Raw genomic sequence first — 52,426 nt, forward strand, 5'->3', positions numbered from 1 at the left:
GTCCGCCCAGTCCGCCGTACGGACCTCGACGTCGAGGCGCTCGCCCCACCGGCGCATCTCGGCGGCCCGGGCCTCGCTGCGCACGTAGGCGACGACCCCGCCGGTGCAGACCCGGGCCAGGGCGGCCAGCGCGGAGGAGGCGGTGGCCCCGGCGCCGAGGATCGCGGCCGAGTCGACCTGCTCCACGCCGTGCTCGCGCAGGGCGGCCACCATGCCGGGGATGTCGGTGTTGTCGCCGACGCGGCGGCCGTCCTCGGTGAACACGAGCGTGTTGACCGCCTCGACCGAGGCCGCCGTCTCGCTGATCTCGTCGAGCAGCGGGATCACCGCCCGCTTGAGCGGCATGGTCAGCGACAGCCCCGCCCACTCGGGGCCGAGCCCGTCGACGAACCCGGGCAGGGCCGCCTCGTCGACGTCGAAGCGGTCGTACGTCCAGTCCGTCAGCTCCATCGCCTGGTAGGCGGCGCGGTGCAGCGTCGGGGAGAGCGAGTGGGCGATGGGGCTTCCGAGGACCGCCGCCCGGTGACGGCGGTGCCCGGCCGTGCCTGTGCTGCTCATGTCCTCAGTTACCGGCGCTCTCGTTGAACTTGGCCTTGAGTTCCTGGAATTCGGCGTAGGTCTTCGCGAATTCCGTGTTGTTCACCCCGTCGGTCGCGACGAAGTAGATCCAGCCGTCGTTCGTCGGGTTCATGGTCGCCGCGAGGGCGTTGGCGCCCGGGTTCCCGATCGGTCCCGGCGGAAGGCCCTTCTGGGTGTAGGTGTTGTACGGGTCCTTGTTGCTGTTGATCTCGGACTCGCTGATGTGGATGTTGCTCTCGTTCTTCAGGTAGTTGAACGTCGAGTCGAACTGGAGCAACTGGTTGGTCTCGGTGTTCGTCGGCTTGAGGCGGTTGTAGACGACTTCCGCCATCCTGCGGTAGTCGTCGTCCGTCTTGCCCTCGGCCTGGACGAGGCTGGCGACCGTGATGACCTGCAGCGGGGTCGTGAGGTCGAGCGCCTGGGCCTTGGCCTCCAGGTCGTACTTGCCGTAGGCCTCGTTGGCCCGCCGCACCATCTCCTTGAGCACGGCGGCGGGCTTCATGCCCTTGGCGGCGGGATAGGTGCCCGGGTAGAGGAAGCCCTCCAGCGGGTCCTTGATGTTCTTGTCGCTGTTCGCCCAGCTGGGCAGCCCGAGGTTCTTGATCTCCTTCTCGGCGACGCCCCTGGTGGTGCCGGCGGACACACCGAGTTTCGCGTCGATCGCCTTGTACACCTGGATGTTGCGCTCGCCGGGCTTGACCATCACGTTGGCCTGGCTCTTCGGGTCCAGCATCATCTCGACGGCGCTGCTCGCGGACATCTCCTTCTTGAGGATGTACGCGCCCGCCTGGATCCGGTCGCCCTCGGGGTTGCTCGTGAACGCGGACACGAAGGCGTCGACGCTCTTGACGACGCCGGCCTCCTTCAGCACGCGGCCGATCTCCGCGCCGCCCGCCCCCTTGGGCACCTCGACGCTCACGGTCTGGCCGGTGCCCTCGCCCGCGAAGTCCGGGGCCACGCCGTAACGGTTCTGGTAGAACTGGTAGCCGAAGTAGCCGACGCCGCCGATACCGCCGCCGAACACGAGGACGACGACCAGGCAGGCGCATCCGTTGCGGCGCTTCTTGCCCTTGGCTCCCTTTCCGCCGCGGCCCCGGCGGTCCCCGCGTCCCTCCGGGTCGTCGTCGTCCTCGTCGTCCGCCCCGCCGCCCGCGAAGAAGGCGTGCTCGCCCTGGTCGGGGCCGGGGTCCCAGTCCGTCCGCTCCTGCCCGGCCTCCGGTTCGGGATCCGGCTCCGGCTCGGGATTCCGGCGGGCGGGCGGCTCCGGCGGCGGATAGGCCTCCGGGGTGCCGTAGAAGTCGGGCTGCTCGGCGCCGTAGGCGGCGGCCTGCTGGCCGTACGGGTCACCCGGGTCGGCGGCGTACGGGACGTGCGCGTGGCTACCGGTGCCGTCCCAGCCGCCCTCCTGGTACGGCTGCTGGTGCCCCTGCGGCCCCTGCTGCCCCTGGGCGTGCGGGTGCTGCCCCTGGTGGGCGTACTGCTGGTACTGCTGCTGCTCGTAGGACTGCTGGTACTGCTGCTGGTCGTACTGCTGCTGGTCGTACTGCTGCGCCTGACCGTGGCCCCAGTCGCCGTATCCCGGCTGCTGCGGCTGCTGCGGGTAATGCTGCGGCTGGCCGCCGTGGGCATGCTGATGGCCGATGTGGGCCTGCTGCCCTTCCCATCCGCCGTCCCCGTACAACGGGTCCTCCGGATGCCACGGTTCGGAGCCCTGGCCCCGGCCATACTCAGTCATCGATCCCCTAGAGCCGCGAGGCGGCGGTGACGCGGCTTGCGGGCCCGGCTACCGTTCCGCCTCTCTTTGTGCGGCAGCTGTTCGAACACCGCCGCATCGCGCGGAACGTTACCGTATCGCGATCAGATGACCACTTCGACGCCCTCGCCCGGTACTGCACCTGACACTCGTTCGGATTCCAGCGCCTGCTGGAGGATGATCACAGCGGCCGCCTGGTCGATGACGGACCGTCCCTTCTTGGACTTCACGCCCGAGGCGCGCAGCCCCTGGCTGGCCGTCACGGTCGTCATCCGCTCGTCGACGAGCCGGACCGGGACCGGTGCGATGCCCCTGGCCAGCTCCTGGGCGAACCCGCGGACCTTGACGGCCGCCGGACCCTCGCCCCCCTTGAGGGAGCGGGGGAGACCGACGACGACCTCGATCGGCTCGTACTCCTCGACCAGCTGCTTCAGCCGGCGGTGAGCGGCGGGGAGGTCCCGGCCCGGGACCGTCTCCACCGGGGTGGCGAGGATCCCGTCGGGGTCGCACGAGGCGACCCCGATACGGGCGTCCCCGACGTCGATCGCGAGGCGACGACCGCGGCGCATCACTTGGCCGTTTCCGCCACGAGGCGCTCGACGGCGGCGACGGCGTCGCCGACGGCGGCCGGGTTCTGGCCACCGCCCTGGGCGACGTCCGGCTTGCCGCCTCCACCGCCGCCGAGCGTCTTGGCGGCCGTCCGGACCAGGTCGCCGGCCTTGAGGCCGCGCTCGCGGGCGGCCTCGTTGGTGGCGATGACCGTGAGCGGCTTGCCGTTGGCCACGGCGAACAGGGCGACCACGGCGGCCCGGCCGCCCTGGATGCGGCCCCGCACGTCCAGCACCAGCTTGCGCAGGTCGTCGGCGCTCGTGCCGTCCGGCACCTGACCGGTCACCAGAGCGATGCCGTGCACGTCCTTGGCGGACTCGGCGAGACCGGCGGCGGCCTGGAGCACCTTCTCGGCGCGGAACTTCTCGATCTCCTTCTCGGCGTCCTTCAGCTTGCCGAGCATGGCGGAGACCTTCTCCGGAAGCTCCTCCGGGCGGCCCTTGATCAGCTCCTGGAGCTGGGCGACGACCGTGTGCTCACGGGCGAGGAAGTTGTAGGCGTCCACCCCGACGAGGGCCTCGATACGGCGCACGCCGGAGCCGATCGAGGACTCACCGAGCAGCTTCACCAGACCCAGCTGGGCGGTGTTGTGCACGTGCGTGCCGCCGCACAGCTCCTTGGAGAAGTCGCCGATGGTGACCACGCGGACGCGCTCGCCGTACTTCTCGCCGAACTCGGCGATGGCGCCCTGCTTCTTGGCCTCGTCGATGCCCATGACGTCGGCGCGGACGTCGAGGTCGCGGGCGAGCACCTCGTTGATCTTCTGCTCGACGTCGGTCATCACGGCCGTCGGGACGGCGGACGGCGAGCCGAAGTCGAAGCGGAAGCGGCCGGGCTGGTTCTCGGAACCGGCCTGGGCGGCCGTCGGACCGAGGGCGTCGCGCAGGGCCTGGTGGGTGAGGTGGGTGGCCGAGTGGGCGCGGGCGATGGCCGTGCGGCGGCGGGCGTCGATCGAGGCGTGGGCCTTGGCGCCGACCGTGACCTCGCCGACCTGGACGACGCCCTTGTGGACGTAGACGCCCGGGACCGGCTTCTGGCAGTCGCGGATCTCGATGACGGCGCCGGTGTCGACCTTGATGCGGCCGGTGTCGCCGATCTGGCCGCCGCCCTCGGCGTAGAACGGGGTGCGGTCGAGGACGACCTCGACCTCGTCGCCCTCGCGGGCGGCCGGGGAGGAGACGCCGTCGACGAGGATGCCGACGATCGTGGTCTCGCCCTCGGTGTCCGTGTAGCCGATGAAGTCGGTCTCACCGGTCCGGTCGGCGATCTCGCGGTAGGCGCCGGCGCCGGCGTGGCCGGTCTTCTTGGCCTGGGCGTCGGCCTTGGCGCGCTCCCGCTGCTCCTTCATCAGGCGGCGGAAGCCCTCCTCGTCCACGGACAGCCCCTGCTCGGCGGCCATCTCCAGGGTGAGGTCGATCGGGAAGCCCCAGGTGTCGTGGAGCAGGAACGCCTTGTCGCCGGCCAGGACGGTGCCGCCGGACTGCTTGGTCTCGGTGACGGCGGTGTCGAGGATGTTGGTGCCGGCCTTCAGCGTCTTGAGGAAGGCGTTCTCCTCGGCGAGGGCGACCTTCTCGATGCGCTCGCGGTCGGTGACCAGCTCCGGGTACTGCCGGCCCATCATCCCGATGACGGTGTCGATGAGGTCCTTGACGACCGGGCCGGTGGCGCCGAGCAGGCGCATGTTGCGGATGGCGCGGCGCATGATGCGGCGCAGGACGTAGCCGCGGCCCTCGTTGCCCGGCGTGACGCCGTCGCCGATGAGCATGACGGACGTGCGCATGTGGTCGGTGACCACGCGCAGGGAGACGTCCGAGTCGTGGGCGTCGCCGTAGGCCACGCCGGTCAGCTCGGTGGCCTTCTTGATGACGGCCATGGAGGTGTCGATCTCGTACATGTTCTGCACGCCCTGCAGAATCATGGCGAGGCGCTCCAGGCCGAGGCCCGTGTCGATGTTCTTGCTCGGCAGCTCGCCGAGGATCTCGAAGTTGTCCTTGCCGATGCCCTCGCCGCGCTCGTACTGCATGAAGACGAGGTTCCAGATCTCCACGTACCGCTCGTCGTTGACGGCGGGGCCGCCCTCGACGCCGAACTCGGGGCCGCGGTCGTAGTTGATCTCGGAACAGGGGCCGCAGGGGCCGGGGACGCCCATGGACCAGTAGTTGTCCTTCATGCCGAGGCGCTGGATGCGCTCCTTCGGCACGCCGACGACCTCGTGCCAGATGCGCTCGGCCTCGTCGTCGTCCTTGTAGACGGTGATCCACAGGCGCTCGGGGTCGAGGCCGTAACCGCCCTCGTCCTGGGGCGTGGTGAGCAGCTCCCAGGCGTGCTTGATGGCGCCTTCCTTGAAGTAGTCGCCGAAGGAGAAGTTGCCGCACATCTGGAAGAACGTGCCGTGGCGCGTGGTCTTGCCGACCTCTTCGATGTCGGGGGTGCGCACGCACTTCTGCACGCTGGTGGCGCGGACGAAGGGCGGCTTGACCTCACCCAGGAAGTAGGGCTTGAAGGGCACCATGCCGGCCGGGACGAGGAGCAGAGTCGGGTCGTCCGCGATGAGCGACGCCGAAGGGACGACGGTGTGCCCGCGCTCCTCGAAGAAGCTCAGCCAGCGGCGGCGGATCTCAGCCGACTCCATCAGTGGTCCTCATTCCGGTTGTACGAGTACGTCGTGTCCTCGACGTACTTCGGGTTGCTGCGGTCGTTCTCGATGGCGGCCAGCCGCCGGGGAGCCGGGAGTTCGGGGTCCGCGTGGATCCCGAGGGCCTCCTCCAGCTCCGCCTCCCGCCGGGCCATGTTGTCGCGGACGTCGAGCGCGAAGCCCACCGCGCGGTCCTTGAGGCGCGCTCCCGTCTCGAGGGCCTTGTTGGCCGCGGTCGCGGCGAGGCTCTCGGGGGTCAGCTGCTTCAGCTTGCGGTTGACCTTGGTGGTGGCCCACACACCGGCGGCGACACCGGTGCCGAACCAGAACGTACGGCGGAACATCGCTGCGTCAGTCCCTCTTTCCCCGGGAGGCCCGCTTCGCCCGCCGCGAGGCCGGGACGGTGCGGCCCACGATCACGGTACGCCGGGGCTCCTCGGCGGGCATGTCGTCCTTGCGGCCGCCGAGGGCACGGCGGACGCCGTAGCCGAAGGCGGCGACCTTCACCAGGGGGCCTCCGAAGGTGGAGGCGACCGTGCTGGACAGCGCGGAGGCGTTCGACGTGACCTCCTGGACGTCCGTCGCGATCGCGTCGACCCGGTCGATCTGGGTCTGCGCCGAGCGCACCGCCGCGGACGCGTCGGCCAGCAACGGAACGGCCTGGTCGGTCACGTCCGCGACCAACTTGGTGGTCGCCCTGAGCGTCTGGGCCAGTCTCGCCAGCGCGACGGCGAGGAAGGAGACCAGGATCGCCCAGAACACGGCCACCAGGATGCCGGCCACCTCTCCACCGGACACTGCGCACCCGCTCCCTGATACGTGCCTCTGCATCGAAAAAGTCGTGCACCGAGCCTATCGCGCCGCGGGCGGCGCTCCGAACCGGATTTGCCGGTGCCGGTACCGGGGGCCGGGCCGCCTCCGCGCCCCGGACGGTGCCCGCACATGCGCGAACCCGCCGCCCCGCCCGCCCTGGGGGCGGGGGGACGACGGGTTCGGGCACAGAAGGTCCTGCCGTCCGCCGAAGGATCAGCGGGCGTAGTACTCGACGACGAGCTGCTCGTCGCAGATCACCGGGATCTCCTTGCGGTTCGGCTCACGGTCCAGGCGGAACGCCAGGGCCTTGAGGTTCACCTGGAGGTAGCGCGGGGTCTCGCCGTCGGCGGCGAAGCCGCCCTCACGGGCGATGGAGAAGAGGGTCTTCTCACGGCTGCGCTCGCGGACCATCACGACGTCGTCGGGACGGACGCGGAACGACGGCTTGTCGACCTTCTGGCCGTTGACCTCGATGTGGCCGTGGACGACCATCTGGCGGGCCTGGTAGATGGTGCGGGCGATGCCCGAACGCAGGACCAGGGCGTCGAGACGGCGCTCGAGCTCGATGATCAGGGCCTCACCGGTCTTGCCCTGGACCTTGGAGGCACGCTCGTAGGCGCGGACGAGCTGACGCTCGGACACGTCGTACTGCGCGCGCAGACGCTGCTTCTCCAGCAGACGGACCTTGTAGTCCGAGTTCTGCTTGCGGCCACGGCCGTGCTCACCCGGCGGGTAGGGGCGGGCCTCGAAGTACTTGACGGCCTTCGGGGTCAGCGCGATGCCGAGGGCACGCGACTTCTTGACCTTGGGGCGGGACTGGTTCGCCACTGTCCTGTCTCTTTTCCTTGTTCCGGCTCGTCAGGGTTGAGGGAGGTCGCATCCGCAGCCGGGGAATCCCGCCGGGTCCGCACGGGACCTGCCGGGCAGCCGCTCCCCTGGTCTGGGCACATACGTGCAGCACGCGAGTGGCCCACCGACCGTCCCGGGGCTCCGGGTGGTGGTGGGCTGCCCGCGACACCGTTCGACGGTGCGCGACGCTCCTGGAGCCGGTCCTCGGGGGACCGGGGCTCCGGCCGGCCGTCCCGTTCTGACTGCACGGGACGCGGCACTTCGCGTCAGTCTACAGGCTGCTCAGGACCGCCTGCGACCGAGGTGCTTCCTGGTCCACTCCACCGCGTCCGCGTAGCGCGCCTCGGCGCCGTGCCGGGTGGGCGTGTAGTACTCGCGCTCCTTGACCGCGTCCGGGGCGTACTGCTGGGCGGCGATCCCCTCGGGCAGGTCGTGCGGGTACACGTACCCCTGGGCGTGCCCCAGCTCGGCCGCGCCCTTGTAGTGCCCGTCGCGCAGGTGCGGCGGCACGGGTCCGGCGAGCCCCCTGCGCACGTCGTCCAGGGCGGCGCCGATCGCGGTCGTCGCGGAGTTGGACTTGGGGGCCAGCGCCAGGGCGATGGTGGCGTGGCTGAGGGTGAGGGCGGCCTCGGGGAAACCGATCATGGCGACGGCCTGGGCGGCGGCGACCGCGGTGGACAGCGCGTGGGGGTCGGCCAGGCCGATGTCCTCGCTGGCGGAGATCATCAGGCGGCGGGCGATGAAGCGGGGGTCCTCGCCGGCCTCGATCATGCGGGCCAGGTAGTGCAGGGCGGCGTCGACGTCGGAGCCGCGGATGGACTTGATGAGCGCGCTGGCGACGTCGTAGTGCTGGTCGCCGTCGCGGTCGTACTTCACGGCGGCCCGGTCGACCGTCTCCTCCAGCGTCGACAGGGCGATCTCCGTCTCGTCCTTGTCGAGCGCGGCCCCGGCGGCGGCCTCCAGGGCGGTCAGGGCGCGCCGGGCGTCGCCGCCGGCGATGCGCAGGAGGTGGGTCTCGGCGTCCTCGGGGAGGGTGACGGCGCCCTTGAGGCCGCGGTCGTCGGCGAGGGCGCGGCGGATCAGCCCGCGCAGGTCGTCGTCGGTGAGGGGCTCGAGGGTCAGCAGCAGCGAGCGGGACAGCAGGGGCGAGATCACCGAGAAGTACGGGTTCTCGGTGGTCGCCGCGATCAGGGTGACCCAGCGGTTCTCGACGGCCGGGAGGAGGGAGTCCTGCTGGGCCTTGCTGAAGCGGTGGATCTCGTCGAGGAAGAGGACGGTCTCCTTGCCGAAGCCGCCGGTGGCGCGGCGGGCGCCGTCGATGACGGCGCGCACCTCCTTGACCCCGGCGGTGATCGCGGACAGTTCGACGAAGCGCTTGTCGGTGGCCTTGGAGACGACGTAGGCGAGGGTCGTCTTGCCGGTGCCGGGCGGGCCCCAGAGGATCACCGAGGAGGGGCCGGCCGGGCCCCTGGCGCCCTCGCCGACCAGACGGCGCAGGGGGGAGCCCGGTTTCAGCAGGTGCTGCTGGCCCACCACCTCGTCGAGGGTGCGCGGGCGCATCCGGACCGCCAGCGGGCTGCCGGCGGGGTCCTTCTCCTGGCGTTCTTCTGCTGCGGCGGTGAACAGGTCGGGCTCCACGCTGAAACCCTAAAGGACCGCACCGACAGTCCCTCCCCGGCCGCCGGCGGCCCGGATCCGGAGGTCAGCTGGTCCAGAAATCCCACCAGCGGGTCAGGATCAGCATGCCGATGATGCCGATGTGCAGCACGGGCATGACCCAGGTGAACTCGCCGAAGAAGCCCTTCAGCCAGCCCGGGGCGGGCAGGAAGCCGTTGCGGACGTTGAACGAGGTCACGTACCAGAACATGACGATCGTCGCGACCCAGGCCAGGCAGCACCACAGGCACAGGGCGTTGATGCGGTACAGCGACTGGAACTGCAGCCAGGCGCAGAAGACGACACCGAAGAGCGTGCCGGCGTTGAAGGTGAGCCAGTACCAGCGGGGGAACCGGGCGCGGGCCAGCAGGCTCACGCCGACGCAGACGACGATGCCGTACGCGACGAGGCCGAGCATCGGGTTGGGGAAGCCGAAGGCGGCCGCCTGCTTGCTCTCCATGACGCTGCCGCAGGAGACGACGGGGTTCAGGCTGCAGCCGGGCGTGAACGTCTTGCCCTCGACCTTGGCCTCGAGCAGCTTGAACTTGTCGATCGTGATGACCCACGCGGCGAGCAGACCGGCCGCGCCGGTGATCACCAGGAGCAGGGCGAGGGCCCGGCTGCCGCCCGCCGTCCCCGGTGCGGCCGCGGCGGCGCGCTCCGGCTCGGGCTCGGTGGAGACGTCTTTGACTGTCGTCTTGCTCATCACGCCGATTCCGTCACTTGAGACTCGGACCTTCTTCGGGCACGGCCATTGTGCCGCACGCGCGCGTGTGCGCACCGTTCGCTTCACGTAAGGGGGAACGTGCGGCGGCGGCGAGGGGTCGCTTCCGGCCACCGTCCGGACACGACGCGGGCGCCGGACCCCTCCCGGGGGGTCCGGCGCCCGCGCGCGTGCTAGCCGAGCCGCGACTCCAGCTCGGCCACGATCTCGTTCACGCCGACCGCCGTCTGCTCGCCGGACTCCATGTCCTTGAGCTGGACGACGCCCTCGGCGAGATCGCGTTCGCCGAGCACCAGGGTGTAGCGGGCGCCCGAGCGGTTGGCGGCCTTCATCGCGGCCTTGAGGCCCTTGCCGCCGTAGGAGAAGTCCGCGGCCACGCCGTTCTTGCGCAGCTCGGTGACCTTGGCGAACAGCACCCGGCGGGCCTCCTCGCCGAGCGGGACGGCGAACACGCTGGTGGTGGGGGGGAGTTCGAGCTCGACGCCCTCCGCCTCCAGCGCCAGGACCGTGCGGTCGACGCCGAGGGCCCAGCCGACCGACGGCAGCGCGGGGCCGCCGATCATCTCGGACAGGCCGTCGTAGCGGCCGCCGCCGCCCACCGCGGACTGCGAGCCGAGACCGTCGTGGACGAACTCGAAGGTCGTCCGCGTGTAGTAGTCCAGGCCGCGGACCAGCTTCGGGTCGTCCTCGAAGGAGACGCCCGCCGCGGTGATCAGCTCGCGGACCTCCTCGTGGTACGCCTTGCAGGCGTCGCAGAGGTAGTCGCGCAGGAGGGGGGCGCCCCCCAGCTGCTTCTGCACCGACTCGCGCTTGTCGTCCAGGACGCGCAGCGGATTGATCTCGGCCCGGCGGAGCGTGTCCTCGTCCAGGTCCAGGCCGCGCAGGAAGTCCTGGAGGGCGGCCCGGTAGACGGGGCGGCACTCCTGGTCGCCGAGGCTGTTCAGCAGGATGCGGAAGCCGCGCAGGCCCAGCGAGCGGTACGCCTGGTCGGCCAGGATGATCAGCTCGGCGTCCAGCGCCGGGTCCTCGGCTCCGATCGCCTCGGCGCCCACCTGGGAGAAGTGGCGGTAGCGGCCCTTCTGGGGGCGCTCGTAGCGGTAGTACGAGCCCGAGTACCAGAGCTTGACCGGGAGGTTGCCCGCCTTGTGCAGGTTGGCCTCCAGGGCCGCGCGCAGCACCGAGGCGGTGCCTTCGGGGCGCAGCGCCAGCCTGTCGCCGCCCTTGGTCTCGAAGGCGTACATCTCCTTCGTCACGATGTCGGTGGACTCGCCCACACCGCGCGCGAAGAGTTCGACGTTCTCGAAGCCGGGCGTCTCGATGTAGCCGTAGCCGGAGTCGCGCAGCGGCGCGGCGATCGCCTCGCGGACGGCGAGGTACTTGGCGGAGTCGGGCGGAAGGAGGTCGTACGTGCCCTTGGGGGCCTGAAAGGTGCTCACGGGAAGTCTCTCGTCACATTCCTCGTCGGGGAGCCGGCGAGGCTCCCTGGCCGGCGGCCACCTGCCGCAGGTACGGGTTGGTGGCGCGCTCCTGGCCGATGGTCGTCTGGGGACCGTGACCGGACAGCACCACGGTCGAGTCGTCGAGCGGCAGGCACACGCGGGCCAGCGAGTCGAGCATCTCGGCCATGTCGCCGCCGGGCAGGTCGGTGCGTCCGACGGAGCCGGCGAACAGCAGATCCCCGGAGAAGAAGACCGACGGGACGTCGGCCGTCTCGGGCATCCGGAAGGTCACCGACCCCTTGGTATGGCCCGGCGCGTGCGCGACGGAGAACTCCAGGCCGGCCAGATCCAGCCGCACGCCGTCCGTCAGCTCCCGGACGTCGTCCGGCTCCCCCACTGTCAGCTCGCCCATGAGCGGCATGCCGATGGACCGGCCGAGCGCCTTCTCGGGGTCGCTCATCATGTAGCGGTCCTCGGGGTGGATCCAGGCCGGCACGTCGTGCGCGCCGCACACCGGGACGACCGAGGCCACGTGGTCGATGTGGCCGTGGGTGAGGACGACGGCGACGGGCTTGAGCCGATGCTTCCTGATCGCTTCCTCGACTCCGGGGGCCGCCTGGTGGCCCGGGTCGATGATCACGCACTCCTCACCGGCGGCGGGGGCGACGAGATAACAGTTCGTCCCCCAGGCCCCGGCGGGGAACCCGGCAATGAGCACGATCGTCCTTCGTTGTGTCGGTACGGGAGGGCTTGCGAGTGGCTGAGCCCGTCGTCAGAGCCTACCGGCGCTGCCGTTTCCTCAGCGAACCCATATACGGTACGGGGCACACGCAGGCGGCCGGCTCACCCGGCGCACGCGTAACCGGTCGTCGTACGAGACGCATGAGGAGAGAACCCGGTGGTCACCCAGGAACAGCGCAAGCGTCAGCTCGCCCGGGAGAAGTTCTTGCGGCAGCAGCAGCGCCGCACGGCCGCGCGGCGCAGGGCCCGCGTGCGCAACTCGGTGATCGCGTCGGTGCTGGGCGTGATCGTGGTGGGCAGCCTGACGCTCTACACGACGGGCGTCCTCAAGGACGACGACGACAAGTCGAACGCGAGCGCCGAGTCGACCCCCTCCTCCACCCCCAGCGCGATCAAGGACCCGTGCGAGAAGGCCGCCGCGGGCTCGGTCAAGACGCAGACCTGGAAGAAGGAGCCTGCGGTGACCATCGACAAGTCGGCGAAGTACACGATGAAGCTCGCGACGACGTGCGGCGACATAGACGTCGCGCTGAAGACGTCGGCGGCCCCGCACACGGTGAACTCGTTCAGCTTCCTCGCGGGCAAGGGCTACTTCGACCACACCAAGTGCCACCGGCTCACCACGAACGGCATCTACGTGCTGCAGTGCGGCGACCCGACGGGCAGCGGCAGCGGCGGTCCGGGCTACACCATCCCGGACGAGAACCTGAAGGACGCGAGCCTCAAGGACAACGTCTACCCGGCGGGCACGGTGGCGATGGCCAACACCGGTCAGGCGCACACCGGCGGCAGCCAGTTCTTCCTCGTCTACCAGGACAGTTCGCTCCCGCCGAGCTACACGCCGTTCGGTACCGTGTCGGCCGAGGGACTGACGGTCCTGAAGAAGATCGCCGCCGCCGGCGAGAACACGGGCGCCGGTGACGGCGCTCCGAACGCGACCGTCGTGATCAACAAGGCGACGGTCACGAAGTCCTGACGACACCGGCGGTCAACTGCGCAATTTCGGTCGCGCTGGATGCGGACAGGCGGCCCGCCGGTCGCCTATGTTGGCCGTGACGAAACTGTGGACGATGCCCGGGGCGCCGAAGCCCGCGCAGGCATCATGTGGAGGAGGCGCTGTGAGCAGCGACCCGTGGGGCCGCGTCGACGAGACGGGGACCGTGTACGTGCGTACGGCCGACGGCGAGCAGGTCGTCGGTTCCTGGCAGGCCGGCTCCCCCGAGGAGGCGCTGGCCTACTTCGAGCGCAAGTACGAGGGCCTGGTTGTCGAGATCGGCCTCCTCGAGAAGCGAGTCCGGACCACCGACCTGTCGGCGAAGGACGCCCAGGTCGCCATCGGCCACCTGCGCGAGCAGGTGGACGCGCATCACGCGGTCGGCGACCTGGACGCGCTGCGGACCCGGCTGGACAAGCTGGTGGCGACCGTGGAGGCGCGCCGCGAGGAGCGCAAGCAGCAGCGGGCCAAGCAGTCCGATGAGGCCCGCAAGGCCAAGGAGGACCTGGTCGCGGAGGCGGAGCAGCTGGCGCAGTCCGACCAGTGGCGGGCGGCCGGCGAGCGGCTGCGGGCCCTGGTGGACACCTGGAAGGGGCTGCCGCGCCTCGACCGCAAGTCGGACGACGAGCTGTGGCACCGGTTCTCCCACGCCCGCTCGGCGTTCTCCAAGCGTCGCAAGGGGCACTTCGCGCAGCTGGACGCGCAGCGCGAGGAGGCCCGCCGGACCAAGGAGCGGCTGGTCTCCGAGGCCGAGGCGCTGTCGGACTCGACGGACTGGGGTCCGACGGCCGCGCGCTACCGCGAGCTGATGGCGGAGTGGAAGGCCGCGGGCCGGGCCCAGCGTGAGCACGAGGACGACCTGTGGAACCGCTTCCGCGGCGCCCAGGACGTCTTCTTCGCGGCCCGCAGCTCGGTCTTCGCCGAGCGGGACGCGGAGCAGTCGGAGAACCTGAAGCTGAAGGAGGAGCTGGCCGAGGAGGCCGAGAGGCTCCTGCCGATCGGCGACCTGAAGGCGGCGCGTGCCGCGTTCCGCTCGATCAACGAGCGCTGGGAGGCCATCGGCCATGTGCCGCGGGACGCCCGGCCGAAGGTCGAGGGCCGGATGCACACCGTGGAGCGGGCGATCCAGGAGGCCGAGGAGGCCGAGTGGCGCCGGACGAACCCGGAGGCACGCGCGCGTGCCGCGGGTCTGACGGGTCAGCTCCAGGCGGCCGTGGACAAGCTGAAGTCCCAGATCGAGCAGGCGCGCGCCCAGGGCAACAACGCCAAAGCCGACAAGCTGGAGCGGGAGCTGGAGGGCCGGCAGGCACTGCTGGACCAGGCGCTGAAGGGCCTGCAGGAGTTCGGCGGCTGAAAGCCGGCCCCGAGCAGGCCAGCCGGCCCCGAGCAGGCTGTCGCGGCCCGGACGTGGGAGACCACGGCCGGGCCGCCGTGCGTTCACGGGCGGCCGCGCCCAGGGAGCGGTCCGGGGCCCGGCCCGCTCCCGCCCCGCCCGCCGGCGTCCGGGGCGTGCTCGAGCGCCCCGCGGGCCCGGAGGTGGTCGCCGGACTCCCGCGGCAGGCCGGCGAGCCGCCGGCGGAGCAGGACGGCCTCGGGACCGCGCACCTCGTGGACCTGCCGGAAGGCGGCCCGTGGACGACGGCGCCGGTGCGGGGGGGCCGACGCCCCGTCGGCCGGGCCGGTCCGGGGTCCTGGAGGGCGGTGCGCCCGCGTCAGGCCTTCGACGGCGGTGGGCGTCGTGACGGCGACGCGCCGGCCGAGCCGGGTTCCCGCGCCGCGCGGACGACGCCCGTGCCCCCGCGCCCGGGGAAGCGCACGGGCCGGTGGCGCCCGGCGACCGGTCCGCCGTCCCACGCGTGGTTCGCCGCTCCGTCCGCGCCGCTCCCCCGCCGGGAACCGTCCCGTGGGTCACGGCCTCCGCGCCGACGTCACCCGGTACACGTCGTACACGCCCTCCACCCCTCGTACGGCCTTCAGGACGTGCCCCAGGTGCTTGGGGTCGCCCATCTCGAAGGTGAAGCGGGAGGTGGCGACGCGGTCCCGGGAGGTCTGGACGGCCGCGGACAGGATGTTGACGTGCTGGTCGGACAGGACGCGGGTGACGTCCGACAGGAGCCGGGAGCGGTCCAGGGCCTCGACCTGGATGGCGACCAGGAAGACCGAGGACTGGGTCGGCGCCCACTCGACGTCGAGGATGCGCTCCGGCTCGCGGGACAGCGACTCCACGTTGACGCAGTCGCTGCGGTGAACCGATACACCACTACCGCGCGTGACGAAACCGATGATCGGGTCGCCGGGGACGGGCGTGCAGCAGCGGGCCAGCTTCACCCACACGTCGTCGACGCCCTTGACCACGACACCGGGGTCGTTGCTGGTGCGCCGCTTGCGGCCGCGGGTGCGCGACGGCGGGACCGCCTCGTCGATCTCCTCGGTGGCCGCCTCCTCGCCGCCGAGTGCCTGCACCAGCTTCTGCACGACGTTCTGCGCGGCCACGTGGCCCTCGCCGATCGCCGCGTACAGCGAGGAGATGTCCGGGTAGCGCATCTCGTGCGCCAGCGTGACCAGCGAGTCGCCGGTGAGGATGCGCTGGATCGGCAGGTTCTGCTTGCGCATCGCGCGGGCGATGGCGTCCTTGCCGTGCTCGATCGCCTCGTCCCGGCGCTCCTTGGAGAACCAGGCGCGGATCTTGTTGCGGGCGCGCGGCGACTTGACGAAGCCCAGCCAGTCGCGGGACGGGCCCGCGCCGGCCGCCTTGGAGGTGAAGACCTCCACCAGGTCGCCGTTGTCCAGCGTGGACTCCAGCGGTACGAGCCTGCCGTTGACCCGTGCCCCTATGGTCCGGTGGCCCACCTCGGTGTGGACGGCGTACGCGAAGTCGACCGGGGTGGCCCCGGCCGGCAGCGCGATGACGTCGCCCTTCGGGGTGAAGACGAAGACCTCGTTGCGGGACAGGTCGAAGCGCAGCGACTCCAGGAACTCGCTGGGGTCCTCGGTCTCCTTCTGCCAGTCCAGCAACTGCCGCAGCCACGCCATGTCGTTGATGGCGTCCTTGTCCTTGCCGGACGTCCTCGGCGCGTCGGTGCGGACCTTAGAGGCGCCGGCGACGGCCTCCTGCTTGTACTTCCAGTGCGCGGCGATGCCGTACTCGGCGCGGCGGTGCATGTCGAAGGTGCGGATCTGGAGTTCGACCGGCTTGCCGTTGGGGCCGATGACCGTCGTGTGCAGCGACTGGTACATGTTGAACTTGGGCATCGCGATGTAGTCCTTGAACCGGCCGGGGACCGGGTTCCACCGCGCGTGCACCGTGCCGAGAGCGGCGTAGCAGTCCCTGACCGTGTCCACGAGGACGCGGATGCCCACCAGGTCGTAGATCTCCGCGAAGTCACGGCCGCGGACGATCATCTTCTGGTAGACGCTGTAGTAGTGCTTGGGGCGGCCGGTGACGGTCGCCTTGATCCGGGCGGCCCGCAGGTCGGACTGGACCTCGTCGGTCACTATGGCCAGGTACTCGTCACGCTTCGGTGCCCGCTCGGCCACCAGCCGTACGATCTCGTCGTACATCTTGGGGTAGAGGATCGCGAAGGCGAGGTCCTCCAGTTCCCACTTGATGGTGTTCATGCCGAGGCGGTGGGCGAGCGGCGCGTAGATCTCGAGGGTCTCGCGCGCCTTCTTCTCCTGCTTCTCGCGCTTGAGGTAGCGCATGGTGCGCATGTTGTGCAGGCGGTCGGCGAGCTTGATGACCAGGACGCGCGGGTCCTTGGCCATGGCGACGACCATCTTGCGCACGGTCTCGGCCTGCGCGGCCTCGCCGAACTTGACCTTGTCCAGCTTGGTGACGCCGTCGACGAGCAGGGCCACCACGTCGCCGAAGTCGCGGCGCAGGTCCTCCAGGCCGTACTCGGTGTCCTCGACCGTGTCGTGCAGCAGGCCGGCCATGAGCGTGGCCGGGTCCATGCCGAGTTCGGCGAGGATCGTGGTCACCGCGAGGGGATGGGTGATGTACGGGTCGCCGCTCTTGCGCTTCTGGCCCCGGTGCCAGCGCTCGGCGACCTGGTACGCCTTCTCGATCTGGCGCAGCGTCGACGTCTCGATCTTGGGGTCGTTGCTCCGGACTATCCGCAGCAGCGGTTCCAGGACCGGGTTGTAGGGGTTCGCGCGCTGGACACCGAGACGGGCGAGGCGGGCGCGGACGCGGTTGGAGGAGCCGGAGCGGGCGGGCGGCTGCGCGGCGGCCGGACGGACCGCGGGGCGCTCGGGCGGGGCCGGCTTGGGGCGGGACTGCTCGGCCGGCTTGTCGACGGGCGCGGAGCGGTCGTGCTCGACCGGCCCACGGGCGTCGTTCTGCGCTTGCGACGCGGGCGTGGCCGCGGGCGCCGAGGCGGACTCGGGCTTTGCGGCGGTCAGGTGCTGGGCCTCGTCTGGCAAGAGGACTCCTCGTGCGCGATCCGGGTCCCCCGGTCAGGCTCCGGAGCACCCATCGTAGCGATCCCGGGCTGCGGGATCGCCTCCAGCCCGGTGTGAGGGCCGTCCTCCCGGACAACACGAGAGGCGGACGCCGGATTCCTCCGGCGTCCGCCTCTCGTTCGTCACCACGGCCCGCACGGGGCCGCGACGGTGCTCAGACCGTGAGCAGGGCCTCCAGCGGCGCTCCGTCCAGAGCCGCTTCCAGGCGGGACCGGCCGTCGAGGAAGCCGAGCTCCATCAGCACGGCGACCCCCGCGACCCGGGCGCCGGCACGGTGGATGAGCTGGATCGACGCCTCGGCGGTGCCGCCGGTGGCGAGGACGTCGTCGACGATCAGGATGCGGTCGTCGGCGGTGAGGTCCTCGGCGTGGATCTCGATCTCGGCCGAGCCGTACTCGAGGTCGTAGGCCTGGGCGAGGGTGGCTCCGGGGAGCTTGCCCGCCTTGCGCACGGGGACGAAGCCGAGGCCGGCGCGGACGGCGACGGGGGCGCCGAGGATGAAGCCCCGGGCCTCCAGGCCGACGACCTTGGTGGCGCCGGTGCGCTCGGCGATCTCGGCGAACGCGTCGGTGAGCGCGGTGAACGCCGCCGGGTCCGCGAGCAGCGGGGTGATGTCCTTGAACATCACGCCCTGCTCCGGGTAGTCGGCCACGTCACGGATGCGGCTGAGCAGCAGTTCCTCGATGTCGGTCATCGGCGCTTCCCCGAGGGTCGGCCGCGGCCCCGGCTGCGGGACGCGGGCTGGGAGCGGGGGCCCACGACCGCGGCCGCGGCGTCCTCCGGCTCGTCGTAGGCGTCGCTGTCACGGGGCTCCGTGTACCCCTCGTCGGCCGTGGCCTGGGCGCGCTTGGCCAGGACGCGCTTCTTGAGGGCCTTCATCGCCGGCTCGCGTTCCTTGAGGTCGGCGACGAGCGGCGTGGCGATGAAGATGGAGGAGTACGCGCCGGCCGCGAGGCCGACGAACAGCGACAGCGAGATGTCGTTGAGCATGCCGGCGCCGAGGACGCCGCCGCCGATGAACAGCAGGCCCGCCACCGGCAGCAGTGCGACCACGGTGGTGTTGATGGACCGGACCAGCGTGCTGTTGATCGACCGGTTGGCGACGTCGCTGTAGGTCCAGCGGGTCTGCTTGGTGATGTCCTTCGTCTGCTCCTTGAGGCTGTCGAAGACGACGACCGTGTCGTAGAGCGAGTAACCGAGGATGGTCAGCAGACCGATCACCGTGCCCGGCGTGACCTCGAAGCCCACCAGGGCGTAGATGCCGACCGTGATGGTGATGTCGTGGATCAGCGCGACGAAGGCGGCGAGCGCCATCCGCCACTCGAAGGCGATCGCCAGGTAGATCACGACGAGGACCAGGAAGATGGCGAGGCCCTGCCAGGCCTTGTTGGCGATCTGCTCGCCCCAGCTGGGGCCGACCAGCTCACCGGTGACGTCCTTCTCCGCGAGGTTCATGTCGCGGGCCAGGTCGGCCGAGACCTTGTCGGCCGCGGCGGTGTCGATGCCCGCGACCTGGATGCGCAGGCTTCCGCTGCCGAGCTTCTGGACGATGGCGTCGTGGCCGGACGCCGCCTCCGCGTACTCCTCGGCCTGGGCGACCGAGACGCTGGTCTTCGGGGTCGTGAAGACCGCTCCGCCCTGGAACTCGATGCCCATGTTCAGGCCGCGCACCGCCAGGCCGACGATGGCCGTGATGGTGATCAGGATCGAGATGCCGTACCAGATCTTGCGGTTGCCGACGAAGTCGTAGCCGACCTCGCCACGGTGCAGTCGGGCGCCGAGGTTGCCGAGCTTCGACATCTCAGGCCTCCTTCGTGTCGACGGGGCCAGCGGGGGCGGGACGGCGGGTCCGGCGCAGCGGGGGCTTGGCGCCCAGGCGCTTCGGGTCGAGTCCGGACCAGCTGTGGCCGTTCGCGAAGAACTTCCGCCGCGCCAGGATCGTCAGCAGCGGCTTGGTGAACAGGAACACGACGACCACGTCGAGCAGGGTCGTCAGACCGAGCGTGAACGCGAAGCCCTGGACCTTGCCGACGGTGACGACGAACAGCACCGCCGCGGCGAGGAACGACACGAAGTCGGAGACCAGGATGGTGCGCCGGGCCCGCGGCCAGGCGCGCTCGACGGCCGGGCGCAGCGAGCGGCCCTCACGGATCTCGTCCCGGACGCGTTCGAAGTACACGATGAACGAGTCCGCCGTGATGCCGATCGCGACGATCGCACCGCAGACGGCCGGCAGGTTCAGCGCGAAGCCGATGGCCGGGCCGAGCAGCGACATGATCACGTAGGTCAGGGCCGCGGAGACGAGCAGCGAGGCGATGGCGATGAGCGACAGGCCGCGGTAGTAGACGACCAGGTAGAGCACGACCAGGGCGAGGCCGATCGCGCCGGCGATCAGACCGGCGTGCAGCTGCTCACCGCCGAGCGCGGCGGTCACCGTGGTGACGCTGTCCTCCTTGAAGGTCAGCGGCAGGGCGCCGTACGACAGCATGTTGGCGAGGCCCTGCGCCTCCTCCTGCGTGAAGCTGCCGGAGATCTGGGCCGAGCCGCCGGTGATGGCGGAGTTCACGTAGGGGCTGGAGACGACCTCGCCGTCGAGGACGATGCCGAACTCGTTCTGCGGGGCCTGGTTCTGGGCGAGCCGGCCGGTGATGTCCGAGAACTTCTTCGCACCCTTGGAGCTGAACTTCATGGTGACCTGCCAGCCGGCGGCGGTCTGGGTGTCGTAGACGGCCTGGGCCTCGTCGACCTCGGTGCCGTCGACGGCCGCCGGGCCGAGCAGGTACTTGTACCAGACGCCCTGGACCTCGCCGCAGCCCACGGTCGAGTCGTTGGGCTTGGCGCCGTCGCCGGCCGTGGCGCGCACCGAGGCCTTGGAGCAGTCCAGGGCCGCGTACTTCGCCTGGAGCGCGGCGTCGCCGGCGTCCCCGGTGGTGGCGCTCGCGGAGGCGGACGGGCTCGCGGAGGCGCTGGCGGAGGCCGACGGGGTGGAGTCGGCCTTGAGCGCGTCGGTGACGGCGCGGCCCTGGGAGGTGGGGCTGGCGGAGGCGGACGGCGAGGTGGAGGAGGTGGCCTTCTCGCCGGAGGCGCTCGCGGAGGGGCTCGGCGAGGCGGTGGCGGAGCCGCTGGCGGACGGGCTGGGCGAGGCGCCGGCGGCCGAGCCGCTGGCCTCGCTGGCCAGGACCGGACGGAAGTACAGTTTCGCGGTGGTGCCGACCTGTTCCCGGGCTTCCTTGGCGTTCGTGCCCTTGGGGATGTTCACGATGATGTTCGCGTCACCCTGGGTCTGAACTTCGGCCTCCGTGACACCAAGGCCATTGACACGCCGGTTCATGATGTCGACCGCGGTGTCCATGTTGGTCTTGTTGATCGCGGATTCCTGGCCGGCCTCGGGGACCGCCCGGAGCGTGATGCTCGTGCCGCCGGCCAGGTCGATGCCGAGACGCGGCTTCGTGTGCCCGGAGAGGAACATCCCCCCGGTGAGCGCCACGATGGCGATCAGGATCAGGGCCAGCGAGCGCCCCGGCTTGCTCTGGGCGCTCGCGCTCCGGCCCTTTTTAGGTGCTGCCACCTTCTCGTACTCCCTCTCGGGCCGTCCCGCGCCGGGTCAGCGCGGTTGCGGCCATGACATGGTGTCGGGATCCCCTAAGTGCGAGATGCGCGCGCCCCGGGGTGCGCGGGGCACGCCCGCGCACCCCGGGGGGCGTGGCTACTTCTTCGCGTCGGAGTCGCCGTCGGTCTTCTGCGGCTCTTCGTCGGCCTTCGCGTCGGCGCCCTCCTCGGTCTCGTCCTTCTTGGCGAAGTCGACGGGCTTGTCGTCGGAGGCGGCGGCAGCGTCGGCGGGCCCGTCGGTCTCGGTGAGGGAGGAGGCGTCGTCCGGGACGACGTCGGCGTCGGACTTCAGGTCGTGCTCGATGCCGTGGACGATGCGGTTGTACTCGTCGTCGGTCAGGACGGCGCCGATCGCGTTCTTCGCGAAGAGCAGTTCCACCCCCGGGCCGGCGTCGAGGAGGACCGTGTCCTCGTTGACCTCCTTGACCGTCGCGTACATGCCCCCGATGGTGCGGACACCGCTGCCGGGCTGCATGGCGTTGCGCATGTCCACGGCCTGCTGCTGCTTCTTCTTCGCCGACCGGGTCATCAGGAACATGGCCCCGATGAGCACGATGAACGGGAGGAGGGTCACGAGACTCACGGGTCGGTACTTCCTTCACGCGACCGCGATGGTGAGCGGCCTACTGGTTGGGGGTGTGTGTGCTGCCGACAGGGGCGGCATCGGCGGAGTCTAAGCGAGTCCGCGCGCACGGAACAACGTTCAGCATGGCACCTGGGTTCCTCGCACCACGAATGACCTTGTCGGTGTCCGGCCACCGGGACCCCCGTCCCGTGCCGTCAAGACCCGAACAGGTCCTGTTGGCCGCTCCCCGCCGCGGTGGAGCGGGGCGGGGTGAGGCCCAGGTGCGCCCAGGCCGCGGGGGTGGCGACCCGGCCGCGCGGGGTGCGGGCGAGCAGGCCCTCGCGGACCAGGAAGGGCTCGGCGACCTCCTCGACGGTCTCGCGCTCCTCCCCCACCGCGACGGCGAGCGTGGACAGGCCGACCGGTCCGCCGCCGAACAGTTTCAGCAGCGCCTCCAGGACCGCGCGGTCGAGACGGTCCAGGCCCCGGGCGTCCACCTCGTACACGGCGAGGGCGGCCGAGGCGATCTCGCGCGTGATGACGCCGTCGGCCTTGACCTGCGCGTAGTCGCGGACGCGGCGCAGCAGGCGGTTGGCGATGCGGGGCGTGCCGCGGGAGCGGCCGGCGATCTCGGCGGCGCCGTCGGTGTCGATCTCGACGTCGAGGAGGTGCGCCGAGCGGTGGACGACGCGCTGGAGCTCGGCGGGCTCGTAGAACTCCATGTGCGCGGTGAAGCCGAAGCGGTCGCGCAGCGGGGGCGGCAGCAGGCCCGCGCGCGTGGTGGCGCCGACCAGGGTGAACGGGGGCAGTTCGAGGGGGATGGCGGTGGCGCCGGGGCCCTTGCCGACGATGACGTCGACGCGGAAGTCCTCCATCGCCATGTACAGCATCTCCTCGGCCGGCCGGGACATCCGGTGGATCTCGTCGAGGAAGAGCACCTCGCCCTCCTGGAGGGAGGAGAGGATCGCCGCGAGGTCGCCGGCGTGCTGGATGGCCGGACCGGAGGTGATGCGGATGGGGGCGCCCATCTCGGCGGCGATGATCATGGAGAGGGTCGTCTTGCCCAGGCCGGGGGCGCCGGAGAGCAGCACGTGATCGGCGGTGGCGCCGCGCGCGCGGGCGGCGCGCAGGACCAGGTCGAGCTGTTCGCGGACCTTCTCCTGGCCGATGAACTCGCCCAGGTCCTTCGGGCGCAGGGCGGCCTCGACGGCCTGGTCCTCGCGGTCGGCGACAGAGCCCACCAGCCGCTCCGCGGCGGGGCCGACGAGCCGCTCGGGGCCGGCGTCGGTGTCGGTCGTGTCGTCCCAGTTCATGGAGTGTGCCTCGGGGGTCTCGGGGTCGTTCGGCGAGGGCGGTGACGGCGGGGTCAGCGGGCTCTGTTGAGCGTCTGGAGGGCCGCCTTCAGCAACTGGCCCACCTGGGGCGTGCCCTCGGCGGCCTCGGCCCGGGGCGCCACGGCGGCCACGGCCTCGTCGGCCTCACGGGTGGCGTACCCGAGGCCGATCAGCGCGGCGTGCAGCTGGTCGCGCCAGCCCTGGGTGACGGGCGCGCCGACGGCGGGGGCGCCGATCGGCTCCCCGAGGCGGTCCTTCAGCTCGAGCAGCAGCTTCTGGGCGCCCTTCTTGCCGATGCCGGGCACGGCGGTGAGCGCCTTCTCGTCACCGGTGGCCACGGCTCTGCGCAGGGCGTCCGGGGTGTGCACGGCCAGCATCGCCTGGGCGAGCCGGGGACCGACGCCGCTCGCTGTCTGGAGCAGTTCGAAGACCAGCCGCTCGTCGTCGTCCGCGAAGCCGTACAGCGTCAGGGAGTCCTCGCGGACGACGAGGGAGGTGGCCAGCTTGGTCTGCTGGCCCGTGCGCAGCCCGGAGAGGGTGTTGGGCGTGCACTGGACGGCGATGCCGATGCCACCGACCTCGACCACCGCGGAGTCGGGGGCGAGGGCGGCGACCGGACCGCTGACGAAGGCGATCATGCCGGACGGCCTTTCGGTGTGTGCAGGGCGACGGCCTGCTGGAGTCGGTTCTGCGCGGGGGCGCGCCAGATGTGGCAGATGGCGAGGGCGAGGGCGTCGGCGGCGTCGGCGGGCCTGGGCGGCGCGCTGAGCCGCAACAGGCGCGTCACCATGGCGCCGACCTGGGCCTTGTCGGCGCGGCCGCTGCCGGTGACGGCGGCCTTGACCTCGCTCGGCGTGTGCAGGGCGACCGGGATGCCGCGGCGGGCCGCGCACAGCATGGCGACGGCGCTGGCCTGGGCGGTGCCCATGACCGTGCGGACGTTGTGCTGGCTGAACACCCGCTCGACGGCGACGACCTCCGGCCGGTGCTCGTCGAGCCACTGTTCGATGCCCTGCTCGACCGCGACGAGGCGGTGGCCCAGTTCGGCGTCCGCGGGCGTGCGGACGACGCCGACGCCGAGCATGGTGAGCGGCCGGCCCGCGACGCCTTCGACCACGCCGACACCGCACCGCGTCAGCCCCGGGTCCACCCCCAGTACGCGCACGCGTGCGTCTCCCTTCGATCTCCCCCGGCTTCGCCGGGGGGTATCCCCGGTTCGTGCAGGCTATCGGGTGCCTCTGACAAAGCGACGGGCCGACGGGGGTGCCCCGTCGGCCCGTGCGAGCTGAGCGTGGGCTCAGGCGTCGACCTTCTCCATGACCTCGTCGCTGACGTCGAAGTTGGCGAAGACGTTCTGCACGTCGTCGCTGTCCTCCAGCGCGTCGATCAGCTTGAAGATCTTCTTGGCGCCCTCCTCGTCCAGCTCGACCTGCATGGTCGGGACGAAGTTGGCCTCGGCGGAGTCGTAGTCGATGCCGGCGTCCTGGAGGGCGGTGCGGACCGCGACCAGGTCGGTGGCCTCGCTGAGCACCTCGAAGGACTCGCCCAGGTCGTTGACCTCCTCGGCGCCCGCGTCCAGGACGGCGCCGAGCACGTCGTCCTCGGTCAGCTCGCCCTTGGGGACGATCACGACGCCCTTGCGGTTGAAGAGGTAGGACACCGAGCCCGGGTCGGCCATGGAGCCGCCGTTGCGGGTCATCGCGACGCGGACGTCGGAGGCGGCACGGTTGCGGTTGTCGGTGAGGCACTCGATGAGCACCGCGACGCCGTTCGGCCCGTAGCCCTCGTACATGATCGTCTCGTAGTCGGCGCCGCCGGCCTCGAGGCCGCCACCGCGCTTGATCGCGGAGTCGATGTTCTTGTTCGGGACCGACTGCTTCTTGGCCTTCTGAACGGCGTCGTAGAGCGTCGGGTTGCCGTCCAGGTCGACGCCGCCCATGCGCGCGGCGACCTCGATGTTCTTGATCAGCTTCGCGAAGAGCTTGCCGCGCTTGGCGTCGATCACGGCCTTCTTGTGCTTCGTCGTAGCCCATTTAGAGTGGCCGGACATCTGCCTGTCTCCTTCGCGTAACCATCCACATGACGAACGCCAGAGATCCTACAAGGACTCGGCCGTGCGGTTGGCGCGCACCATGTCGACGAACAGTGAGTGCACGCGGTGGTCGCCGGTCAGCTCCGGGTGGAACGACGTGGCGAGCGCGTTGCCCTGGCGGACCGCGACGATGTGACCGTCGTGCTCGGCGAGCACCTCGGCCCCGGCCCCGACGGACTCGACCCAGGGGGCGCGGATGAAGACGCCCTCCACAGGATCGCCCGGGACACCCCGGACGTCCACCGCCGCCTCGAAGGACTCGTTCTGCCGGCCGAAGGCGTTGCGGCGCACGATCATGTCGATGCCGCCGACGGTCTCCTGGCCCGAGCGCGGGTCGAGGATCTTGTCGGCGAGCATGATCATGCCCGCGCAGGTGCCGTAGACGGGCATGCCGTCGCGCACGCGCGCGCGGAGGGGCTCCATCACGCCGAACAGGACGGCCAGCTTGGAGATGGTGGTCGACTCGCCGCCGGGGACGACCAGGCCGTCGACCTCGGCGAGTTCCTCGGGGCGCCGCACCGGCCTGGCCACGGCGTCGGCCGCGGCCAGGGCGATGAGGTGCTCCCGTACGTCGCCCTGGAGGGCCAGGACGCCTATGACAGGAGTGTTCATGGGGTGCTTACCGGATCCCTTGCAGGCTGGTCACCAGCCGCGGTTGGCGTAGCGCTCGGTCTCGGGGAGGGTGTCGCAGTTGATGCCGACCATGGCCTCGCCGAGGTTGCGGGACGCGTCCGCGATGATCTTCGGGTCGTCGTAGAAGGTCGTGGCCTTGACGATGGCGGCGGCGCGCTTGGCCGGGTCGCCGGACTTGAAGATGCCGGAGCCGACGAAGACGCCCTCGGCGCCGAGCTGGCGCATCAGGGCGGCGTCCGCCGGGGTGGCGACGCCGCCGGCGGAGAAGAGGACGACCGGGAGCTTGCCCAGCTCGGCGACCTCCTTGACCAGCTCGTAGGGGGCGCGCAGCTCCTTGGCGGCGGCGTACAGCTCGTGGTTGTCGAAGCCGCGCAGCCTGGCGATCTCGTTCTTGATCTGGCGCAGGTGGCGGACGGCCTCGACGACGTTGCCGGTGCCGGCCTCGCCCTTGGAGCGGATCATCGCGGCGCCCTCGGCGATGCGGCGCAGGGCCTCGCCGAGGTTGGTGGCACCGCAGACGAACGGGGTGGTGAAGGCCCACTTGTCGGAGTGGTTGACCTCGTCGGCCGGGGTGAGGACCTCGGACTCGTCGATGTAGTCCACGCCCAGCGACTGCAGGACCTGGGCCTCGACGAAGTGGCCGATGCGGGACTTGGCCATGACCGGGATGGAGACCGCTTCGATGATGCCCTCGATCATGTCCGGGTCGGACATCCGGGCCACGCCGCCGTCCTTGCGGATGTCGGCCGGGACCCGCTCCAGGGCCATGACGGCGACGGCGCCCGCGTCCTCGGCGATCTTGGCCTGCTCCGGCGTGACGACGTCCATGATGACGCCGCCCTTGAGCTGCTCGGCCATGCCGCGCTTCACGCGCGCGGTGCCGGTCGCGGGGGCCTGGTTCTCGGTGATGGACACGGGTTGACCTCACTGGGAAGAGAAGAGGGTTCGCTGCAAGCACCGAGGTAACGCGATTGGACCAGTCCACAGCAAGGGCCAATGGGAAGTCGGTGGATCCTTTTGGGCCGCTGCGGGTGGACCGGCCGCTACGCGGCGCGGTCGACGAGGGCCGCCGGAGGCTCGTCGTCCATCTCGAAGGCCATCGGGAACGGGGCGTGGCCCGCGAGGCGGAACCAGCGGACCTTGCGGTGCTCGCGCAGCCGGCGGGCGGCGCCCACGGCGTCGTTGTGGAAGCGCCGGGCCATCGGGACGCGGCGGACGGCCTCCGTCAGCTCGTGCGCCGCGGCCTCTCCCCCGGGCGCCTCGCGTACGGCCTCCACCTGCTGGGCGTCCGCGAAGACGGCCCGCAGTGCCTGGCTCAGCTCGCTCTCGGCGACCTCCCGCTGCTCCTCCTCCGTCTGCCGGGCGGCGTGCGCGGCCTCGTACAGCACGATCGAGGCGGCCGGATCGAGCACCTTGGAGGTGGCCAGTTCCTGGGCCACGGACGCCCGGCGCAGCAGCTGTGCGTCCAGCGCGGCCCGCGCGGCGTCGATCCGGGCGTGCAGGCGGTCCAGCCGCCCCGCCGTCCAGCTCAGGTAGAGGCCGATCGCGACGAGGACGACGAGGGCCCAGATGAGGGTTGCGGTCACGGGCAGCAAGGCTATCGGGACGTCCCGCGGCACCGGACGCGCGGTCAGTCGCGGGCCAGTCCGAGCCGCGCGCGCAGTCCCGGCCCGCCGCGGTCGTCGTCGGCCGCGGCCACCGCCGCCGCGCCCGCCGTCACCGTCTCGTAGACCGACAGGATGTCCGCGCCGACCGTCGACCAGTCGAAACGCCGGACGTGGGCGCTGCCCCGCTCCCGCAGTTCGGCCCGGCGCCGCGGATCGCCCAGCAGCCGTACCGCCGCTTCCGCCAGCGCGTCCGCGTCCTCGTTGGCGAAGAGCTCGCCGGCCGTCCCCTGGTCGAGCACCTGGGCGAAGGCGTCCAGGTCGGAGGCGAGGACCGGGGCGCCGGCGGACATCGCCTCGACGAGGATGATGCCGAAGCTCTCGCCGCCGGTGTTGGGCGCCACGTACAGGTCGACGCTGCGCAGGAAGCGGGCCTTGTCCTCGTCGCTCACCATGCCGAGGAACTCCACCCGCGCGCGCAGCTCCGCGGGGAGGTTCGCCACCGCCTCCTCCTCGTCGCCCCGGCCCGCGACCAGGAGCCGGGCGTCCGGCCGCTCCGCGAAGATCCTCGGCAGGGCCTTCATCAGCACCGGCAGGCCCTTGCGGGGCTCGTCGATGCGGCCGACGAAGCCGAGCGTCTCGCCCTGCCACTCCGCCTTGGGCTCGGCCTTGGCGAAGAAGTCCACGTCGACGCCGTTGGGGATGACGACCGCGTCCCCGCCGAGGTGTTCCACCAGCGTGCGGCGGGCGTACTCGCTCACGGCGATCCGGGCGCTGATCTTCTCCAGGGCGGCCTGGAGGATCGAGTACGCGGCGATCATCGCGCGGGAGCGCGGGTTGGACGTGTGGAAGGTCGCCACGATCGGGCCCTGCGCCGCCCAGCAGGTCAGCAGGCCCAGCGAGGGCGAGGTCGGCTCGTGGATGTGGATGACGTCGAACGCGCCGTCGTGCAGCCAGCGGCGCACGCGCGCGGCGCTCAGGAAGCCGAAGTTCAGCCGGGCCACCGAGCCGTTGTACGGCACCGGGACCGCGCGCCCGGCCGAGACGACGTAGGGCGGCAGCGGGGTGTCGTCGTCGGCGGGGGCGAGGACGGACACCTCGTGGCCGTGCCGGATGAAGTACTCGGCGAGGTCGCGGATGTGGAACTGGACGCCGCCCGGCACGTCCCAGGAGTACGGGCAGACGATGCCGATCCTCACGTGCGGTCCCCGTCCGACGGGCGCGGTTCCAGGTCCGCGAGCCAAAGCCGCTGCAGCATGTGCCAGTCCTCCGGGTGGTCGGCGATGCCCGAGGCGAAGGCGTCCGCCAGCGCCTGTGTCATGACAGACGTCTTCTCGGCCCGTGTACCTGTCCCGGGTACCTCGATCGGGGGGTGGACGCGGCCCCGCATGACGGGCGAGTCGTCGTACCAGAGCGTGGCGGGGAGCAGCAGCGCGCCGGTGTGCTGGGCGAGCAGCGCCGGGCCCGCGGGCATCCGGGCGGTGCCGCCGAAGAAGTCGACCTCGACGCCGGACGCGGACAGGTCACGGTCGGCGACCAGGCAGACCAGGCCGCCGTCGCGCAGCCGCCGGGCGAGGGTGCCGAAGGCGGAGCCGCCGCTGTGCGGCAGGACCTCCATGCCGAGGCCCTCGCGGTAGGCGACGAAACGGTCGTACAGGCTCTCCGGCCTGAGCCGCTCGGCGACCGTGGTGAACGGGGTCCGGAGCTTCGTGGTGACCCAGGCGCCGGCCAGGTCCCAGTTGGCCAGGTGCGGCAGTGCCAGGACGACGCCCTTGCCGGCGGCGAGACCGTCGGTCAGGTGGTGCAGGTCCTTGGGGTCGAAGCCGTTCTCCACCCGCTCAGGGCTCCAGGCCGGGAGCCGGAAGGACTCCATCCAGTACCGCAGGTAGGAGCGCATGCCGGCACGCGAGAGCTCCGCCAGGCGCTCGGGGCCCGCGTCGGGCACCACGCGCGCGTAGTTGCTCTCCAGGCGCAGTACGCCCTTGCCGCGCCGCTTCCAGGCGAGGTCGGCGAGGGTCCGGCCGAGGCGGACCGCCGCGGGCTCGGGAAGCTTCTTGACGGTGCTCCAGCCGAGGCCGTACAGCGCGTCGGTCACCTGGTCGCGGACGTTCACTTGGCCGCCTCACGCCCCTCGGCCCCCGGCCGGGCCGACGCGCCCCCGCCCGTGCCCTTGCCCTTGCTCTCGGCCTCGGCCTGCGCCTCCGCCTCCGCCTCCGCCTCCGCCGACTCGCGCCGGACGGTGACGACCCGCTGGATCAGCGTCACCAGGCTGCCGACGGCGACGATCCACAGGGCGATCGGCAGCAGGTACTGGATGCCGGGCACACCGAACTTGTGCAGCCCCGCGAACCCGGCCGCGACGAGCGAGACCACCAGCCGCTCGGCCCGCTCGACGAGCCCGTTGACGGCGACCGGCAGTCCGATCGACTCGCCGCGCGCCTTGGTGTAGGACACGACCTGACCGCTGGCCAGGCAGAAGATCGAGACGGCGCACAGGACGTTGTCGTTTCCGCCGCCCGCGTACCAGAGCGCGAAACCGCCGAAGATCGCGCCGTCGGCGACCCGGTCGAGCGTGGAGTCCAGGAAGGCGCCCCAGCGGCTGGAGCGGCCGAGCTGGCGGGCCATGTTGCCGTCGACGAGGTCGGAGAAGACGAAGAGGGTGATCACGACCGTGCCCCAGAAGAACTCGCCCCTGGGGTAGAAGACCAACGCGCCCGCGACCACGCCGGCGGTGCCGATCAGCGTGACCGTGTCGGGGCTCACGCCCCGGCGGATGAGAAACGCGGCGAACGGTGTGAGGACACGCGTGAAGAATGCACGCGCGTACTTGTTCAGCATGGCCTTCCCGAGGGTCGGTGTGGCCGCGCGGCCCCTGCTGGCCACCGGCTGGCCCATCGTAGCCACGCGCGCGCGTGTGCGACCGCCGGGCACCCGGCCCCCGTGTCACGACCTGCGGGTACGTGGCCACGATCCGGTCGCGCGCCCTCCCGCCCGCCCGGGGCTCACGACGGCACGGCTCGCCCACCCGCTCCGGCCGCCCGCCCGGGGCTCACGACGGCACCGGTCGCCCGCCCGCGCCGACCGGCCGCCCGATCGACCCGGGACGTGCCGGCCGCCCCACCGCCTGCATCCGGCGGACCGCCGCGCCCGGCCCCCGCGTCCGGGGCCCGGCTCCCGCCCCCCGCCCCGGCAGGGACCCGCGCCTCACCACCCCGCCGCGCCGCGGCTCCGCGCCCGCCGCCGGCTCTCCTCGCCGGACCCGCGGCGCCCCACCCGCCGCGCAGGCCCACGGTCCGCTGCCGTGGCCCCGCAGCGGCCCCGCAGCGGCCCGTCGCCGCCCCGGCGGCCGCTCCCGCTCCCCCTCCGCCCGCACCGGCCCCACGGCCTCCTCGCGTCCTTCGTATGGACGCACCGTGACGGGAGTGGAAAGCTCGAAGGACCGCGGGTGTCGCCGGAGCCGCCACCGCACGCGGAGCCGTCGAACCCGCGCCCCCGATGACCTCACCGTGTACGGGAGGCAAGACATGGGCGACAAGGCGAACCCCCACCCCGGAGCCGCCGGCAGGGCTACGGCGGCCGACCACCCCGCGTCCGTACGGAATGTGGTGCTGGTCGGCCACAGCGGATCGGGCAAGACGACTCTGGTGGAAGCTCTCGCGCTGACCGCGGGAGCGGTGAACCGGGCGGGCCGCGTGGAGGACGGCGGCACCGTCTCGGACTACGACGACATCGAGCACCGCCAGCAACGCTCGGTCCAGCTCTCGCTGGTCCCGGTCGACTGGGACGGCATCAAGATCAACGTCCTCGACACCCCCGGATACGCCGACTTCGTCGGGGAGCTCAGGGCCGGTCTGCGCGCGGCGGACGCGGCCCTCTTCGTCGTCTCGGCCTCGGACGGCGTGGACGGCTCCACCCGCATGGTGTGGGAGGAGTGCGCCGCGGTCGGCATGCCCCGCGCGATCGTCGTCACGCACCTGGAGTCCGCGCGCGCGGACTTCGAGGAGATGACCCGGATCTGCGCGGAGGCCTTCGGCGGCGACGACCCCGACGCCGTGCTGCCGCTGTACCTGCCGCTGCGCGGTCCGCAGGCGCCGGACGGGCACGCGCCCGTGACCGGTCTGGTCGGCCTGCTGACGCAGAAGCTGTTCGACTACTCCACCGGCGAGCGCAAGGAGTCCGAGCCCGGCGAGGACGAGCTGCCGCAGCTCGAGGAGGCCCGCAACCGGCTGATCGAGGGGATCATCGCCGAGAGCGAGGACGAGACCCTGATGGACCGCTACCTCGGCGGGGAGTCGATCGACGTCAAGACGCTGATCGAGGACCTGGAGCGGGCGGTCGCGCGCGGTTCGTTCTTCCCGGTGCTCGCGGCCGCCCCGGCCGCCGACGGCGCCCGGCAGGGCATCGGCACGGTCGAGCTGCTGGACCTGATCATCCGGGGCTTCCCCACGCCCCTGGAGCGTGAGGCGCCCGGCGTCACCACGGTCGACGGCGCCCCGCGCGAGCTCACGCCGTGCGATCCGGACGGGCCGCTGGTCGCGGAGGTCGTGAAGACCTCCTCCGACCCCTACGTCGGCCGCGTCTCGCTCGTCCGCGTCTTCTCCGGCACGCTGCGCCCCGACGAGACGGTCCACGTCTCCGGGCACGGGCTGGCCGACCGCGGCCACGAGGACCACGACGTCGACGAGCGCGTCGGCGCCCTGTCCGCGCCCTTCGGCAAACAGCAGCGCTCGCTGACGCACTGCATCGCGGGCGACCTCGCGTGCGTGGCGAAACTGAACCGCGCGGAGACCGGGGACACGCTCTCGGCCAAGGACGACCCGCTCCTGATGGAGCCCTGGCAGATGCCCGACCCGCTGCTGCCGGTGGCCATCCGGGCGCACAGCAAGGCCGACGAGGACAAGCTCTCCCAGGGCCTCTCCCGGCTGGTCGCCGAGGACCCGACCATGCGCCTCGAACAGAACCAGGACACCCACCAAGTAGTGCTGTGGTGCCTGGGCGAGGCGCACGCCGACGTCGCCCTGGAGCGGCTGCGCAGCCGCTACGGCGTCCAGGTCGACGTCGTCCCGCACCAGGTGTCCCTGCGGGAGACGTTCGCGGGGAAGTCCGCCGGGCGCGGGCGGCACGTCAAGCAGTCCGGCGGGCACGGTCAGTACGCCATCTGCGAGATCGAGGTGGAGCCGCTGCCGGGCGGCTCCGGCATCGAGTTCGTCGACAAGGTCGTCGGCGGCGCGGTGCCGCGCCAGTTCATCCCGTCCGTGGAGAAGGGCGTACGGGCGCAGGCGGCCAAGGGGGTCGCGTCCGGGCATCCGCTGGTCGACGTGCGGGTCACGCTCCTCGACGGCAAGGCGCACTCGGTGGACTCCTCCGACGCCGCGTTCCAGACGGCCGGCGCGCTCGCGCTGCGGGAGGCCGCGGCCGACGCGAAGATCCACCTGCTGGAGCCGGTGGCCGAGGTGAGCGTGCTGGTCGGCGACGAGTACGTGGGCGCCGTGATGAGCGACCTGTCCGGCCGGCGCGGCCGGGTGCTGGGCACCGAGCAGACCGGCGGCGGGCGCACCCTGGTGCGCGCCGACGTGCCCGAGATCGAGATCGGCCGGTACGCGGTCGACCTGCGCTCCCTCTCGCACGGCACGGCCCGGTTCGACCGCTCCTACGCCCGGCACGAACCCATGCCGGCCCAGGTGGCCGAGCGGCTCCGTCAACAGACGCAGGAAGGGTAGGGGTTGGGGCCGGGCCGCCCTCGAGTGGCCGGTGGGGAACGCGTTCCCCCGGCGCGGCGGACGGCTTCGGCCGTCCGCCGACGGACGCCGGCGCCTGCGGATACGCTGATGACCTGATCAACAGGTGTGCGGAGTACGGAAGTCGGGAAGGCCGCAGGAGCGAGAGTGGCGGCGATCGGGGGCGGGAATGACCGTTGACAGCACTTACGCGGACATCTTCGGACCACAGGTGCCGCAGGCGGGCGACGGGGGGCAGACGGCGACCTTCGCGCTGGCCTCGGCCGCCTACCGGGACAATCCCGTCGAGGACATCAAGAAGGCGGACAACGAGTGGCACCAGTCGACGGTCAGCACCGGCCGCAGCTGGGCCAGGATCTTCCGCCCCAACCTCGGCGAGGCGTTCTCCCAGGCGGTGATCGACCGCATGCTGGGCGTCGGCCGCAAACCGCTCATCCAGTCGTTCGGCACCGAGCCGCAGGTGGTCGTCGAACACTGCCTCGCGGCCAACCGCATCCGCCGTGAGCGCGACCAGAAGCTGACCGGCGTCATGGTGCTGTGCGGCCTGCTCTTCCTCCCGGGGCTCCTGGTGTGGCTGCTGGTCTTCCAGCTCCGGGCCACCATGACGAAGCAGGCCGACAGGCGGGTGTCCGGGCTGGCCACCGGCCTGCTCGTCGCCGTCGGCGCCCTCGCCGTGCTCTTCCTCCTGCGGATGCCGTTCACGGGCTTGTGGGGGTGGTACGCGCGCGGTGCGGTGGTCGCCCCGGTGGTCGGCTGGTTCCTCGCCAAGCGGATCTGCGAGAAGACGGCGAGGGACCTGCGCGAACGCTGGGACAGCCTGCTCTCCGGCAGCAGCGTCGGCGCCAAGGTCCCCGAGGCGGTGCCCACCAGCCCCAACCAGACCGCGGCCGAGCAGCTGCGCCAGTCCCTGGCCCGGCTCAGCGCCGAGCAGCAGTCCAACTCCGTCTTCTACGCCGGCCCCAAGGGCATCCTCGGCATGGGCACGCGCTGGGGCGCCTGGCAGATGGCGGAGGAGCTGACCCCGGTCGACCCGAACAAGGGCGTCCACGAGTTCCGCAGCTGGACGGTGATCCGCGCCATCCACGACCAGCTGACCCTGCTCAACCGGCAGAGCCTGAAGACCGGCGGTTTCCCGGCCCCGTCCGTCCGGCACTGGATCGTCACGCCCGTCGGCGAGAACGCCAAGGCGGTGGCCCGGCCGGAGGGCACGGACGTGGAGGCGTACCAGGTCAAGCCGAAGGCGATCGAGCAGATCTGCGACCAGCAGCAGTTCGGCGGCGGCGACCGGCACTACCTCGGCGTGCAGTGGCCGCTCTGGGACGGCCAGCTGATCATCACCATGCTGATCACCGTGACCGTGCTGCACGAGACGCTGCGCATCGAGGTCACCGGACACGCGCTCGGTCCGGTGAACGGCCTGTTCACCACCAAGCCCGAGGCCCCGACCAAGGAGGTCGCCAAGACCGTCCGCTTCTGGGAGACCCGCACCGTCAACCTGCCGCTGATCACCGCGGACGAGGTGGTCCGGCTGGCCGCGCGGGCCTCCCTGAGCTGGTACCCGCCGCTGCTGAACTGGCTCGGCGGCTCCATCGGGCTGCCCGAGCCGTTCGGTCTGCGGCACGCCTGGGCCGACCAGCCGTGGCGGCACCGCTTCATGGCCGACGACGCGCTGCGCGCGGCCGCGCCGGTGCTGCGGGTGGTGCACACGGCCGCGCTGCGGGTGCTCAAGGAGCACGACGTCGACATCGAGAAGTTCAGCTCGCGGTCGTCGGTGCTGAGCGGGGCGGTCCAGGACCTGTCCCCGAAGAAAGCCGACACCTACGACGCGTGAGCCTCCGGCGGTGGGGCGGCTCGTGCGCGGGTGGACGAGGGACCGGGGGGGGGGGGGGGCGGGGGGGGGGGGGGGGGGGGGGGGGGGGGGGGGGGGGGGCGGGGGGGGGGGGGCCCCCCCCCCCCCCCACCCCCGCTTCGGCCCTGGACGGGCCTCGTCCTCACCCGCCGGACAGGCCGGACCGCCCGGCACGACGTCACACCGCCGGCCACGCCTCCGCCAGCATCTTCCGCGTGTCCGCCAGCAGCTGCGGCAGCACGCGCGTGTGCCCCACGACCGGCATGAAGTTCGTGTCGCCGCCCCAGCGCGGCACGATGTGCTGGTGCAGGTGCGCGGCGATGCCGGCGCCCGCCACCGAGCCCTGGTTCATGCCGATGTTGAAGCCCTGGGCGCCGGAGGCGGTGCGCAGGGCGGTCATCGCCTGCTTGGTCAGCTCGGCGAGCTCCGCCGTCTCCGGCCCGGTCAGGTCGGTGTAGTCGGCGACGTGACGGTAGGGGACGGTCATGAGGTGGCCGCCGTTGTACGGGTACAGGTTCAGCACCGCGTACACGTGCTCACCGCGGCGGACGACCAGTCCGTCCTCGTCGGACTTCGCCGGGATCGAGCAGAAGGGACAGCCGTCGTCGGCCCCCGGGCCGGTCGGCTTGTTCTCGCCCTGGATGTAGGCCATCCGGTGGGGCGTCCACAGGCGCTGGAACGCGTCCTGCGTCCCCACTCCGATCTGCTGCTCCGGCTCACTCGTCATGCAAGGCAGCATATGACTTCGTCCGCTCGCGGCGTGTCGCCGGGGTTGCGGCAGGACCGCGGGGGACGGCGGGGGCCCGCGGGGATCAGCTCCCCGCGGGCCCCCCGGTGGTGGCCGTGGCCGACCCGGCGGCCGTGGCCGCCCGTCAGACCTGCGCCCGCTCCTCGACGACCTTCGCGATCTTCGCGATGGCCTCGTCGAACGGGATGCCGTTCTCCTGCGAGCCGTCGCGGTAGCGGAAGGAGACCGAGCCGTTCGACATGTCCTCGTCGCCCGCGATGACCATGAAGGGCACCTTCTGCTTCTGGGCGTTGCGGATCTTCTTCTGCATGCGGTCGGAAGAGGAGTCGACCTCCACCCGCAGGCCCTGCTTCTTCGCGGCCGCGGCGAACTTCTCCAGGTACTCGACGTGCGCGTCGCCGATCGGGATGCCGATCGCCTGCACGGGCGCGAGCCACGCCGGGAAGGCGCCCGCGTAGTGCTCCAGGAGCACCGCGAAGAACCGCTCGATGGAGCCGAACAGCGCGCGGTGGATCATGACCGGCTGCTGCTTGCTGCCGTCGGCCGAGGTGTACTCCAGGTCGAACCGCTCGGGCAGGTTGAAGTCGAGCTGGATCGTCGACATCTGCCAGGTGCGGCCGATGGCGTCCTTGGCCTGGACGGAGATCTTCGGGCCGTAGAAGGCGGCGCCGCCCGGGTCCGGCACCAGCGGCAGGCCCTGCTTCTCGGCGACCTGGCGCAGCGTCTCGGTCGCCTCCTCCCAGGCCTCGTCGGAGCCGACGAACTTCTCCGGGTCCTTGGTGGACAGCTCCAGGTAGAAGTCGGTCAGGCCGTAGTCGCGCAGCAGGTTCAGGACGAAGGTGAGCGTCTTGTCGAGCTCCTCCGACATCTGCTCGCGGGTGCAGTAGATGTGCGCGTCGTCCTGCGTGAAGCCGCGCGCGCGGGTGAGGCCGTGCACGACGCCCGACTTCTCGTACCGGTAGACGGTCCCGAACTCGAAGAGGCGCAGCGGCAGTTCACGGTACGAGCGGCCGCGCGCGTCGAAGATCAGGTTGTGCATCGGGCAGTTCATGGGCTTGAGGTAGTAGTCCACGCCCTCGTCGAGCTGCATGGGCGGGTACATGCCCTCGGCGTACCAGTCCAGGTGGCCCGAGGTCTCGAAGAGCTTCCCCTTCGTCGCGTGCGGGGTGTAGACGAACTCGTAGCCCTCCTCCTCGTGGCGGCGCCGCGAGTAGTCCTCCATGACCCGGCGGACGATGCCCCCCTTGGGGTGGAAGACGGCGAGGCCGGAGCCGATCTGCTCCGGGACGGAGAACAGGTCGAGCTCGGCGCCCAGCTTGCGGTGGTCGCGCTTCTCGGCCTCGGCGAGGAAGTCGAGGTGCGCCTTCAGCTCGTCCTTGGACGGCCAGGCGGTGCCGTAGATGCGCTGGAGCATGGGGTTCTTCTCGCTGCCGCGCCAGTAGGCGGCCGCGTTGCGCATCAGCTTGAACGCCGGGATGAGGCGGGTGGAGGGCAGGTGGGGACCGCGGCAGAGGTCCTTCCAGCACAGCTCGCCGGTCTTGGCGTCGAGGTTGTCGTAGATCGTCAGCTCGCCGGCGCCGACCTCGACGTCCGCGCCGTCGTCGTGCGACGCCGAGCCCTTGAGGCCGATCAGCTCCAGCTTGTAGGGCTCGTCCGCGAGCTCCTCGCGGGCGGCCTCGTCGGTGACCACGCGGCGGGAGAACCTCTGCCCCCGCTTCTGGATCTCCTGCATCTTCTTCTCGACGGCCTTGAGGTCCTCGGGCGTGAACGGCTTCTCGACGTCGAAGTCGTAGTAGAAGCCGTCCTTGACGGGCGGGCCGATGCCCAGCTTGGCCTCGGGGAAGAGCTCCTGCACGGCCTGGGCCATGACGTGGGCGGTGGAGTGGCGCAGGATGTTGAGACCGTCCTCGGAGGAGATCTCGACGCCCTCCACCTCCTCGCCGTCGGAGAGCACGTACGACAGGTCCTTGAGCTCGCCGCCCACGCGCGCGGCGATGACCGAGCGCTCGCCGGCGAAGAGGTCCGCGGCCGTAGTGCCCGTCGTCACCGTGCGCTCTTCCCGCTCGGAATCGCGTTGGATGATCACACGGACGTCTGACACCGGTCTCTCCTGACTGCAGGTGGGGTGCGGCGCCATACCGGGAGCGCGCGCAATAGGCGATCGTACCGACCCGCACCCGCCGACCGCGAAATCAGTCTCCTCCGTCCTCCCCTCCGCAGGCCTCCCCGAAGAAGTCGAGGTGCTCCTGGAGGGCCTTCGTCAGCCGGTCCCGCTCGGCGTCGTCCACCTGCACGGGGGCGACCCCGAACGCTCCGGCGAGCCTGCGGAAACCGCCCCTGCTCTCCAGCCGCCCCTGCACCCGTACCGGCAGTCCGACCAGGTGGGCGTGGACGGCGACGCGGTAGTCCTCCTCGCCGAGGGTGAGCCGGACGTACGGGACCTCGGCGCCGGCGAGCACCCGCAGCCGTACGCTGCCCTCGCCGCGCGGACCCGACCTGCGCAGGCGGACGACCGCCCCGGTGATCCGCGCGGGGACGGCGGGCTCCTCGCGCAGATAGCGGGCGCCGGCCTCGCGCAGCACGGGCAGGTCGCCGGGCGAGAACTCGACGGGCTCACCCGTGGCGGCGCAGCCGTCGGGCACCCCGGCCGCGGGCGCCCACTCGACGGCGATCCGGGCGCCCTCGGTGCCGCGGACGAGGGCGATCAGCGCGTCGGTCAGCTCACGGCTGGCGCCGGCCTCCACGGCGCTGTCGAAGGCGTCCATGCCGCCGGTGGCCCGTTGGTAGTCGATGGCCTCGCGGACCGCGTACAGGGCCTGGTGGAGGCGTACGGCCAGGGGGCGGGCGGGGCCGGCCGGCACGAAGGCGGTCAGACGGCGGCCGTCGGCGGCGGCCACGAGGACCTGGTCGAGCAGCGCGGCGGCGGCGCGGCGGTGCCGGGCGCCGTGGTAGCCGGCCCGCGCGCGGGTGGCGAGCGCCCCGGCCAGCAGCATCCGGCGGGCGGCGCCGCGCAGCCGCTCCTCGACCGTCCAGGCCGCGGCCCCGGCCGGGCCGTCGGGGGTGTCCCGCCACCAGCGGATCTCGTCGCTGGGCACGGCGAGGCCGACCAGTACCTCGCGGGCGGAGGGCGCCGCGCTGCGGGCCAGCGCCTGCAGCGCCTCGCCGAGCAGGTCGTCGCTGTCGGGGAAGGCACGGCTCTCGGGCACGAGCAGGCTCGTGCCGTGGCCACCGGGGGCGGGCGGGGTCCAGCGGCCGTAGCGTCCGACGGCGCCGCCGCGCCGCTGCCAGCCGTGCCGGCGCAGCAGGGCGCCCAGGACGGCCGGGTCCACCTCGGCCGGCTCGGGCGCCCGGTCCCAGTGGGGCCGGGGGTGGGGGCGCGCCGGCCGCGGGAGCTCGTCGAGGGGGCGGTGGGTCACGGTCTGCCTCCCGTCCCGACCCGCGTCATGATCTCGCACAGCGCCCGGTCGTCGAAGATGCGTGAGGTCGGTATCCGCACGGTGGTCCGGGTCCGCCCGGTGACCGGGTGGCCGGCGAGATTGACCCAGTAGCAGCAGTGCCGCAGGTCGAGGCGGTCGTGGCCGGCCCGCAGCCACTGGTCCTGCGAGCGGGGGACGATCATCACGACCAGGATCTTGTGCACCGACACCGGGGTGCGGGCGAGCTTCCTCAGGTGGTCGTTGTCGAGCGTGAAGGAGAAGAACCGGCCGGGAGGGTCCGGCGCGACCTGGTACGTCGCCTTCAGCTGCACCTTGATGGTCACCTCGTCGTCGACGGTGTGCCCGGGCGCGCTGTGGCTGACGTGCCAGTCGATGCCGTTGTCCGGAAAGGGCTGGGACAGCGAGCAGCCCGCCGCCGCCGCGACCGCGTGGAGATAGCCCACCTGCAGCGTCTCCATGCACGCGGTGGTGGCGAGGGTGCCGCGGTGGGGGCCCGCACGCTCGGGCAGCAGCCCGCCCCGCTCGGGCTGCGCGATCGCCATGACCAACAGCCTTCCAGGCAAAGAGGATCCCCGCACCGGGGGCCGGGTGAATTCCCGTGTCGAGCCCCTGAACTGCAAAGACCCGTACTCCTGTTGTGTCCTTCCCGCGTACGGCGCAAACAGCCCGGGTATCACCGAACAGGCAGAAGACGGAACACCGGCTGCCGTGGGTGAACGAGGGGTTGAGCAGGTATGGCGTGCTGGTACGAGGGCCCTTTGGCCGCGTTCGACACGGAGACGACAGGGGTGGACGTCGAGAGCGACCGGATCGTGTCGGCCGCGCTCGTCGTCCAGGACGCGCCCGGCGTCCGGCCGCGGGTGACCCGCTGGCTGGTGGACCCGGGCGTGCCGGTGCCCGCCGAGGCGACGGCGGTGCACGGACTGACGGAGGATCATCTGCACCGCAACGGCCGCTGGCCGGCGCCGGTGATGTACGAGATAGCCGAGCTGCTCGCCGAACAGGCGGGCGCGGGGCGGCCGTTGGTGGTGATGAACGCGCCGTTCGACCTGACGCTGCTCGACCGCGAGCTGCGCCGGCACCGCGCCTCGCCCCTGTCCCACTGGCTGGACGCGGCGCCGCTGCGGGTGCTGGACCCCCGGGTGCTGGACAAGCACCTGGACCGCTACCGCAAGGGCCGCCGCACGCTCACCGACCTGTGCGAGCACTACGGCGTCCCGCTGGCCGGCGCGCACGACGCGGCCGCGGACGCGGTGGCGGCGCTGGAGGTCGTGCGCGCGGTGGGCCGGCGTTTCGCGGCCCGGCTGGAGCGCCTGTCCCCCGCCGAGCTGCACGCCCTGCAGACGGCGTGGCACGCGGCGCAGGCGCGGGGGCTGCAGGCGTGGTTCGCGCGGAGCGGTTCGCCGGAGACGGTGGACACGTCGTGGCCGCTGCGCCCGGAGCTGCCGGCGGCGGCGTGACGCGGTGCCCGGCACGACCGGTCCGCGACATGCGAAAAGCCGGTCCGCGCGATGCGGACCGGCTCTCTCCCGGTGGGCGATACTGGGTTCGAACCAGTGACCTCTTCGGTGTGAACGAAGCGCTCTCCCACTGAGCTAATCGCCCGGGAACGCACTGAACAATACAGGTCCCCGCGGCCTTCCTTCAAACCGCTCGCAGGTGTGCCGTCAGTCCTCGCCGTCCGGCGCGCATCATCAGCCGGTGGTTGGCGCGGAAGAACGGCCGTCCCGGCACGGCGAACCGCCGGAGCAGCGGCTTGCCGACGTCGACGACCTGGTCGTAGCGGACGAGGGTGCCCGGACCGGCCGCGGTGACCGTCCAGCGCGCCCAGCCGTCGATGTCGCCGGACATCGTGACCTCCAGCACTCCCGCCCCGGGGTCGCGTCGCGCCTCGCGCGCGGTGAAGGTCATGGCGTACGGCAGGAGGGAGCGGATCGTGAGGACGCCGGTGGTGTCGTCGAGCCGGGTCACCGCACGGACCTGGGGCCACCAGCGCGGGTAGTCCTCGGGGCGTTCCAGGGCCGCGTAGACGGTGGCGGGGTCCGCGGGCAGGGCCCACAGGCTGCGGAAGCGGTAGTGCGTCCAGTCCATGGACCGAGTGTGCGGTACCCGGGCGGGGAGGTGAGTAGGTCCTGAGTAGCCGCGCTCATGCCGTACGGCGTGACACGGCCCACACTCCCTTGCATGACGCACCTTCCGCCCCCGGCCGAGGAGCTCCGGCTCGTCGACGCCGAACTACGGCAACTGGACGCCCGGCGGGCCTGGTTGCTGACGCGCCGCGCCTGGCTGCTCGCCTCGCTCCCGCCCCCACGGCAGCCGGTGGCGCCGCAGCCCCGGCCCGAAGCGCGCCCCGAGGCGAGCGTCCCGCGGGTCCAGAACGTCCTGCTGCTGCTCGGCGGCGTCCTGCTCACCATCGCGGCGATCGCGTTCACACTGGTCAGCTGGGGTCATCTGGGGATCGCGGGGCGGGCCGTGGTGCTCGGCACGGTCACGCTGGCCGTGCTCGCCGCGCCGGTGCTCCTGCTGCGGCGCGGGCTGCGCGCCACCGCCGAGACGGTGGCGGGCCTGGGGCTGGCGCTGACCGTGCTGGACGCCTACGCGCTGCACGCGGCGGCCCTCACCGGCGTCGACGGCACGGGGTACGCGGCGGTCGCGTCCGCGGTGCTGGCGGGGCTCTGGGCGGCGTACGGCCGTGGCCCGGACGCCCTGCGCGTGCCGCTGCCCGCCGCCCTGGGCGCGGCCCAACTGCCCCTGCCGCTGTGGGCGTTCGCGGCGGGTGCGGACCCGTACGCCGTCGCGGCCGCGCTGCTGGCGACGTCCGCCCTCGACACGCTCCTCGCGCTGCGGGTGACCGCCCGCTTCGTGCGGCCGACCGCCGTCGCCGGCGCGTGCGGCCTCGGCGCCGCGGGCGCCCTGGCGGCCGGCCTGCTGTCCTGGACGGCCTCCGGTCCGGGCGCCGCCGCCCGTGCGGCGGCGCTCCTCGTCCCGGCGGCGGCCCTCGCGCTGGGGGCCGCGCGCCGGCTGCCGCGGCCGGCCGCCGCGACGGGTACGGCGCTCGCCGGCGGTCTGCTGCTGGTGGCGGCGGGTGGCGGCGTGCTGCGCTCGGCGCTGCCCGGCGGCTGGGCCGTCCCCGCCCACCTGGCCTGCGGCATCGCCCTGTCGGTGACGGTACGGGGCCGGCTCTCCGGGCCGGTGCGGCGGGGCCTCGTCCTGGCGTCCGCCGCGGTGCAGGCGTCGGCGCTGCTGTGGAGCGTCCCGCTGGTCCTCGTCACCCTCCTGGGCCCGGTCGGCTGGGTGGAGCGGCCCTGGTCGGGTGCTCCCGCGGACGCCCGCGCCGCGGTGACCGTGCACACCCCCTGGCCGCCGTACCCGGTGCAGGCGCTCCTCGTCCTGGTGGCCGTCGCGGGCACGCTCGCCCTGGCCGTCCGGCAGGAGACCTGGCGCCCGTGGGCCCGGACCGGCGCGCTGGGCCTGGCCTGGGCGGCGTGCGCGGCGCTCCCGTCGGTGCTCGCGCTCCCCTACCCGGCCGCCCTGGTGGTGCTGGGGGCCGTGACGGCGGCGGCCGCCCTGGCGCCCGCGGTCACGGTCCCGCCGACGGTCCCGCCGACGACGCTGCCCGTGCTCGCCCTGGCCGCCTCCGTCCACCTGGCCGTCGTCTCGCTGGCCGCGCAGACCGCGACCCTGGTCGTGGCGGCGGCCCTGACCGTGCTGTTCGCGGCGGTCTCGTGGCGGCCGCGCCTGGCGCCCTTCACGGTCCCGGCCGCGCTCGGGCACGCCACCGCGCTGGCCTGCGCGACGGGCGCGGCGGCCGGCTGGGCGCCGGCGCACACCGCGCTGCCGGTGCTCGCGGTCGCCGCGGCCGCGGCCCTGCTCGCCGCACGGCTCGGCGGCTCCCCGGCGACCGTGCCGACCGAGGTGACGGGCGCGGTCGCGGGGCTGCTCGCCGTGGGGCTCGCGCTGGCCGATCCGCCGATGCTGGCCCTGGTGCTGTCCCTGTGCGGGGTCATCACCGCGGCCACGGCGGCCCGCGCCGGCCGGCGCCCGGCGGGCTGGGCGGCCGCCGTCCTGTTCGTGCTGGCCGGCTGGACCAGACTGGTCGCCTGGGACGTCACCACGCCGGAGGCGTACACCCTGCCGGTGACCGTCGCGGCCCTGGTCGTCGGCGCCTGGCGCCGGCGCCGTGAGCCGGGGACCTCGTCGTGGACGGCGTACGGCCCGGGACTCGCGGCCACGCTCCTGCCGAGCCTGGCGGCGGCCTGGGGCGACCCGCAGTGGACGCGCCCGCTGCTGCTGGGCGCGGCGGCGCTGCTGGTCACCCTGCTGGGCGCCCGGCACCGCCTCCAGGCGCCCCTGGCACTGGGCGCCTCGGTCCTGGCCCTGGACGCGCTGCACGAGCTCGCGCCGTACCTCGTCCAGGTGGCGGGTCTCCTTCCGCGCTGGGTCCCTCCCGCACTCGCCGGTCTGCTGCTGCTCGCCCTGGGTGCCACCTACGAGCAGCGACGTCGCGACGCACGGCGAGTGCGGGAGGTGCTGGGGAGGATGGACTAGCCCTGCCGGGGCCGGTTCCCTAGGACGGCATCCTGTCGCCGAGGAGCGCCAGGTTCTCGATGGCGGCGAGGCCGTACAGCGCGGTGTCGTTGGTGGACACCCAGGCGGCCTCGCTGCCCGGCACCAGGGTGGCGGGGCCGCTCAGGGGCTCCGTCTTCCAGGGCGCGGACTCCTTGTAGCCGTCGGAGTTGTAGAACTTGTCCCAGGCCCGCGCGGCGAGCTTCTCGTCCCCGGTCTGCACGGCCGCGTAGGCGTCCAGGCGCGAGTGGCCCTGGAAGAGGAGCAGGCTGCCGAAGTGGGAGCCGTAGCGTGCCGCCTGTTCGGCCTTGGTGGCGTTGAAGTAGCGGCAGTAGTCGAAGTACGCCTCGTTGAACTTCGGCATGTCGACCAGGTGGATGAGCTCGGCGCACAGCTCGTTGAGGCCGAAGACCGCGGACAGGTGCGAGACGCCGACGACCGGCGTCGTGGCGACGGCGAACTTGCCGGTGTCGAGGTCGTACAGGCCGCTGCCCTGCACGAAGCCGTTCGGCTGGGCGGCGATGCCCTCCATCGTCGACAGCACGCGCGCCTTGGCCTTCTCCCACTTCGGGCCCTTGCGTTCCCACTCCGTCAGCCACGCCGACACCAGACCGCTCCAGTCCGTGCCGAAGCCGATCGACAGGGCGTGCCGGTCGGGCGTGTAGGTGTCGGTGCGCACCTTGCGCTGCGGGTCGAGGACGAGGAAGGTCTCGTCGGAGTCGACGTTGGCGTGCATGAGGTCGCCGACCCGTTCGTCGGCGGTGAGGAAGTAGTAGTAGCGGCGGTAGGTGGTGTTGGCGATGCGCTGCTGCTTGGCGCTGTCGGCGTAGTGCTGCACGCCGTGCCGGGTGCCCAGGCCCGCCCACGTGCCGAGGTGGTAGACGTCGACCTCGCCGGTGTGCCGGGTCATCGCCTCGGCGAAGCGGAAGATGTCCGCGCGGCCGCTGCGCAGGTACGCGAACCAGAGCCAGAGGTCCGGTGACAGCTCGGAGTTGTCCCAGGCGTAGCCGCCGATGTCGTACCGCCACTGGTGCCGGACGGTGTCGTAGGTGTGCATGATGTCGCCGTAGTCCCAGAAGCCGTACCAACGGCGCATCTCCACCTGGTCCTTGTAGTAGGTGAAGAGGAAGTCGAGGTGGTCCTCGATCTTGGCCTTGGCGGGCGTGGAGCGGTCCGGCTCGGAGTACAGGCCGGGGCCGAAGACCTTGGCCTTGATGAGCTGCTCGGGCGGGGCGGCGAGCTGGGGCAGCACCCGGACGGCCTCGACCTGCTCGGCGAGCTTCTCGGGGCTCGGGGTGGAGGCGTTGGCCCAGAAGAGGAGTTCGGAGGTACGGGCGATGCCGTAGGGGGTGCCGAAGCCGGGCTCGTAGTCCTCGTAGGTGATGTTGAGGCCCTCGAGCTGCTCGGGGTAGGTGTCCTGGTCCATGCCGTCGTGGTAGAAGCGCAGGTCCATGGGCTGCGCCTCGGGCGACCAGAGCCAGAGGGTGACCTCGGCCGCGTCGGTGTGGGCGTCGCGGATGTCGAGCTGGGCGGGGAACTTCTCCCAGAAGTCCCGCAGGCCGAAGGAGAGGCCGCCGCTGACGCCGCCGACGTAGCCGAAGCCGGAGGCCCGCTTGCCGCCGCCGGCGCCGATCCAGCCGTAGCCCTTCTTGGTGCGCTTGCGCAGGGTGAAGCCGTCGGCGGAGAGCTGGGAGAGGGTGTAGTCGCCCCACTCGGGGATGTACTGCAGGCGGGTGGTGACGCGCTGGTCCCAGGTGGACGGGTCGGGCAGCTTCTCGCCGGCGTACTGGGCCGCCTGGACGGCGGCGCCCGGGTCGCGGCGCAGTCCGGTGATGCCCTTGACCGCCTCGCGCAGCAGGCCGGTGCCCTCGCCGCCGATGCGGATGTGGCGGTCGTAGGACTCGTCGCGCATCGGCACGGTGAAGCGGACGCCGAGGCCGCGGATGAAGTCGCCGCTCGCCTTGCCGGGCTCCTGCGTGCCGTCGTAGGTGAGGGTGTGCACCATGCGGAAGGAGTCGGCGCCCGCGTAGAAGTAGAGCCGGATCGAGAAGGGCAGCCAGCTGCGGCTGCCCCTGCGGTGCTTGCCGTCGATGCGGACGACCGCGCGGACGGGGCCCTTCTGCTCGACGGTGACCTCGGAGATCGCGCCGTCGAAGCGCTCGGTCTTGACCGTGCCCTGGTCCCCGTCCTCGATCTCGGGCTGCCGGATCAGGACCAGCCGGCCGTTCCTGGCGATCTCGGTGGACCCGCGGGTGACCGACTTGACGAGCGTGGCGCCGGACTTGCCGATCCTCGCGGTGATGACCCCGGTCGAGACGTCGATGGTGCCGCCGCTCTCGTCGACGGTGACCTTCTTGGCGGGGGCGGCCGGGGCGCCGGCGGTCAGGGTGAGCTTGCCGGAGCCCGAGCTCACCGCGTGGGCGGTCCACTTCAGCGACCCGTCCGGCCAGTAGGCGAGGGGCCAGGACTGCACGGGGACGGCCTTGCCGTCGGCGTCCGTGAGCGCGAAGGTCTGGTCCTCCTGGTAGGTGCCCATCGGCCAGGGCACGCCGAGGGTGGAGCCGGGGGCGGCGCCGAGGCCGCCGTCCTCCAGCCAGTCCAGGGTCACCGGAGCGTCGTCCGCCGCCTCGGCTCTCGGCGCGGCCTGCGCGTTCTTGGTTCCCAGCGTCCAGGAGAACTGGGCGGCGGCTCCGGCGACGGCCGCCGCCTTGAGGAGGGACCTGCGGGGGATGGGAGACATGGGAGGCAGCCTTTCCTTCCGTGCGGGATGCAAGGTGTGGTCAGGGGCATGACAGATGGAGGTGCGGCGCCGGGCGCCGGACCGGAGAGGGGGCACCGCCCGTCAGCGGTGCCGGTGACGCTCCTCGACGGCGACGGCCGCCGCCGCGACGGCCCCCAGGACGGGGACCGCCAGCGGCGCGGTGAACAGGGCGGACAGCGCCACGACGCCCAGCCCGCCGACGACCAGGAAGGACCCGGCGGGATCGAGCACGGTCCGGCGCCCGGCGTCCGCGAGCAGCGCCCGCCAGGAGGCGCCCGGCGTCCAGACGGCCGCCGCCCGCAGCAGGGCCACGGCCAGCCCGATCAGCGCGAACAGACCGACGGCCCCGACGAACGGACCGCCGGGCAGCCCGGCCCGCACGGCCTGGACGTCCACCCAGGCGGCGGCGCCCGCCGCCCACCCGGCGAGCCCGACGGCCCAGCCGCCGCGCAGGGCCGCCCGGAAGTCCGCGACGAACTCCCGCAGACCGCCGTCCTCGTGACGGGTGCGGCGCCGCAGATGCCGTGCGCCGGCGGCGAAGGCGGCCGGGTAGGTGACGACGCCGAGACAGGCCACGGCGATCCACACGCCGGTGAGCAGACACTCGGCGAAGACCGCGAAGCGTTCGCCGAACACGGACTCCCTGCGCGGGGAGCGGTCCTTCACGCGTGCTTGCGCCATGGTGACCGCCTCAGCCCTTCAGTCCGGACGTCGCCATGCCGTCGATGAGATAGCGCTGGAAGGCCATGAAGAAGGCGATGACCGGCACCAGCGCCACCAGCGACATCGCGATCATGCTGCCGTAGTTGGAGATGCCCTCCTGGTCGCGGAACATCATCAGACCGAGCGAGACGGTGTACTTCTCAGGAGTGTTGAGGTAGATCAACGGCCCCATGAAGTCGTTCCACGCGTTGATGAAGGTGAAGATGGCACTGGTGATGACGGCGGGCCGGCACAGCGGCAGCACGATGGACCAGTAGGTCCTCAGGTGCCCGCAGCCGTCGAGCTTGGCGGCCTCGTCCAGCTCCCGCGGCAGCCCGCGCATGAACTGCACCATCAGGAAGACGAAGAACGCCTCCGTGGCCAGGAACTTGCCCGCGACGAGCGGCACCAGCGTGTCGACGAGCTCCAGGTTGCGGAACATCACGTACTGCGGGATGAGCAGGACGTGGTACGGCAGCAGCAGCGTGCCGATCATCAGCGTGAACAGCAGGTTCCGGCCGGCGAACCGGATCTTGGCGAAGGCGTACGCGGTCAGCGAGCTGGACACCACGACACCGACCACGGCGAGGACCGCGTACATCAGCGAGTTCACGAAGAAGCTGCTGACGGAGATGCCGGAGATGCCGTCGGCGAGCCCGGAGAAGTTCGCCCAGACCGGCTTGGCGGGCAGCAGGTCGAGGCTGGCGATGATGTCCTTGCTCGGCTTGAACGAGGCGCCGACGACCCAGACCACGGGATACAGGACGACCGCGAGGACGGCGAGCGCGCCCACGTGCCAGGCGATCGATCCCGTGCGCCGCCGCTCGCTCGCGGTGCGCACGGCAGGACTGGTGGCGGTGGTCACTTGGCGGCCTCCTCGTAGTGCACCCACTTCTTCTGCGACCAGAACAGGACCGCCGTGACGAGCGCCACCGCGACCACCAGCGTCCAGGCCATCGCGGAGGCGAAGCCCATCTGCGCCTCCTTGAAGCCCTTCTGGTAGAGGTAGCAGGTGTAGACGAGCGTGGCGTCGGCGGGCCCGCACCGGGTGTCGGAGACGACGTACGCGGAGCCGAACACCTGGAACGCGTGGATGGACTCCAGCAGCACGTTGAAGAACAGCACCGGGGAGATCATCGGCAGCGTGACGTTCCAGAACCTGCGCAGCGGTCCGGCCCCGTCCATCTCGGCGGCCTCGTACAGCTCCCGCGGGACCTGCTTGAGACCGGCCAGGAAGATGACCATCGGCGCGCCGAACTGCCAGATGCTCAGGGCCACCAGGGCGTAGATCACGTAGTCCGGGTTGCCGATCCAGCCGCCCACGTCGAGACCGAAGATCTTCTGCGTACGGTCCACGACCGCGTCGTCCGAGAACAGCGCCCGCCACACGAACCCCACGGAGACGCTGGCGCCGATCAGCGAGGGCATGTAGAAAGCGGCCCGGTACAGGCCCTGACCGCGCCGCTTCTGCGCGAGCAGCAGCGCGACGCCGAGCGCGAGCAGCAGCTTCAGCGGAGTGGCCACGACGACGTACTTCAGCGTGACCTGCACCGACTTCTGCCAGCGCGGGTCCTGGAACATCGTCGTGAAGTTGTCCAGCCCCACCCACTGGGGCGGCGTGAACAGGTTGTAGCTGGTGAACGCGTAGTAGAGCGACGCGATCATCGGCCCCGCCGTGAGCAGCAGGAACCCCGCGATCCACGGCGACATGAACAGATAGCCGGCGAGGTTCTCGCGGCGCCGCCCGCGCCGCCCGGCGGCGGGGGCGGCGGACCGCTTCCCGGCCGGGCGCGCGGGCGCTTCCTTGACGAGCGTCATGGTGGTACGTCCCCTCAGCCCGCGAACGCGGCCTTGGCCTCGCTGAACAGCGCCTTGGCGGCGGCGGACGGCTTGGACTTGCCCTGGGCGACCTCACCGCCCAGCCGCAGGAACGCCGCCTCGATGACGTCGGCGCCGGACGGGTGCGGGGTGATCTTCCCGAGCACGCCGGCCGCGGCGACCTCCTCCTCGTACGCCTTGACGCCCTTGTTGTTGTCGTCGGTGGGCGTGAACGCCTCGTACTGCTCGGTCGTGGCGAGGATGCCGCGGTCGTAGCCCATGATCTTGCCGACCTCGGGGTCGTGCACCATGAAGTCGATGAACTGCGCCGCTTCCTCGGGGTGCTTGGTCCCGGAGAAGGCGCTGAGCATCAGCGAACCGAGGTACTGGCCGGTGTTCTTGCCGTCCTGGGTGGGGATCGGCGCGAGGCCGTAGTCCGACTCGCCCTCGCCCTGGTAGCGGATGGAGAAGTTGTCCCAGGTGAACTCGGACGCGGCGAGCCCCGCGGAGAGCGCGGACTTGGGCTTGACCTGTTCGACCTTCTTCGGATCGGCGACGAGCCCGGACTTCACGCGCTTGTAGCCGTCCTCCCACCACTGCGTCAGGTCGTCCTCGGTGAACCCGAGGTCGGAGTCGGTGAAGAAGGCCTTGCCGTTCTGGCGCAGGTACAGGTCGTAGAGGTACATGATGCTGAAGTAGCCGGTGTCGCCGGCGATCTTCAGCTTGTCCTGGATCGTCTGCAGCGCGTCGAAGTACTCGTCCCAGGTCCAGCCGAACTTCGCCTCGACGCCCGCCTTCTTGAACGCGTTGAGGTCGATGACGAGCGACATGGTGTTGGCGCCGACGGGGACGGCGATCTGCTTGCCGTCGACCTGGCCGTTCGCCAGGACGCCGTTGCGGAAGTTGTCCAGGCTCAGATTCCCCGCGTCCGCCTGCGACTTGAGGTCCAGCAGAACACCACGCTTGTCGTACTTACGCAGGAAGCCGACCGCATTCTGGAAAACGTCCGGCGGATTCCCGCCGGAGGCCTGGGTCTGGAACTTCTCCCAGAACGCCTCGTAGTCGGTGAATTCGGGCTTGATCTTGATCTTCGGGTACTTCTTCTCGAAGAGCGCGATCGTCTTCTTGATGGCGATGGTGCGCGGCTCGCCACCCCACCACGCATAACGGAGCGTCACCGTCCCGTCGGAGGACGTGCCGTCGTTCCCCCCGCAGCCCGTGGTCGCGGCCAGGCCGAGCGTCGCCGCCGTGGCCCCCGCCGCCTTCAGGATCGTTCGCCTCTCCACATTCCTGCTGGTTCCCACAGCCCGGCCTCCCCGCAGCGTCGTTGCCGCTTGCATGAATCGTTTCAAGAAAGCGCTTGCTGGCACAAGGTACGAGGGGGTGGGGGGAGCGTCAATGATTCGGACAGGAATTTCTCGACCGGTGGTCGTGGGCCGGCGGGGCGCCGCGGAACCGGCGTCCTGTCCTCGGCGGGGCGAACGCGCAGGTCGGGCACGCCTGTTCGGCCGCCCGGACAGCGGCGGGCGGGCCGCACGGTCGTGGCGGGCGGCCGGAATCCGCCTGGTGCGGCGGGGCCGGAGGGGTGGCGGAGGCAGGGCGGCACCGGGGAGGGGAGGTGCTGTAGGGGGCGGGAAGTGCTGAGACGCGGAAAGCGCTGAGACCGGGGAGAAGCCGGGGCGAGGAGGGATCGGGGCGAGGATGCTTGCACCGGGGCCGGAACCGGCCCGGTCGGACCTCGACACCGGGAAGCGGAGAACGGGAGCCGACCGCAGGGCCCGTCACTCGGGGCAGCCTCGCGGGATCACCACGCGGGTCGTCGATCGCCACGCGGGTCGTCACTCGAGGATCAGCTGCGCGGGGGCGCCGCACGGGGTCTCCGCGCGGGGATCAGCCACGAGGGCCGGCGGTCGGTCGCAGCGGTCGGCCAGACGGTGGGGCCACCGGGCGCCCGGTCCGAACAGCGGATCCGGTCGCGCGAGCACTGGGTCCGGTCACCGGGCACCGGGCACCGGGTCCGATCACCGGGTACCGGAGGGGGCCGGCGCGAACGACGGCGGCCGTCCGGAGACCGACACGCACGGCGACCGGCCGTCCCGAGACCGGCACACACGGCGACCGGCCGTCCGTCACGCGCAGGAGCCCTTCGCGGCGGAGCGAGCCCCGGGCGGGAGCCGTCCACGGTGGAGCGAGCCCCGTGCAGGTGGTCGACACGGGCCGTACGGACGTCCCGGAGGGAGGGACCGCCCGCACACGACGGCGGCCCGTCTGCTGTCTCGCAGACGGGCCGCCGTGCCGGGTGGGCGATACTGGGTTCGAACCAGTGACCTCTTCGGTGTGAACGAAGCGCTCTCCCACTGAGCTAATCGCCCGGGCGCAGGAAGAACATTACCCCATGTCAGGGGGTGCCTGTGACCGCGGTCGGCCGCCTCCGGCACCCCCGGCCGCGGCTCACTGGTCCTTGATCTTCCACGGCATCTCGAAGCCGAACTTCCACAGGTAGACCCCCAGGATCGCCGCGATGATCACGAGGCCGATCGAGGTCAGGACGATGTTGCGGCGCCGGACCTTCGGATCGAGGGCCCGCGCGGCCGCCTCGGTGACCTTGCGCTTGGTCCAGCGCAGCACCAGCTGGGCCCAGACGAACTCGGTCGCCCAGATCGCCATGCCGCCGAAGATCACGACCCAGCCGGGTCCGGGCAGCGGCAGCATGATGATGCCGGCGACGACCACCGCGAGACCGACCACGAAGATCCCGACCTGCCAGCTCAGGTGCAGGATCCGGCGCGACTTGATGAACTCGGGCGCCCGGGAGCCGAGCCCCTGGGCCTGCTCCTGCGCCGCCCCGTCGGCCTTCTCGTCGTCCGCCGCCATGGCGACCTCGCCCGGCTCGTCACTCCCCGTATTCATACGGCCAAACCCTACCTGAAGAGATTCGTGTCACCGTGATGGTGGTACTTCCCGAACGATCTCTCCGCCGGAAGAGTTACGTAAACGCACACAAAACACGCAGAGGGGTTTACAACGGCACCGTAGGTGGCATGTCGATTTCGCCGACGTGCGAATCCCCGAGCGCACACTGAGCGAAAGGCCCTGGCGCTTATGAACACCACGGTCAGCTGCGAGCTGCACCTGCGCCTCGTTGTGTCGAGCGAGTCCTCCCTGCCTGTCCCCGCAGGCCTGCGGTACGACACGGCCGACCCCTACGCCGTGCACGCCACCTTCCACACCGGAGCCGAGGAGACCGTCGAGTGGGTGTTCGCCCGCGACCTCCTCGCGGAGGGCCTGCACCGGCCCACCGGCACCGGCGACGTCCGCGTCTGGCCGTCGCGCAGCCACGGTCAGGGCGTCGTGTGCATCGCCCTGAGCTCCCCCGAGGGGGAGGCCCTGCTCGAGGCCCCGGCGCGGGCCCTGGAGTCCTTCCTGAAGCGCACGGACGCGGCCGTGCCCCCGGGCACGGAGCACCGTCACTTCGACCTCGATCAGGAGCTCTCGCACATCCTGGCGGAAAGCTAGGGCGAGACCCCCACAGAGCCGCCCGGCGCCGTCCACTCGGGGAGACGGCTCGGGCCGGAACAACCGCATAGGGCATGCGTCGGGGGGGGGGGGCCCGGGGGCCCCGGGGGGGGCCCCCCCCCGCCCCCCGGGGGCACGCGGCGCTGGCAACCGCGCGGCGCCCCCCGCCCCGCCCCGCACCCGGCCCCCCACGCCGCG

The 52,426-nt window shown here is 71.9% G+C and carries 44 protein-coding genes and 2 tRNA genes (1 of these 46 running past the window's edge); 7 read left to right on the forward strand and 39 right to left on the reverse strand.

The genetic code is table 11. From position 1 onward, the window contains the following. The 11 genes from ACH4F6_RS18330 to ACH4F6_RS18380 all read right to left on the reverse strand — a co-directional run. Positions 1-558: the 5' portion of a shikimate dehydrogenase gene (locus ACH4F6_RS18330; protein WP_397961234.1), read on the reverse strand. It extends 291 nt beyond the left edge of the window; only the first 558 of its 849 coding nucleotides appear in the window; the start codon lies at positions 556-558; its stop codon lies beyond the left edge, outside the window. 4 nt (positions 559-562) lie between these two features. After that, positions 563-2,314, reverse strand: a complete 1,752-nt coding sequence (gene mltG / locus ACH4F6_RS18335) for an endolytic transglycosylase MltG (protein WP_397961235.1) — start codon at positions 2,312-2,314, stop codon at positions 563-565. A 122-nt stretch (positions 2,315-2,436) separates the two neighbouring features. After that, on the reverse strand, positions 2,437-2,901 hold the full coding sequence (gene ruvX, locus ACH4F6_RS18340; protein WP_397961236.1) for a Holliday junction resolvase RuvX: 465 nt from the start codon (positions 2,899-2,901) through the stop codon (positions 2,437-2,439). Beyond that, on the reverse strand, positions 2,901-5,573 hold the full coding sequence (gene alaS, locus ACH4F6_RS18345; RefSeq protein WP_397961237.1) for an alanine--tRNA ligase: 2,673 nt from the start codon (positions 5,571-5,573) through the stop codon (positions 2,901-2,903). Before alaS ends, ruvX begins: the two co-directional genes overlap by 1 nt. Continuing rightward, complete coding sequence (locus ACH4F6_RS18350) at positions 5,573-5,920, reverse strand: hypothetical protein (RefSeq protein WP_397961238.1); 348 nt, start codon at positions 5,918-5,920, stop codon at positions 5,573-5,575. The genes alaS and ACH4F6_RS18350 overlap by 1 nt, the downstream gene beginning before the upstream one ends. A 7-nt stretch (positions 5,921-5,927) precedes the next feature. Next, entirely contained in the window at positions 5,928-6,374 is a 447-nt protein-coding gene (locus ACH4F6_RS18355; protein ID WP_397961239.1) for a DUF948 domain-containing protein, read from the reverse strand. 228 nt (positions 6,375-6,602) lie between these two features. After that, complete coding sequence (gene rpsD, locus ACH4F6_RS18360) at positions 6,603-7,217, reverse strand: 30S ribosomal protein S4 (protein ID WP_385511397.1); 615 nt, start codon at positions 7,215-7,217, stop codon at positions 6,603-6,605. A 303-nt stretch (positions 7,218-7,520) separates the two neighbouring features. Continuing rightward, positions 7,521-8,876, reverse strand: coding sequence for a replication-associated recombination protein A (locus ACH4F6_RS18365; RefSeq protein WP_397961240.1), 1,356 nt, complete (start codon positions 8,874-8,876; stop codon positions 7,521-7,523). A gap of 64 nt (positions 8,877-8,940) precedes the next feature. Beyond that, positions 8,941-9,600 carry a vitamin K epoxide reductase family protein gene (locus ACH4F6_RS18370; RefSeq protein WP_397961241.1) on the reverse strand — a complete coding sequence of 220 codons (660 nt, stop codon included), beginning with the start codon at positions 9,598-9,600 and terminating at the stop codon, positions 8,941-8,943. A gap of 191 nt (positions 9,601-9,791) precedes the next feature. Beyond that, the gene (hisS, locus tag ACH4F6_RS18375) at positions 9,792-11,054 is read right to left on the reverse strand and encodes a histidine--tRNA ligase (protein ID WP_397961243.1); all 1,263 of its coding nucleotides are present in this window, start codon (positions 11,052-11,054) and stop codon (positions 9,792-9,794) included. Positions 11,055-11,067: 13 nt separating this feature from the next. Beyond that, complete coding sequence (locus ACH4F6_RS18380; RefSeq protein ID WP_397961244.1) at positions 11,068-11,775, reverse strand: MBL fold metallo-hydrolase; 708 nt, start codon at positions 11,773-11,775, stop codon at positions 11,068-11,070. Positions 11,776-11,955: 180 nt separating this feature from the next. Between ACH4F6_RS18380 and ACH4F6_RS18385 the strand changes: the two genes are divergently transcribed. Together ACH4F6_RS18385 and ACH4F6_RS18390 are read left to right on the forward strand one after the other, a co-directional pair. After that, positions 11,956-12,774 (forward strand): peptidylprolyl isomerase, encoded by an 819-nt coding sequence (locus tag ACH4F6_RS18385; protein ID WP_397961245.1) that lies wholly within the window; start codon positions 11,956-11,958, stop codon positions 12,772-12,774. 142 nt (positions 12,775-12,916) lie between these two features. Beyond that, on the forward strand, positions 12,917-14,146 hold the full coding sequence (locus ACH4F6_RS18390; RefSeq protein WP_397961246.1) for a DUF349 domain-containing protein: 1,230 nt from the start codon (positions 12,917-12,919) through the stop codon (positions 14,144-14,146). A 554-nt stretch (positions 14,147-14,700) separates the two neighbouring features. Here the strand turns inward: ACH4F6_RS18390 and ACH4F6_RS18395 are convergent. The 15 genes from ACH4F6_RS18395 to pgsA all read right to left on the reverse strand — a co-directional run bounded on the left by ACH4F6_RS18395 (position 14,701) and on the right by pgsA (position 29,988). Continuing rightward, the gene (locus ACH4F6_RS18395; protein ID WP_397961247.1) at positions 14,701-17,217 is read right to left on the reverse strand and encodes a RelA/SpoT family protein; all 2,517 of its coding nucleotides are present in this window, start codon (positions 17,215-17,217) and stop codon (positions 14,701-14,703) included. 193 nt (positions 17,218-17,410) lie between these two features. Continuing rightward, a complete protein-coding gene (locus tag ACH4F6_RS18400; protein ID WP_397961248.1) occupies positions 17,411-17,950 on the reverse strand; it encodes an adenine phosphoribosyltransferase in 540 nt (179 codons plus the stop codon). Then, the gene (secF, locus tag ACH4F6_RS18405; RefSeq protein WP_397961249.1) at positions 17,947-19,056 is read right to left on the reverse strand and encodes a protein translocase subunit SecF; all 1,110 of its coding nucleotides are present in this window, start codon (positions 19,054-19,056) and stop codon (positions 17,947-17,949) included. Before secF ends, ACH4F6_RS18400 begins: the two co-directional genes overlap by 4 nt. A 1-nt stretch (position 19,057) precedes the next feature. Next, positions 19,058-20,824: a protein translocase subunit SecD gene (secD, locus tag ACH4F6_RS18410; RefSeq protein ID WP_397961250.1), complete on the reverse strand. Its 1,767-nt coding sequence runs from the start codon at positions 20,822-20,824 to the stop codon at positions 19,058-19,060. A 138-nt stretch (positions 20,825-20,962) separates the two neighbouring features. Next, positions 20,963-21,448 carry a preprotein translocase subunit YajC gene (yajC, locus tag ACH4F6_RS18415; RefSeq protein WP_397961251.1) on the reverse strand — a complete coding sequence of 162 codons (486 nt, stop codon included), beginning with the start codon at positions 21,446-21,448 and terminating at the stop codon, positions 20,963-20,965. A 197-nt stretch (positions 21,449-21,645) separates the two neighbouring features. Beyond that, positions 21,646-22,743 carry a Holliday junction branch migration DNA helicase RuvB gene (gene ruvB, locus ACH4F6_RS18420; RefSeq protein WP_397961252.1) on the reverse strand — a complete coding sequence of 366 codons (1,098 nt, stop codon included), beginning with the start codon at positions 22,741-22,743 and terminating at the stop codon, positions 21,646-21,648. A gap of 53 nt (positions 22,744-22,796) precedes the next feature. Next, complete coding sequence (gene ruvA, locus ACH4F6_RS18425; protein ID WP_397961253.1) at positions 22,797-23,402, reverse strand: Holliday junction branch migration protein RuvA; 606 nt, start codon at positions 23,400-23,402, stop codon at positions 22,797-22,799. Beyond that, on the reverse strand, positions 23,399-23,929 hold the full coding sequence (ruvC, locus tag ACH4F6_RS18430; RefSeq protein WP_397961254.1) for a crossover junction endodeoxyribonuclease RuvC: 531 nt from the start codon (positions 23,927-23,929) through the stop codon (positions 23,399-23,401). Before ruvC ends, ruvA begins: the two co-directional genes overlap by 4 nt. Before the next feature lie 132 nt (positions 23,930-24,061). Continuing rightward, the gene (locus ACH4F6_RS18435; protein ID WP_189936573.1) at positions 24,062-24,814 is read right to left on the reverse strand and encodes a YebC/PmpR family DNA-binding transcriptional regulator; all 753 of its coding nucleotides are present in this window, start codon (positions 24,812-24,814) and stop codon (positions 24,062-24,064) included. A gap of 48 nt (positions 24,815-24,862) precedes the next feature. Next, a complete protein-coding gene (gene pdxT / locus ACH4F6_RS18440) occupies positions 24,863-25,468 on the reverse strand; it encodes a pyridoxal 5'-phosphate synthase glutaminase subunit PdxT (RefSeq protein ID WP_397961255.1) in 606 nt (201 codons plus the stop codon). A 30-nt stretch (positions 25,469-25,498) separates the two neighbouring features. Continuing rightward, positions 25,499-26,404 (reverse strand): pyridoxal 5'-phosphate synthase lyase subunit PdxS, encoded by a 906-nt coding sequence (gene pdxS / locus ACH4F6_RS18445; protein ID WP_397961256.1) that lies wholly within the window; start codon positions 26,402-26,404, stop codon positions 25,499-25,501. 128 nt (positions 26,405-26,532) lie between these two features. Then, positions 26,533-27,084 (reverse strand): hypothetical protein, encoded by a 552-nt coding sequence (locus tag ACH4F6_RS18450; protein WP_397961257.1) that lies wholly within the window; start codon positions 27,082-27,084, stop codon positions 26,533-26,535. Between the two features lie 35 nt (positions 27,085-27,119). Further along, entirely contained in the window at positions 27,120-28,292 is a 1,173-nt protein-coding gene (locus tag ACH4F6_RS18455; protein WP_397961258.1) for a glycosyltransferase family 4 protein, read from the reverse strand. After that, a complete protein-coding gene (locus tag ACH4F6_RS18460) occupies positions 28,289-29,206 on the reverse strand; it encodes a phosphatidylinositol mannoside acyltransferase (protein ID WP_397961259.1) in 918 nt (305 codons plus the stop codon). Before ACH4F6_RS18460 ends, ACH4F6_RS18455 begins: the two co-directional genes overlap by 4 nt. Then, positions 29,203-29,988, reverse strand: a complete 786-nt coding sequence (pgsA, locus tag ACH4F6_RS18465; RefSeq protein ID WP_397961525.1) for a phosphatidylinositol phosphate synthase — start codon at positions 29,986-29,988, stop codon at positions 29,203-29,205. Before pgsA ends, ACH4F6_RS18460 begins: the two co-directional genes overlap by 4 nt. Positions 29,989-30,617: 629 nt before the next feature. Between pgsA and ACH4F6_RS18470 the strand changes: the two genes are divergently transcribed. Together ACH4F6_RS18470 and ACH4F6_RS18475 are read left to right on the forward strand one after the other, a co-directional pair. Further along, positions 30,618-32,813, forward strand: a complete 2,196-nt coding sequence (locus tag ACH4F6_RS18470) for an elongation factor G-like protein EF-G2 (RefSeq protein WP_397961260.1) — start codon at positions 30,618-30,620, stop codon at positions 32,811-32,813. A gap of 187 nt (positions 32,814-33,000) precedes the next feature. Further along, the gene (locus ACH4F6_RS18475; protein WP_397961261.1) at positions 33,001-34,662 is read left to right on the forward strand and encodes a hypothetical protein; all 1,662 of its coding nucleotides are present in this window, start codon (positions 33,001-33,003) and stop codon (positions 34,660-34,662) included. A 196-nt stretch (positions 34,663-34,858) separates the two neighbouring features. Here ACH4F6_RS18475 and ACH4F6_RS18480 read toward each other — a convergent pair whose 3' ends face one another. The 4 genes from ACH4F6_RS18480 to ACH4F6_RS18495 form a co-directional block, all read right to left on the reverse strand. Next, on the reverse strand, positions 34,859-35,419 hold the full coding sequence (locus ACH4F6_RS18480; protein WP_397961262.1) for an HIT family protein: 561 nt from the start codon (positions 35,417-35,419) through the stop codon (positions 34,859-34,861). Between the two features lie 133 nt (positions 35,420-35,552). Beyond that, entirely contained in the window at positions 35,553-37,529 is a 1,977-nt protein-coding gene (gene thrS, locus ACH4F6_RS18485) for a threonine--tRNA ligase (RefSeq protein WP_397961263.1), read from the reverse strand. A gap of 91 nt (positions 37,530-37,620) precedes the next feature. After that, positions 37,621-38,844, reverse strand: a complete 1,224-nt coding sequence (locus tag ACH4F6_RS18490) for a hypothetical protein (protein WP_397961264.1) — start codon at positions 38,842-38,844, stop codon at positions 37,621-37,623. Continuing rightward, positions 38,841-39,407 carry a DUF4365 domain-containing protein gene (locus ACH4F6_RS18495; RefSeq protein WP_397961265.1) on the reverse strand — a complete coding sequence of 189 codons (567 nt, stop codon included), beginning with the start codon at positions 39,405-39,407 and terminating at the stop codon, positions 38,841-38,843. Before ACH4F6_RS18495 ends, ACH4F6_RS18490 begins: the two co-directional genes overlap by 4 nt. Positions 39,408-39,599: 192 nt before the next feature. Here ACH4F6_RS18495 and ACH4F6_RS18500 point away from each other — a divergent pair, with 192 nt between their 5' ends. Then, positions 39,600-40,325, forward strand: a complete 726-nt coding sequence (locus ACH4F6_RS18500; RefSeq protein ID WP_397961266.1) for a 3'-5' exonuclease — start codon at positions 39,600-39,602, stop codon at positions 40,323-40,325. Positions 40,326-40,398: 73 nt separating this feature from the next. On the opposite strand, the gene ACH4F6_RS18505 is transcribed toward ACH4F6_RS18500, so the two are convergent. Both ACH4F6_RS18505 and ACH4F6_RS18510 read right to left on the reverse strand, forming a co-directional pair. Further along, positions 40,399-40,470: transfer RNA gene (locus ACH4F6_RS18505), tRNA-Val, on the reverse strand. A 39-nt stretch (positions 40,471-40,509) separates the two neighbouring features. Beyond that, complete coding sequence (locus ACH4F6_RS18510) at positions 40,510-40,956, reverse strand: SRPBCC family protein (protein ID WP_397961267.1); 447 nt, start codon at positions 40,954-40,956, stop codon at positions 40,510-40,512. A 57-nt stretch (positions 40,957-41,013) separates the two neighbouring features. Here ACH4F6_RS18510 and ACH4F6_RS18515 point away from each other — a divergent pair, with 57 nt between their 5' ends. Then, entirely contained in the window at positions 41,014-43,413 is a 2,400-nt protein-coding gene (locus ACH4F6_RS18515; protein ID WP_397961268.1) for an SCO7613 C-terminal domain-containing membrane protein, read from the forward strand. Between the two features lie 19 nt (positions 43,414-43,432). Here ACH4F6_RS18515 and ACH4F6_RS18520 read toward each other — a convergent pair whose 3' ends face one another. The 7 genes from ACH4F6_RS18520 to ACH4F6_RS18550 all read right to left on the reverse strand — a co-directional run bounded on the left by ACH4F6_RS18520 (position 43,433) and on the right by ACH4F6_RS18550 (position 51,622). Beyond that, positions 43,433-46,171, reverse strand: coding sequence for a Tat pathway signal sequence domain protein (locus ACH4F6_RS18520; RefSeq protein ID WP_397961269.1), 2,739 nt, complete (start codon positions 46,169-46,171; stop codon positions 43,433-43,435). Between the two features lie 102 nt (positions 46,172-46,273). Beyond that, the gene (locus tag ACH4F6_RS18525) at positions 46,274-46,873 is read right to left on the reverse strand and encodes a hypothetical protein (RefSeq protein WP_397961270.1); all 600 of its coding nucleotides are present in this window, start codon (positions 46,871-46,873) and stop codon (positions 46,274-46,276) included. A gap of 10 nt (positions 46,874-46,883) precedes the next feature. Beyond that, positions 46,884-47,759, reverse strand: a complete 876-nt coding sequence (locus ACH4F6_RS18530) for a carbohydrate ABC transporter permease (protein WP_397961271.1) — start codon at positions 47,757-47,759, stop codon at positions 46,884-46,886. Beyond that, positions 47,756-48,712, reverse strand: a complete 957-nt coding sequence (locus ACH4F6_RS18535) for a carbohydrate ABC transporter permease (protein WP_397961272.1) — start codon at positions 48,710-48,712, stop codon at positions 47,756-47,758. Before ACH4F6_RS18535 ends, ACH4F6_RS18530 begins: the two co-directional genes overlap by 4 nt. A gap of 14 nt (positions 48,713-48,726) precedes the next feature. Further along, positions 48,727-50,016 carry an extracellular solute-binding protein gene (locus tag ACH4F6_RS18540; protein WP_397961273.1) on the reverse strand — a complete coding sequence of 430 codons (1,290 nt, stop codon included), beginning with the start codon at positions 50,014-50,016 and terminating at the stop codon, positions 48,727-48,729. A gap of 996 nt (positions 50,017-51,012) precedes the next feature. Next, positions 51,013-51,084: transfer RNA gene (locus ACH4F6_RS18545), tRNA-Val, on the reverse strand. A 79-nt stretch (positions 51,085-51,163) separates the two neighbouring features. Then, the gene (locus tag ACH4F6_RS18550) at positions 51,164-51,622 is read right to left on the reverse strand and encodes a TIGR02611 family protein (RefSeq protein WP_397961274.1); all 459 of its coding nucleotides are present in this window, start codon (positions 51,620-51,622) and stop codon (positions 51,164-51,166) included. Between the two features lie 192 nt (positions 51,623-51,814). Here ACH4F6_RS18550 and ACH4F6_RS18555 point away from each other — a divergent pair, with 192 nt between their 5' ends. Beyond that, entirely contained in the window at positions 51,815-52,228 is a 414-nt protein-coding gene (locus ACH4F6_RS18555) for an SsgA family sporulation/cell division regulator (RefSeq protein WP_004002642.1), read from the forward strand. The last annotated feature ends 198 nt before the right edge of the window (positions 52,229-52,426 follow it).

The sequence above is a fragment of the Streptomyces sp. NPDC017936 genome, assembly GCF_044328485.1.
Taxonomy (GTDB): domain Bacteria; phylum Actinomycetota; class Actinomycetes; order Streptomycetales; family Streptomycetaceae; genus Streptomyces.

Excerpts from the sequence above, each read along its gene's own strand:
- ACH4F6_RS18435 (WP_189936573.1), bottom strand. The coding sequence starts at position 24,814 with ATGTCCGGCCACTCTAAATGGGCTACGACGAAGCACAAGAAGGCCGTG.
- ruvA (WP_397961253.1), bottom strand. The coding sequence starts at position 23,402 with ATGATCGCCTTCGTCAGCGGTCCGGTCGCCGCCCTCGCCCCCGACTCC.
- ACH4F6_RS18520 (WP_397961269.1), bottom strand. The coding sequence starts at position 46,171 with ATGTCTCCCATCCCCCGCAGGTCCCTCCTCAAGGCGGCGGCCGTCGCC.
- ACH4F6_RS18400 (WP_397961248.1), bottom strand. The coding sequence starts at position 17,950 with ATGACCGACATCGAGGAACTGCTGCTCAGCCGCATCCGTGACGTGGCC.
- ACH4F6_RS18500 (WP_397961266.1), top strand. The coding sequence starts at position 39,600 with ATGGCGTGCTGGTACGAGGGCCCTTTGGCCGCGTTCGACACGGAGACG.
- ACH4F6_RS18350 (WP_397961238.1), bottom strand. The coding sequence starts at position 5,920 with ATGTTCCGCCGTACGTTCTGGTTCGGCACCGGTGTCGCCGCCGGTGTG.
- ACH4F6_RS18470 (WP_397961260.1), top strand. The coding sequence starts at position 30,618 with ATGGGCGACAAGGCGAACCCCCACCCCGGAGCCGCCGGCAGGGCTACG.
- pgsA (WP_397961525.1), bottom strand. The coding sequence starts at position 29,988 with ATGGGCCAGCCGGTGGCCAGCAGGGGCCGCGCGGCCACACCGACCCTC.
- ACH4F6_RS18475 (WP_397961261.1), top strand. The coding sequence starts at position 33,001 with ATGACCGTTGACAGCACTTACGCGGACATCTTCGGACCACAGGTGCCG.
- ACH4F6_RS18370 (WP_397961241.1), bottom strand. The coding sequence starts at position 9,600 with ATGAGCAAGACGACAGTCAAAGACGTCTCCACCGAGCCCGAGCCGGAG.
- mltG (WP_397961235.1), bottom strand. The coding sequence starts at position 2,314 with ATGACTGAGTATGGCCGGGGCCAGGGCTCCGAACCGTGGCATCCGGAG.
- ACH4F6_RS18555 (WP_004002642.1), top strand. The coding sequence starts at position 51,815 with ATGAACACCACGGTCAGCTGCGAGCTGCACCTGCGCCTCGTTGTGTCG.
- ruvX (WP_397961236.1), bottom strand. The coding sequence starts at position 2,901 with ATGCGCCGCGGTCGTCGCCTCGCGATCGACGTCGGGGACGCCCGTATC.
- ACH4F6_RS18495 (WP_397961265.1), bottom strand. The coding sequence starts at position 39,407 with ATGGCGATCGCGCAGCCCGAGCGGGGCGGGCTGCTGCCCGAGCGTGCG.
- ACH4F6_RS18535 (WP_397961272.1), bottom strand. The coding sequence starts at position 48,712 with ATGACGCTCGTCAAGGAAGCGCCCGCGCGCCCGGCCGGGAAGCGGTCC.
- ACH4F6_RS18515 (WP_397961268.1), top strand. The coding sequence starts at position 41,014 with ATGCCGTACGGCGTGACACGGCCCACACTCCCTTGCATGACGCACCTT.
- ACH4F6_RS18525 (WP_397961270.1), bottom strand. The coding sequence starts at position 46,873 with ATGGCGCAAGCACGCGTGAAGGACCGCTCCCCGCGCAGGGAGTCCGTG.
- ACH4F6_RS18550 (WP_397961274.1), bottom strand. The coding sequence starts at position 51,622 with ATGAATACGGGGAGTGACGAGCCGGGCGAGGTCGCCATGGCGGCGGAC.
- ACH4F6_RS18510 (WP_397961267.1), bottom strand. The coding sequence starts at position 40,956 with ATGGACTGGACGCACTACCGCTTCCGCAGCCTGTGGGCCCTGCCCGCG.
- ACH4F6_RS18480 (WP_397961262.1), bottom strand. The coding sequence starts at position 35,419 with ATGCTGCCTTGCATGACGAGTGAGCCGGAGCAGCAGATCGGAGTGGGG.
- pdxT (WP_397961255.1), bottom strand. The coding sequence starts at position 25,468 with ATGAACACTCCTGTCATAGGCGTCCTGGCCCTCCAGGGCGACGTACGG.
- ruvB (WP_397961252.1), bottom strand. The coding sequence starts at position 22,743 with ATGAACTGGGACGACACGACCGACACCGACGCCGGCCCCGAGCGGCTC.
- alaS (WP_397961237.1), bottom strand. The coding sequence starts at position 5,573 with ATGGAGTCGGCTGAGATCCGCCGCCGCTGGCTGAGCTTCTTCGAGGAG.
- secF (WP_397961249.1), bottom strand. The coding sequence starts at position 19,056 with ATGTCGAAGCTCGGCAACCTCGGCGCCCGACTGCACCGTGGCGAGGTC.